This is a genomic window from Clostridium sp. AM58-1XD, from assembly GCF_003464085.1.
Classification (GTDB): domain Bacteria; phylum Bacillota; class Clostridia; order Lachnospirales; family Lachnospiraceae; genus Lachnoclostridium_A.
Map to the genome: position 1 here is coordinate 57672 of NZ_QSDR01000016.1, position 51055 is coordinate 108726.

47 protein-coding genes, 4 tRNA genes and 5 pseudogenes (1 of these 56 running past the window's edge) are annotated in these 51055 nt (G+C 45.2%); 12 read left to right on the top strand and 44 right to left on the bottom strand.

Annotated elements, in window-relative coordinates; genetic code table 11:
• From DXA13_RS11355 to DXA13_RS11365, 3 genes are all read left to right on the top strand, one after another.
• A protein-coding gene (locus DXA13_RS11355; RefSeq protein ID WP_118244507.1) for a YwaF family protein crosses the window boundary here: on the top strand, positions 1 to 30 show its end. 738 nt of this gene lie to the left of the window's left edge; the window shows 30 of its 768 coding nt (coding positions 739–768); its start codon lies beyond the left edge, outside the window; its stop codon occupies positions 28 to 30.
• A gap of 75 nt (positions 31 to 105) precedes the next feature.
• Positions 106 to 178: transfer RNA gene (locus DXA13_RS11360), tRNA-Val, on the top strand.
• Positions 179 to 239: 61 nt separating this feature from the next.
• Positions 240 to 995, top strand: a complete 756-nt coding sequence (locus DXA13_RS11365) for an AIM24 family protein (RefSeq protein ID WP_118244611.1) — start codon at positions 240 to 242, stop codon at positions 993 to 995.
• A 255-nt stretch (positions 996 to 1250) separates the two neighbouring features.
• On the opposite strand, the gene DXA13_RS11370 is transcribed toward DXA13_RS11365, so the two are convergent.
• The 5 genes from DXA13_RS11370 to DXA13_RS11390 all read right to left on the bottom strand — a co-directional run bounded on the left by DXA13_RS11370 (position 1251) and on the right by DXA13_RS11390 (position 7729).
• Positions 1251 to 2585: an Ig-like domain-containing protein gene (locus tag DXA13_RS11370; RefSeq protein WP_118244509.1), complete on the bottom strand. Its 1335-nt coding sequence runs from the start codon at positions 2583 to 2585 to the stop codon at positions 1251 to 1253.
• Entirely contained in the window at positions 2582 to 4708 is a 2127-nt protein-coding gene (locus tag DXA13_RS11375; protein WP_118244511.1) for a lectin like domain-containing protein, read from the bottom strand. Before DXA13_RS11375 ends, DXA13_RS11370 begins: the two co-directional genes overlap by 4 nt.
• 210 nt (positions 4709 to 4918) lie before the next feature.
• Positions 4919 to 4991, bottom strand: a tRNA-Thr gene (locus DXA13_RS11380).
• 187 nt (positions 4992 to 5178) lie between these two features.
• Positions 5179 to 6294, bottom strand: coding sequence for an aminopeptidase (locus DXA13_RS11385; protein WP_118244513.1), 1116 nt, complete (start codon positions 6292 to 6294; stop codon positions 5179 to 5181).
• A 19-nt stretch (positions 6295 to 6313) separates the two neighbouring features.
• Positions 6314 to 7729, bottom strand: a complete 1416-nt coding sequence (locus tag DXA13_RS11390; RefSeq protein WP_118244516.1) for a sodium:solute symporter family protein — start codon at positions 7727 to 7729, stop codon at positions 6314 to 6316.
• Positions 7730 to 7937: 208 nt separating this feature from the next.
• Between DXA13_RS11390 and DXA13_RS11395 the strand changes: the two are divergent.
• Positions 7938 to 9010, top strand: a pseudogene (locus DXA13_RS11395) (Xaa-Pro peptidase family protein).
• 52 nt (positions 9011 to 9062) lie between these two features.
• Positions 9063 to 9956 carry a DUF4397 domain-containing protein gene (locus DXA13_RS11400; RefSeq protein ID WP_181995634.1) on the top strand — a complete coding sequence of 298 codons (894 nt, stop codon included), beginning with the start codon at positions 9063 to 9065 and terminating at the stop codon, positions 9954 to 9956.
• A 40-nt stretch (positions 9957 to 9996) separates the two neighbouring features.
• On the opposite strand, the gene DXA13_RS11405 is transcribed toward DXA13_RS11400, so the two are convergent.
• From DXA13_RS11405 to DXA13_RS11470, 13 genes and pseudogenes are all read right to left on the bottom strand, one after another.
• On the bottom strand, positions 9997 to 10947 hold the full coding sequence (locus DXA13_RS11405; protein WP_118244522.1) for an L-lactate dehydrogenase: 951 nt from the start codon (positions 10945 to 10947) through the stop codon (positions 9997 to 9999).
• 384 nt (positions 10948 to 11331) lie between these two features.
• On the bottom strand, positions 11332 to 12402 hold the full coding sequence (locus tag DXA13_RS11415) for a PilT/PilU family type 4a pilus ATPase (protein ID WP_118244613.1): 1071 nt from the start codon (positions 12400 to 12402) through the stop codon (positions 11332 to 11334).
• Between the two features lie 20 nt (positions 12403 to 12422).
• On the bottom strand, positions 12423 to 12890 hold the full coding sequence (locus DXA13_RS11420; RefSeq protein WP_118244526.1) for a hypothetical protein: 468 nt from the start codon (positions 12888 to 12890) through the stop codon (positions 12423 to 12425).
• Positions 12887 to 13411, bottom strand: coding sequence for a hypothetical protein (locus tag DXA13_RS11425; RefSeq protein WP_118244528.1), 525 nt, complete (start codon positions 13409 to 13411; stop codon positions 12887 to 12889). The genes DXA13_RS11420 and DXA13_RS11425 overlap by 4 nt, the downstream gene beginning before the upstream one ends.
• Complete coding sequence (locus DXA13_RS11430) at positions 13408 to 13896, bottom strand: DUF4860 domain-containing protein (RefSeq protein ID WP_118244530.1); 489 nt, start codon at positions 13894 to 13896, stop codon at positions 13408 to 13410. The genes DXA13_RS11425 and DXA13_RS11430 overlap by 4 nt, the downstream gene beginning before the upstream one ends.
• Positions 13897 to 13898: 2 nt before the next feature.
• Entirely contained in the window at positions 13899 to 14240 is a 342-nt protein-coding gene (locus DXA13_RS11435; protein WP_118244532.1) for a hypothetical protein, read from the bottom strand.
• Between the two features lie 13 nt (positions 14241 to 14253).
• Positions 14254 to 15306 carry a type II secretion system F family protein gene (locus DXA13_RS11440; protein ID WP_118244534.1) on the bottom strand — a complete coding sequence of 351 codons (1053 nt, stop codon included), beginning with the start codon at positions 15304 to 15306 and terminating at the stop codon, positions 14254 to 14256.
• An 81-nt stretch (positions 15307 to 15387) separates the two neighbouring features.
• Positions 15388 to 16311, bottom strand: a complete 924-nt coding sequence (locus DXA13_RS11445; protein ID WP_243009086.1) for a transglutaminase-like domain-containing protein — start codon at positions 16309 to 16311, stop codon at positions 15388 to 15390.
• Between the two features lie 28 nt (positions 16312 to 16339).
• A pseudogene (rlmB, locus tag DXA13_RS11450) lies at positions 16340 to 17085 on the bottom strand (23S rRNA (guanosine(2251)-2'-O)-methyltransferase RlmB).
• Entirely contained in the window at positions 17082 to 17558 is a 477-nt protein-coding gene (locus DXA13_RS11455) for a ribonuclease III domain-containing protein (protein WP_118244536.1), read from the bottom strand. Before DXA13_RS11455 ends, rlmB begins: the two are co-directional and overlap by 4 nt.
• Positions 17543 to 18952, bottom strand: a complete 1410-nt coding sequence (gene cysS, locus DXA13_RS11460; protein WP_118244538.1) for a cysteine--tRNA ligase — start codon at positions 18950 to 18952, stop codon at positions 17543 to 17545. Before cysS ends, DXA13_RS11455 begins: the two co-directional genes overlap by 16 nt.
• Positions 18953 to 18996: 44 nt before the next feature.
• Positions 18997 to 19547, bottom strand: a pseudogene (gene ispF, locus DXA13_RS11465) (2-C-methyl-D-erythritol 2,4-cyclodiphosphate synthase).
• Between the two features lie 25 nt (positions 19548 to 19572).
• Positions 19573 to 20487, bottom strand: a complete 915-nt coding sequence (locus tag DXA13_RS11470; RefSeq protein WP_118244540.1) for a diacylglycerol kinase family protein — start codon at positions 20485 to 20487, stop codon at positions 19573 to 19575.
• A 167-nt stretch (positions 20488 to 20654) separates the two neighbouring features.
• Between DXA13_RS11470 and DXA13_RS11475 the strand changes: the two genes are divergently transcribed.
• Positions 20655 to 20727, top strand: a tRNA-Val gene (locus DXA13_RS11475).
• A 91-nt stretch (positions 20728 to 20818) separates the two neighbouring features.
• On the opposite strand, the gene DXA13_RS11480 is transcribed toward DXA13_RS11475, so the two are convergent.
• The 6 genes from DXA13_RS11480 to DXA13_RS11500 form a co-directional block, all read right to left on the bottom strand.
• Positions 20819 to 22693 (bottom strand): DUF6020 family protein, encoded by a 1875-nt coding sequence (locus DXA13_RS11480; RefSeq protein ID WP_118244542.1) that lies wholly within the window; start codon positions 22691 to 22693, stop codon positions 20819 to 20821.
• Entirely contained in the window at positions 22662 to 23603 is a 942-nt protein-coding gene (locus DXA13_RS11485) for a glycosyltransferase family 2 protein (RefSeq protein WP_118244544.1), read from the bottom strand. Before DXA13_RS11485 ends, DXA13_RS11480 begins: the two co-directional genes overlap by 32 nt.
• A 17-nt stretch (positions 23604 to 23620) precedes the next feature.
• Positions 23621 to 24352: a hypothetical protein gene (locus tag DXA13_RS11490; protein ID WP_118244548.1), complete on the bottom strand. Its 732-nt coding sequence runs from the start codon at positions 24350 to 24352 to the stop codon at positions 23621 to 23623.
• A 46-nt stretch (positions 24353 to 24398) separates the two neighbouring features.
• Positions 24399 to 24554, bottom strand: a complete 156-nt coding sequence (locus DXA13_RS11495; protein WP_278287045.1) for a L,D-transpeptidase — start codon at positions 24552 to 24554, stop codon at positions 24399 to 24401.
• A 71-nt stretch (positions 24555 to 24625) separates the two neighbouring features.
• Positions 24626 to 24802 (bottom strand): hypothetical protein, encoded by a 177-nt coding sequence (locus DXA13_RS21020; RefSeq protein WP_181995636.1) that lies wholly within the window; start codon positions 24800 to 24802, stop codon positions 24626 to 24628.
• Positions 24803 to 25003: 201 nt separating this feature from the next.
• Positions 25004 to 25876 (bottom strand): hypothetical protein, encoded by an 873-nt coding sequence (locus DXA13_RS11500; protein ID WP_118244553.1) that lies wholly within the window; start codon positions 25874 to 25876, stop codon positions 25004 to 25006.
• A gap of 457 nt (positions 25877 to 26333) precedes the next feature.
• Between DXA13_RS11500 and DXA13_RS11505 the strand changes: the two genes are divergently transcribed.
• Together DXA13_RS11505 and tnpA are read left to right on the top strand one after the other, a co-directional pair.
• Positions 26334 to 26407 (top strand) — tRNA-Met (locus tag DXA13_RS11505).
• Between the two features lie 169 nt (positions 26408 to 26576).
• Positions 26577 to 27049: pseudogene (tnpA, locus tag DXA13_RS11510) on the top strand (IS200/IS605 family transposase).
• A gap of 80 nt (positions 27050 to 27129) precedes the next feature.
• Here tnpA and DXA13_RS11515 read toward each other — a convergent pair.
• The 8 genes from DXA13_RS11515 to DXA13_RS11550 all read right to left on the bottom strand — a co-directional run bounded on the left by DXA13_RS11515 (position 27130) and on the right by DXA13_RS11550 (position 35635).
• Complete coding sequence (locus DXA13_RS11515; RefSeq protein ID WP_118244555.1) at positions 27130 to 28689, bottom strand: glycine-rich domain-containing protein; 1560 nt, start codon at positions 28687 to 28689, stop codon at positions 27130 to 27132.
• Positions 28690 to 28975: 286 nt separating this feature from the next.
• Positions 28976 to 29698 carry an RraA family protein gene (locus DXA13_RS11520; protein ID WP_118244557.1) on the bottom strand — a complete coding sequence of 241 codons (723 nt, stop codon included), beginning with the start codon at positions 29696 to 29698 and terminating at the stop codon, positions 28976 to 28978.
• Positions 29699 to 29745: 47 nt separating this feature from the next.
• The gene (locus DXA13_RS11525) at positions 29746 to 31236 is read right to left on the bottom strand and encodes a tripartite tricarboxylate transporter permease (protein WP_118244559.1); all 1491 of its coding nucleotides are present in this window, start codon (positions 31234 to 31236) and stop codon (positions 29746 to 29748) included.
• Positions 31237 to 31250: 14 nt separating this feature from the next.
• On the bottom strand, positions 31251 to 31742 hold the full coding sequence (locus DXA13_RS11530) for a tripartite tricarboxylate transporter TctB family protein (protein ID WP_118244561.1): 492 nt from the start codon (positions 31740 to 31742) through the stop codon (positions 31251 to 31253).
• Positions 31743 to 31759: 17 nt separating this feature from the next.
• The gene (locus tag DXA13_RS11535) at positions 31760 to 32812 is read right to left on the bottom strand and encodes a tripartite tricarboxylate transporter substrate binding protein (protein ID WP_118244563.1); all 1053 of its coding nucleotides are present in this window, start codon (positions 32810 to 32812) and stop codon (positions 31760 to 31762) included.
• 23 nt (positions 32813 to 32835) lie between these two features.
• The gene (locus tag DXA13_RS11540) at positions 32836 to 33777 is read right to left on the bottom strand and encodes a hypothetical protein (RefSeq protein WP_118244565.1); all 942 of its coding nucleotides are present in this window, start codon (positions 33775 to 33777) and stop codon (positions 32836 to 32838) included.
• A gap of 42 nt (positions 33778 to 33819) precedes the next feature.
• Positions 33820 to 34614, bottom strand: coding sequence for an IclR family transcriptional regulator (locus tag DXA13_RS11545; protein WP_118244567.1), 795 nt, complete (start codon positions 34612 to 34614; stop codon positions 33820 to 33822).
• Positions 34615 to 34912: 298 nt separating this feature from the next.
• On the bottom strand, positions 34913 to 35635 hold the full coding sequence (locus DXA13_RS11550) for a CAP domain-containing protein (RefSeq protein ID WP_118244569.1): 723 nt from the start codon (positions 35633 to 35635) through the stop codon (positions 34913 to 34915).
• A 207-nt stretch (positions 35636 to 35842) separates the two neighbouring features.
• Between DXA13_RS11550 and DXA13_RS11555 the strand changes: the two genes are divergently transcribed.
• Together DXA13_RS11555 and DXA13_RS11560 are read left to right on the top strand one after the other, a co-directional pair.
• Positions 35843 to 36751 carry a DUF4397 domain-containing protein gene (locus DXA13_RS11555; protein ID WP_118244571.1) on the top strand — a complete coding sequence of 303 codons (909 nt, stop codon included), beginning with the start codon at positions 35843 to 35845 and terminating at the stop codon, positions 36749 to 36751.
• Positions 36752 to 36934: 183 nt separating this feature from the next.
• Positions 36935 to 37591, top strand: a complete 657-nt coding sequence (locus tag DXA13_RS11560; protein WP_118244573.1) for a phosphatase PAP2 family protein — start codon at positions 36935 to 36937, stop codon at positions 37589 to 37591.
• Between the two features lie 74 nt (positions 37592 to 37665).
• Here DXA13_RS11560 and DXA13_RS11565 read toward each other — a convergent pair whose 3' ends face one another.
• The 3 genes from DXA13_RS11565 to DXA13_RS11580 all read right to left on the bottom strand — a co-directional run bounded on the left by DXA13_RS11565 (position 37666) and on the right by DXA13_RS11580 (position 39572).
• Positions 37666 to 38685: a glycosyltransferase family 2 protein gene (locus tag DXA13_RS11565; RefSeq protein WP_118244575.1), complete on the bottom strand. Its 1020-nt coding sequence runs from the start codon at positions 38683 to 38685 to the stop codon at positions 37666 to 37668.
• A gap of 83 nt (positions 38686 to 38768) precedes the next feature.
• On the bottom strand, positions 38769 to 39149 hold the full coding sequence (locus DXA13_RS21780; protein ID WP_243009087.1) for a hypothetical protein: 381 nt from the start codon (positions 39147 to 39149) through the stop codon (positions 38769 to 38771).
• Between the two features lie 105 nt (positions 39150 to 39254).
• Positions 39255 to 39572 carry a hypothetical protein gene (locus DXA13_RS11580; protein WP_118244581.1) on the bottom strand — a complete coding sequence of 106 codons (318 nt, stop codon included), beginning with the start codon at positions 39570 to 39572 and terminating at the stop codon, positions 39255 to 39257.
• Between the two features lie 193 nt (positions 39573 to 39765).
• Between DXA13_RS11580 and arcC the strand changes: the two are divergent.
• Positions 39766 to 40700, top strand: a pseudogene (arcC, locus tag DXA13_RS11585) (carbamate kinase).
• Between the two features lie 161 nt (positions 40701 to 40861).
• Here the strand turns inward: arcC and DXA13_RS11590 are convergent.
• The 6 genes from DXA13_RS11590 to DXA13_RS11615 all read right to left on the bottom strand — a co-directional run bounded on the left by DXA13_RS11590 (position 40862) and on the right by DXA13_RS11615 (position 46714).
• Complete coding sequence (locus DXA13_RS11590; RefSeq protein ID WP_181995637.1) at positions 40862 to 41593, bottom strand: RraA family protein; 732 nt, start codon at positions 41591 to 41593, stop codon at positions 40862 to 40864.
• Positions 41594 to 41620: 27 nt separating this feature from the next.
• Positions 41621 to 42631 (bottom strand): 3-dehydro-L-gulonate 2-dehydrogenase, encoded by a 1011-nt coding sequence (gene yiaK, locus DXA13_RS11595; protein ID WP_118244583.1) that lies wholly within the window; start codon positions 42629 to 42631, stop codon positions 41621 to 41623.
• Between the two features lie 26 nt (positions 42632 to 42657).
• Positions 42658 to 43464: an aldolase/citrate lyase family protein gene (locus tag DXA13_RS11600; protein WP_181995638.1), complete on the bottom strand. Its 807-nt coding sequence runs from the start codon at positions 43462 to 43464 to the stop codon at positions 42658 to 42660.
• Positions 43465 to 43477: 13 nt separating this feature from the next.
• Positions 43478 to 44986: a tripartite tricarboxylate transporter permease gene (locus tag DXA13_RS11605; RefSeq protein ID WP_118244585.1), complete on the bottom strand. Its 1509-nt coding sequence runs from the start codon at positions 44984 to 44986 to the stop codon at positions 43478 to 43480.
• Positions 44987 to 45006: 20 nt separating this feature from the next.
• Positions 45007 to 45504 (bottom strand): tripartite tricarboxylate transporter TctB family protein, encoded by a 498-nt coding sequence (locus DXA13_RS11610; RefSeq protein ID WP_181995639.1) that lies wholly within the window; start codon positions 45502 to 45504, stop codon positions 45007 to 45009.
• A 127-nt stretch (positions 45505 to 45631) separates the two neighbouring features.
• Positions 45632 to 46714, bottom strand: coding sequence for a tripartite tricarboxylate transporter substrate binding protein (locus tag DXA13_RS11615; RefSeq protein WP_118244589.1), 1083 nt, complete (start codon positions 46712 to 46714; stop codon positions 45632 to 45634).
• Positions 46715 to 46976: 262 nt separating this feature from the next.
• Between DXA13_RS11615 and DXA13_RS11620 the strand changes: the two genes are divergently transcribed.
• Complete coding sequence (locus tag DXA13_RS11620) at positions 46977 to 47873, top strand: LysR family transcriptional regulator (RefSeq protein WP_118244591.1); 897 nt, start codon at positions 46977 to 46979, stop codon at positions 47871 to 47873.
• A 110-nt stretch (positions 47874 to 47983) separates the two neighbouring features.
• On the opposite strand, the gene DXA13_RS11625 is transcribed toward DXA13_RS11620, so the two are convergent.
• Genes DXA13_RS11625 through DXA13_RS11635 form a run of 3 tightly spaced genes read right to left on the bottom strand, consistent with a single transcriptional unit; the run spans position 47984 to position 50499 of the window.
• On the bottom strand, positions 47984 to 48442 hold the full coding sequence (locus DXA13_RS11625; RefSeq protein WP_118244593.1) for a GNAT family N-acetyltransferase: 459 nt from the start codon (positions 48440 to 48442) through the stop codon (positions 47984 to 47986).
• A 55-nt stretch (positions 48443 to 48497) separates the two neighbouring features.
• On the bottom strand, positions 48498 to 49598 hold the full coding sequence (locus DXA13_RS11630; protein WP_118244595.1) for an iron-containing alcohol dehydrogenase family protein: 1101 nt from the start codon (positions 49596 to 49598) through the stop codon (positions 48498 to 48500).
• A 13-nt stretch (positions 49599 to 49611) separates the two neighbouring features.
• Entirely contained in the window at positions 49612 to 50499 is an 888-nt protein-coding gene (locus DXA13_RS11635; RefSeq protein WP_118244597.1) for a CorA family divalent cation transporter, read from the bottom strand.
• Positions 50500 to 51055 lie beyond the last annotated feature (556 nt).

A 51055-nucleotide genomic window follows, 5' to 3' on the forward strand; every position in this document is an offset into this window, starting at 1 on the left:
CTGATCCACGAGGCTGCAGGCGTCTCATAACCCTATCAGAAAATAATTAGAATGCTGCTATTTATTTGTTGTAAATATGCCGCTCATCATTTATAATAATCTTATGGAGACATAGCTCAGCTGGGAGAGCATCTGCTTGACGTGTAGAGGGTCGCAGGTTCGAGTCCTGTTGTCTCCATTTTTTTATACTATCCAGCCACTATGTATGGAAAAAAGTCAAAAGAAGAGAGGTAATGGGCATGATCAGCTACAAGAATTTGTATGACAACGGCAACATGAAATTAATTTCAGAACGGGGATGTGTGAAGGTCTTTGAACACCAGAGGGATTTAAGTGTTACTCCAGCTTCCGCTGTGACCGCTTACTATGCAGCTGAAATGAACGTTCGGAAACGTCAGGTTTTAATCGAATTGGACGGAAATGCTTTTACTGTTCAGGCAGGTGCTATGCAGTGGATGGCAGGTGCCGTAAAGATGACTTCAGGCATCAAGGGTGTAGGCGACTTTTTTGGAAAGGCCATCGCCTCTAAGGTTACAAAAGAATCGTCTGCAAAGCCGGAGTATACAGGAAACGGCCTTGTGATGCTGGAGCCTACATATAAGCATATTATTTTGGAAGATGTTTCAGAATGGGGAAGCATGGTTCTGGAAGATGGCCTGTTTCTGGCATGTGATTCCAAAATCAAGCAAAACGTTGTTGCCAGATCGTCCCTTTCCTCTGCAGTTGCCGGTAAAGAAGGTCTCTTTAATCTCTGTCTTACAGGCAGCGGCATCGCTGTTTTGGAAAGCCCGGTTCCGTACGACGAATTAATTGAATTTACTTTAAAAGATGACGAAGTAAAGATCGACGGAAATATGGCAATCGCATGGTCCAATACCCTGAAATTTACGGTGGAGCGCTCTTCCAAATCCCTGGTTGGCTCCGCTGTATCCGGTGAAGGACTTGTAAACGTATACCGCGGCTCCGGTAAGATCCTTATGGCTCCGACTGAATAAAAAGCTGCATTCCTCACGGGAAAATGATTCTGCAAAGAAGCACGTGAGAACCCATGAAAGTAAGAGTACTGCAAAAGCACAAAAGCAATGCCCCCAATACCGGATCCGGCACCAGGCAGCAGCCTTGGAACACAATCCGGCATTGAGAGCATATGTGATTTTGTCTTTGCAGTACTCTTATTTTTTACATAATCTTATTTTTACGTAATCTCATCTTTTAGTGAACAGCAGGCCCGGCACAGACAAGCAGCCGGATCATTGAATCCATGACCCGTCCTCCCCTGTCATATAGCCGTCCGGCGTCCGTTCCCCCGCATACATTTTTCCTTTCTCACCATCGGAAACGGTATGAAAATAATACCACTTTCCATCGATCTGCCTCCAGCCGGAAGCCATGGCGCCGCCTTCATCTAAGTAAAACCATTTCTGATAGGATGGATCATAGAGCCAGCCCGTTTCCATTTTTCCATATGTTCCTGTATCCTGGCTCAGATAATACCAGACTTCTCCCTGGTTAAACCAGCCGGATTCCACAAAGGTATCTTCTTTGAAATAATACCATACCCCGCCTATTTTCTCCCAGGAAGACCGGGCATATGTTCCGTCATTTTTCATAAAGCGCCATCCGCTGTCTCTCTGTTCCCAAGAACCGTGAACCGTGTCTTCTCTCATCATCTGGTTCGTAACTTTCCCGGACTCTCTGTCGTCATCTCCTGAGCCAGTTCTTCCTCTTACCGTTATCCGGCAGACCGCCTGTCCGTCTCCTGCTTTCGCCGTTACATCAGCCTTACCTGGTTTTAATGCGAGTACCCGACCGCTTTTATCAACTGAAACGATGTCCGGCCTGTCTGAAGAATACATGATGGTCAGTTCTTCCTCTGCCTCCACCGTCGCTTCCAGTCTCTGCATCTCTCCCACATTCATGGTCAGACTTTCCGGTCTGATCTGTACCTTTGCCGGGACAGACTCGGTAATTTCGATCCGGCAGGAAGCCTTCAGACCAACATCGGCCATGCTGACTGCCGTTACCGTCACTTCTCCGGGTGCTTTTGCCGCAAGTACAGTAAATTCTTCTCCGCTTTCAGAAAGCTTCCTTTCCTCCTCCACACTGCCGATATCTCCTGTAATCTCCCAATAAATCTGCGGGCTCCCCGGGTTAAAATAATCGCTGTCCGAATACAGTGCGGCAGAAAGATTTAGTGGTATCTTCTGTCCTTTTTTGAGTTTTAAGGAAATCGTCCCGCCAGTAATCACATCTTCCTGCGAAATGAGATTTACTCCCCTTGGATAATTAATCAGCTGATTGCCATACCGTAAATAACTGGCTTCCAGCGCGCCTGCCGCCGCAAATGCCCAACACAGATAACTATTTCCCTGATGCTTCGCCTTTGTGATCAGGTTGTAATCCCTGGAATTATATTTCTCGGGGAAGTTCAGGTTGAGGGAAGCCGTATCAATCTCATCGGCATTTTCAAAACTCACGATACCCTCGTCCTCAGTTCGTATTCTCAACATGTTCAAAGAAGCTTTCATCTCTGCTTCTTCTTTTTCGGCCAGCCTCGTTTCTTCCCTGTCATCCTCCAGAATCATTTCATCCGAACCAATCTTATCCCCCGCCTCAGAGGCAGTGCCTTTGCGATTGGACCATCGTCACTTTCATATTCTGCTTCTGAATCCGTACTCGTTTTCATTTTCTCCGGTTCCGGTCGCTGATGTTCCATTTTTATTCCGGTTTCCGACGGTGTAGCCTTTGTCTCATTAACTGCACTGCTGTTTCCGGTACCGGAAGCAGCCCCTGCTTCCGACGGTGTAGACGTATTAGCTTTTTCAACATACTCTGATTTTGTAGCTGTGTCCGGCTGCGCCTCCGGATGAGGTACGGTAGAAGTGTCATATCCTTCCGCCTTTTCTTTATTATCCAATATCGTAATCTCACTTTTTAGCGGAGAATATGTATAGGCATAAATGCAGGGGTATTCTCCCACAGCCGACGCATCCCATCCTTGCTCCTCTTCGTCCCAGCTGTCATAATAAAACGATTTTCCAGGAATTGCTTTCGTTCCATTAATCCACCCCTCCCGGTCGTGGCATGAATAAAAGATTAAATCTCTGCTATCATCGGAAGAGATGGCTACATGAACTTCAAAATCAGTGTCCGCCGGAATCATAATTCCGTCCTCCAGCCTCATCGTATAAAATCCCGGATATTTCAGATAACCTGACTTGATCTTCTGAACCGCCCCGTCTCCTATACGAACTCCAATCTCATAAGATACATCATTGTGCGGTTCAGCAAAGCCTACCGCCCTTAGGACTTCACCCGTTCCTTCGTTACGAAAAACCTGAACTCCTCTCAGAAAACCGCTGTTTTGATATGCTCCATTGTCAATTCCTCCTGCCGAATTGCTGTACAGATGGTTATAATTATCCCTGCTCTCGCTTGGTGCGAACGCTGACGGCACCTTATCCGCACCGCCAAAATCAGCCGATTCATAGGAAACGTAATAGTATTCCGGGTACATTTCAGCGTCGGCTCCCTCACCTTCAGCTCCATAGGAGTCACGGCAAATCCATGCGCCGTCGTGTTCCGGCATGGTTTCATCAATCAGACTGATGACCGGTTCATCCATTCCGGAATCGATATCCCAGTCCCGCTTTGTAACACGGAAGTTTTCCCTCTTTACCGTGTCGTCCCAGCCTACAATCAGCACTGCATGGCCGCCCATTTTATCATATTCCCAGTCCTCCGGCGCATAGAAGTATCTGTAATCCCATTGTGGATATCCATCGCCTGGATTCTTATCTCTATAATTATAGCTGGTGGTCATCCCTGTATCAATGGCGCCATATGTCATAATCGCATTCTTCCAGTGCTCCATATAGCTGCCTGTACTGTTATGGCTCGGCACCATAATTACATTCTGTTCATGAAATTCCGGCTCCGCCTTTTTGTAATGAATATATTCACTGGGCGTTTCCTTAAAATCACCTTTCTGATAATAAGGCATGACTGATTCATTCACTGGTCCCTGCCAGTGGGCAAGATAGTGAATGATATGAACGGGGGAACCACCTTTATTCTTCTCCTCTGCATTTTGGACATTGTAAAACCGGAACGGTGATTCCGGATCAAATATGGCCCCTGCAATATGCGCCTCTGAATAATCCGGCGCCTTTTTTCTGTCAGCCTGTCTGGATATCCTCAAGGTGTAAGAAGACGCTTCGATCCCTTCCTGAGGGACAATGCGCAGCGTGTAGGTTCCCGCTTCCAGGCCAGCCGGTTCCAGTAACTGGCTGTCTGGCCTTCTGGAGGCTCCAATTACACTGCCCTTTGAGATCAGTTCCAGACCGCAGGGATACTCCGACTGCAGCAGTACCGTTAAATCCGTCTCTTCCTCCAGGTGGAAGGAATAACTGTCCACATCATCCGGCGAAGAGATTGCGGCCTCAATCTGGCTTGGAAATGATAGGATAACTTCCCCATCGCCCTCCAGTTCTTCCCATCGATCCCTCGTATCAGACTTAACTTCTGGAATATCTCCGTCTATATCCCCTTCCATTTTTTCTGCAAAGCTGGGATAAGCATAAGCCGGAATCGGCTCAAATACCAAAATTCCGTTCAGACTCAGCATAACCGTTACGAGAATTCCCGCCGTATACGCTCTGCACTTTTTCCTGATCATTCCTGATCGGTCTCTCAATCTCTCTTTCATCTCTCCGACTCCCTGCTTCTATGAATCTGTATACATCCATATCTGTTTCAAAACACATTAAAATGACCTTATCACCAATTATATCACAGAAACGGATTCTAATGAAATAAAAAGCAGAAACTACGCAGGGGTAAGAACAAGGTTTTTCCTATGGAACAAAAAATCACGTAAACTCAATAGTTTACGTGATTTTTAATACTTATCTGTTAAAGCTGCTGACGGGAATCGGACCCGTGACCTCCGCACTACCAATGCGACGCTCTACCGACTGAGCCACAGCAGCTTGTTTGCTTGTGTTCCACAAACCTTGGATATATTATCATGAAAAGCTGTGTTTGTCAACTGGAAATACAATTTTCCACTGGTTTTTACAGAGGGGTCTACAACGAAAAGACGGGAACCGGCTTGACCTTACGGCCAAGCCGCAGATAACGTTCCACACCTATTCCCGTCACATTATTATTTTTAATTTACAGCAGATTTTCAGGGTTTAATGCCTGAAGGCTGTCCGGTACAAACCGTCCGTCTTTGCGGATCAGTACGCCGTCAAACCAGATTTCTCCGCCGCCCCACTCTGGTGTCTGAATGGAAATCAGATCCCAGTGTACGGATGAATGATTCCCATTCGTCGTATTATCATAGGAATTACCAGGTGTCAGATGGAAACTTCCCGCTATTTTCTCATCGAAGAGAATGTCCAGAATCGGTTCTTTAATGACCGGATTGACTCCGAGAGCGAACTCTCCTATGTAGCGGGCTCCTTCATCGATATCGAAAATCTGGTTCATCCTGTCCGTATGGTCAGAAACAGCATCTACAATCTTACCGTCCCTAAATGTCAATGTCACATCATGGAATGTCACCCCATCACAGATGGACGGCACATTATAATAAATCACTCCATTAACCGAATCCTTCACAGGAGCCGTATAGATTTCTCCGTCCGGAATATTGCGGTTTCCGCTCATGGGACTCGAACCGATTCCTTTTATGGAAAATGTGATATCTGTTTTCGGTCCTGTAATATGAACCATATCCGTCCGGTTCATCAGCTCGGCAAGAGGCTCCATCGCTTTTGCCATCTGATCATAGTCCAGAAGACATGCCGCAAAATAGAAATCTTCATATTCTTCCGTACTCATGCCGGCCAGCTGTGCCATAGCGTCATTTGGATAGCGCATAACAGACCACTTTGTGTGATTGCAGCGCTGGCTCAGATGAATCGGTCCCCAGTACTCTTTCCTGTAAATTCCCATCTTATCATCGGGAACCTTATTCCAAACACTGATATTTTCCGTCGCACGGATATCAATATAAGCATCCATGTCTTTCATTCTGGCAAGCTCGTAAGAGGCTACGTCTCTCATATGCTGTTCGCTTGCCCCCGCAATCATGGCCCCTTCCAGCACATAATCAAACTCGTGAAAAAACGGCTCGCCTCCGGCTTTATACGCTTCTTCAATCAAAGCTTTAGCCAATGGCCGTTCATGGCCGTGAAGTTCAATCAGAATTTTCTCGCCCTTCTGAAGGTATACGGCGTGCTGAATCAAAAACCTGGCAAACTTTCGGATTCTGGGATCTTCCATTTCTTTTCCTCCTTAATCCTTAGCTCTCCTGCTGGCCGTACAGATCTTCAATCGGCTTACTGCCTTTTGTAACAGCGCTCACGATAATGATAGCAAGAACTGATACCGGTACGGAAATAATGGCACTCTTGATTCCATATGGAGACTGAAGAACCACGTCCCATACAATCGTCGTAATTCCTCCGGCCAGGATACCGCAAATACCGCCTGCCGGCGTAACTTTTTTAGAGAACAGTGCACATAACAGTGCAGGTGTAATCGCTGCTCCATACATGCTGTAGGAGTACATCTGAACGGCCAGAACGCTCGGGAAAAGCATACAGAGTGCACAGCCGATCACGGATACCGCAACGACCATAGCCCGAAGGAAAACGAGCTTTTCTTTGTCTGTTGCATCCTTTTTGATATATTTTGCCCAGATATCATAGGTGATGTTCGTCGCGGACGACAGCAGATAGGAATCGGCCGTAGTAATAACGAATGCCACGCACGCTGCCATCAGAAGACCGCCGACTACAAATGGAAGATATCCGATTGCGATCTGGAAAATGATTGTATCCGCTGTTTTACCTTCCGGAATCTGCGGAATCAGGAAAATACCTGCTGTTACAACGAGAATTGTCAGCGTTACAACTGTCATCTCTCCGAAGAACATGCCGATGTTGGATTTCTTAGCCTCTTTACTGCTCTTTGCAGAGGAAAAACGCTGCATCATATTCTGATCGCCGAGAATCAGGAAAAATGACGGAATCATATATCCCAGAAGCTGAATCACGTTTAAGGTTGCCGTCGGGCTGCTCTTCGCTGCCGGAAGGCTGGCAAATGCATGGCTGATTCCGCCGATCTGGTTGTAAAGCAGAGGAACTGCGATCAGGAATCCGCCTACCATCAGCAGGGCGCTCATGGCATCCGTGTAAGCAACCGTCATCATTCCACCGCTGACGGTTAAAACGATAATACCTACCGCTGCAATTACGGTAGCAAGGCCCTGATCCATGCCTGTCGTTACATTGATAATCTGTCCGGCAGCTTTAAACTGTGTTGCCGCAATACCGATATACGCCAGAATAATGCAGACAGCCGATACAAAGCTTCCCACCTTGCCGTATCTGGCCTCAAAAATCTCCGGAATGGTATATTTCGCACACTGACGTACCTTTCCTGCTACGAAATACAGCGCGATGATTCCGAGAGGCGGTCCCATAAAATGTATGATTCCTACAAAGGGACCATATGTATAAATAACGTTAGGCGAACCGGTAACACCGCCTCCGCCGCACCAGGAAGCCAGCAGTGTTCCCACCAGTACAACAAGCGGAAGGCTGCGGCCTGCGACAACAAAGTCATCTGAATTCTTCACCTTGCGGTGTCCGATAAAGATACCGACAACGACCAGAATGACCAGATATGCCAGAATGACATACAAATAACTCATACCCAATTACCTCCTATTTTTTCTGACAATTTAGAAATACTATTACTTCATTATAGCAGAGCGTGAAAGTTGTGTCAATCAAAAGGCGGAATACTGCTTGTTTTTCCATAATTCCTGTATTATAGTTATGATAGTTCTAAAATCAGAAGGCGCACTGTCTTTTTTGTCCGCTGAATTTATTAAAAAAATGATACAGGAGGAATCGATCATGAACAAATCAAGGCTCGAACATGTGCTGAATCACATGAAACAGGAGGGAATTCCCAGATGATCATCAGTGATCCCAGCGCTATTTTCTATTTGACAGGGTACTACCATTTCCCATGGGAAAGGCTTTACGCACTCTATCTTTCCGAAACCGGCGGCCATAAATTTTTCCTCAATACGCTGTTTACCGTCCCTGACGATCTAGGAGTGGAAAAAGTCTGGTATGCTGACGGAGAAGATGGGGTGAAACTGATCGCAGATGCTGCCGACCATAACAAACCTCTCGGCATCGATAAAGATTTTCCCGCACGTTTCCTGCTTCCGCTGATGAACTATAACGCTGCCGCTTCTTATCACGTCGCTTCACAATGCGTGGACCGCGCCCGTGCATTAAAGGATGAAGAGGAACGTGAATGTATGAGAAAAGCTTCTCTTTTAAACGATGCATGCATGAAGCGCCTTCCTTCCATGATTAAAGAAGGCATGACGGAATTGGAGGCTGCTGATATCGTCATCTCTTTATACAAGGAACTGGGAGCCGACGGCACGAGCTTCACTCCTCTTATTGCATTCGGCGCCAATGCCGCCGTCGGCCATCACGATCCGGACAATACCCGGCTGAAAAGAGGGGACTGTATTCTGGTGGATATCGGATGTAAAAAAGACAATTTCTGCTCAGATATGACGCGTACCTTCTTCCTTGGAGAAGCCACGGAACATCAGCAAGAAATTTACAATCTCGTACTCAAAGCCAATTTGGCAGCGGAAGCTATGATTAAACCAGGCGTTCGTTTCTGTGACATCGATAAAACTGCCCGCGATATCATAACAGCCGGCGGATACGGACCGAATTTCACTCACCGCCTTGGCCATTCCATCGGCATGCAGGATCATGAATCCGGGGATGTTTCCAGTGCAAATACGGATTGTGTACAGGAGGGAATGTGTTTTTCCATTGAACCTGGCATCTACGTAGAAGGAGATACCGGAGTTAGAATTGAAGATCTGGTTATTGTAACAAAAGACGGCTGCGAGATCTTAAATCATGAGCCGAAGGATCTGATGATTCTGTAACACTTCTTTTTTTCAGACATAAAGTAAAGTAAAAAGTACCAGAGGTATGTTTATGGCTGAAAACAATTCTTCCGCCACCGCGGCAGGCTGCCTTTCCAATATGGAACTGCAGACTGCTTCAGACGGCGGTTACAGCTGTGGCTGCACTGCGGATTCCCGCTCTTTTAACAACGTTTCTTCGCAGTCACAGGAAAATATTCTTGCCCCGCTTCCAAAATCTCCCGAAGAAACAGGCGTCACCCTGTTAGACACAGCTGATACCCCATCCAACTGGACTTCTTATCCGGAGGATGCCTTTACTTATGGGGAGGTACGATTTCTAATTGCCGCCTCCACCCCATTTCCGCTGACAATTTCTATCGATAATACAGTGTATGCACAGAATGCCCGTTTTGGGACAATCGGAGATTACAACTTCGTTCCGGACGGGTTCCATAATGTAACAATTACGCGCGCTTCCGGTCCGCGGACCGTGCTCTTTGAGAAAATGTTCCCTTTCCGCGCCGGAGAAAAGAGTACAATGGTCGTTATGGATTCAGAGACCACCGGCCTGGGAATTTCCCAGCTGTCGGATACTCCCTGCAATAACCTTACAGGAAATTACGGCTGTTACCGCGTTGCCAACATGTCATTTGTAGGCTCGTTCTACGACATTCTGCTTCAGACAGGAGAAACCGTATTTCACGATGTTTCCTATAACACGGTGACCCCATATAAACAGGCGCAGGAAGGCAGCTGGAAGTTCCAGGTTGCCGGCCTTTCCTGCTCTGACACATATCGTGAAATACCGGTCATTTCATCTGGAATATACCGTTCTTCCTGCACCTGGTCCTCTCCGGTTCTTACTATTTCTGCTGATATTGCAGCCGGAAAAAGCTATACGACCTATCTGATCGGCAATAACTGGTCTGACTACAGCCTGCGCGCAATTACCGTAGAGGACTAGACTTCTCTATCCGGAACAGACCACATAGTTCATGACGTATTTACTCAAGAACACCTTCATAGTTTTGTCTCAGTATTTCACAGGATGACTGAAAACGCTCCATCTCTTCTTTTGAAAGGTTAAGCGTAAGGACCCTCTGAACGCCGTCCTGAGTTATGATGCACGGTACGCCGGCAAACACATCTCTCTGGCCGTATTCCCCCTTTAAATTGGCTGATACGGTCAGAACACTGTGTTCGTCTCCCAGCAAAGCCTTTGTAATCCTGGTCATTGCCATTCCGATTCCATAATAGGTCGCCTTCTTCGCTTCAACAATTCTGTATCCTGCGTCCCGCACTTCCGACGCAATCTCATCCAGCTTGTCGCTGCAGATCTCGCCGTCGCTCTCCTCACACAGATCCAGAATTGGCCTTGTGGCAAGCATCGCCTGACTCCATGGCACGAATTCACTGTCTCCATGTTCGCCCATAACGTATGCATGAACGTTTCTGGGATCCGCTTTCAGATAATCCCCCAGCAGATAACGAAGCCTTGCCGTATCAAGGGTAGTTCCCGTACCAATGACTCTTCTTGGATTAAATCCAGACAGATCGCAGGTAATCCGCGTCATGATATCAACCGGATTCGTTGCGACGAGAAAAATCCCGTTAAAGCCGGATTCTGTCACCGGTTCTATAATCGAGCGGAATACCTGTGCATTTCTCTTCAGCAGATCCAGCCTTGTCTCACCTGGTTTCTGAGCCACACCTGCGCTGATTGCTACGATATCGGCATCTCGGCAGTCCTTGTAATCGCCTGCATAGATATTCATATTGGCGCCTGAAAATGCCAAACCATGGCTTAAATCCATGGCTTCTCCTTCTGCTCTCGTACGATTGACGTCAATTAAAACGAGCTCATCGCACACATTCTGGTTCAGCATGGCATACGCATAGCTCATGCCTACCATACCTGTTCCCACCAGTGCAACTTTCTTTTTCCCTATTCTCATAATGAAAACCTCTTTTCTGTCAGATTAGCTGTTCCTATATCTATTATATTTTGTTTCTGATTTGCTTTAATTATACCATCCGGCTATATTATATGCAATATAATTGATAATAGTTATCATTATTTATTCTAAACAATCCACCTCTAATTATTACTGACCAGGTATCTTCAACAGACAGACCGGCCGCAGGCCGGACAGGATATTCTGTTTCCTTTGCAATATCGGTTTCCTCTCTGATTCCGCAGCGGCCTGGTTTCTTATGACTGAACCTCCATTCTGCAGAAAGGTTCAAAGCTGCCGCAAAAAAGATACCATCTCCGCCCTCAGTATTTATATTGGGTGGAAATGATATCCGGATAATCATATTGAAATTATATGGAGAAACTATCCCCTGTTCAGCTTTTTCTCCATCAATTCGCCGTTGGAACTATATGCCACAGCATTTTCCCTGCTGATAATCCCATTGCGGTACAGTGTAATCAGGCTGCTGTCCATAGAAAGCATTCCCTCTCCCTGGGAAGCTGCGATCACACCATCTATCTGATGAATTTTAGCCTCACGGATCATATTTCTGAGCGCATTATTTAAAAACATGATCTCAAAAGCCGGATAAAGACCGCCGGTTTCCGAAGGGATCAGTTGCTGAGACACGACCGCCTGGAGTACCATGGCAATCTGTGCCCTGATCTGCTGCTGCTGATTCGGCGGAAAGGCATCGATAATCCTGTCAATCGTATTGGCCGCCCCGACCGTATGCAGCGTCGAAATAACGAGATGGCCCGTCTCTGCCGCCGTCATGGCCGTGCGAATTGTTTCATAATCACGCATTTCTCCCAGCAGAATAACGTCAGGAGCCTGTCTGAGCGCCGCCCGAAGTCCTGACACATAACTCTCCGTATCCGTAACGATTTCTCTCTGTGTTACGACGCTGAGCTTATGGCGGTGAAGGTATTCGATGGGGTCCTCCAATGTTATAACATGGGCATTTCTTGTATTGTTGATCTCGTCAATAATGCACGCCAGAGTCGTACTTTTTCCGCTTCCGGCCGGCCCAGTCACCAGTACAAGCCCCTTGTTCATCTTAGCGATATCGATTACTGTTTTCGGGAGATGAAGCGCCTCAAAATCAGGCAGTTCAAATGTTACTACGCGGATTACAGCAGCCAGGGAACCTCTCTGCCTCAGCACGCTGGCGCGGAATCTGGAAACGCCCCGGATTGCAAACGAAAAATCGTCATCTCCCGTTTCCAGAACTTTCTTCAGATCCCTTCCTCCGGCAAGCTCGTAAATCTGCCGGATAATTTCATTCATCTCGTCAGGATAAATTTTTCTGTCGTCCTGGCATACTATTCTGCCGCCGATCTTATATGAAAACGGCATGCCTGGAATCAGAAAGATATCACCTGCTTCCCGTTCTACTGCCTTTGTCAGCAATTCCTGTGCCGTATATTCCATAACTCCTTCGTTCCTCCCTTTTACTGTCCGGTCCATACAGGTATGGACTGGTCAATTTCATAGTCTTCCTGATTATATACGTAAAATGACCGGACACTGCAGAAGGTTCCTCTCCTGCTGTCTTTTTCAAGGTCAAGCTCTACATGAAGCGCCTGCCCCCGTTCCATGGAGATGTCCGTACGGATGGTGCGCTCGTTTTCATTATAATAATCTCCCATTATTTGTTTCAGCTTTTCAGAAGAAACAGAAGGAAAATTATTCATGCCGGAATCAGCTGCGAGTTTCTTTAGCCTGCTGTCCGCCATCGCTATAAAACGCTCTCCTTCAGTATCTGCCCTGTAGTATTCCTGAACAGCTTCCGCGTTGCGCTCCGCCAGGACAAGGTCATTTCTTGCACTGCTCAGCGACAACAGTCCAAAGGTAACGAGACACAGGACGATAAAAATCAAAATAAGGGACGATATTCCTATATTCATCTTCGTTTTCATCGTCGTCCTCCCGCTTCTGAACCTATATAAGAAGAAACGGTCAGCTCATATAATACCTTCCTGTCTCTGCTTCGGATCATCTGAATCGTCGCCGTTTCCATGGTTCCATTTTCCTCATCTTCCCGACTGACAGTCACATCTCCGTAAAAATCCGCAGTCCTGCTTCTTTCTTCCGTCTGAAATGCCTGTTCTGATTCCCACAAACTGTTCCAGGCAAAATGATAAGAATCCCCGTTTCTGTCAGCTCCTTTTGCAGTCTCCGGATAATTCTTATAATTCTCCAGCTCATCGGCCTTGAATATTTCCGCTATGCTCTCCGCCCTGGTAACCGCCTGATTTGTATCGGCAGCCAGTCGGCTCATGTTATCTGCTTTCACGAATAACAGAATACAAACAGCTGCACAGAGACTGAAAAAGAAGACCACTACGATCATCTCCATCATAAAAACAGAAGTCCCAAGACCACTTTTTTTAATATGTTCTTTCTCTTTCTCATTTTTTCCCGGCTTTCGGCTGATCATTGCCTATCACCTCCGCTCCTGACAGACAGCATAATCCTGCTGCCGGCTTCTCCTTCTGTGGTGATCGTAACGAGGCTGCCGTCTTTTTCCACATCCAGGCCGCTGCATTCCGTAATAGGGAGACCGTCCGAGAGTCCCAGACCGCTGTCTTCAAAGGTAAACAGCTCCCTGATCCAGCCATCCTGACTGTATATCCACGTTATATATGTTTCATCTTCTGTTTCCTGCCGGATTTCCAGTACAGGCGTTCCGTCAACTTCAGTCACGTCAATCAATCCCATCCTGTCCCCCTGGCGCACCTTATTCGCTACATAATGGAGCGCCGTGCAGCCTGAAAAGTTCTCCTCTGTTCTCCTGTTGATATTTTCATAGACCTTTCCGCCGATTAAAACAGTAAACAACGCGCAAAGTACAAATACGAGGAAGAGAATCATGGTGAACAAAACATTGACCGCCTGACCCTTACGGGCACTGAATTTCTTCATTATCATCCTCCCTGTTCCTCGCCCTGAATCTCCACAACCGTAATATCCGGCATAACATTCGAGGCGAAGCCGCTGTAGAAAACACTGTATTTTTTCCTGTCAATCTGAATGTTGTAGTTTTCTTCCAGATACTCCACACTTGGAGGATATCTTCCCTCAATGGCATAGCACTGGACAGAGGCCCTTCCAATGCTGGACCGCAGCGTTTCTGCCCCATTTTCATTTGCTTTCCTTGCAAATGCGATGGTTCCTGCTCCAAACAGGAGAAGGACCAATACAAAAATGAGCGCCGACATCAAATATCCGCCTGCGGCTTTCCAGCCTTCTTTCCCATTTTTTATCATATGCTCCGTCCTTTCATCCGATTGCAGAGAGGATCCCCACCAGCGGAAGCATAACCGACAGCAAGATAAATCCAACAGCTACAGCCAGTACTGCAACAAGCGTCGGTTCAAAGCGGGCAAGGATTCCGTCTATGGCTTCGTCTGCCTGTTCTTTATAGCTGTCGGAAATTTCCTCCATAACCTGATCGAGATGGCCGCTTCTCTGCCCCACCTGAATCATCTGAATGTGAAAACCACTGAATAATTCCGTTTTTTTCATGGACTGGTAGCAGTCGCTTCCGTCCTCCATCATGTCGCGGCAGGCCATAATCCTGTCCCTGATTCTGTCGTTTTCCACCAGGTCGGAAGCCAGCTCAAGCCCTTTTTCCATATCCATCCCACAGCGTATGGAAAGGGACATCACAGAAGCCAGACGCCGCTTTGCCACAGCTGCAGCGATCCTGCTTCTGCCTTTCACCGCATATATGCATTTTTCTGCCAGAGATACCTTCATGCCCATTGAAGACATGATATACGCACCGGACGCAGCAATCACCAGTACGGCTCCAATAAAAAGAGCCGTTCCGCTGAAAATTCCTCCCAAGCGGATTGCCGACTGAGCTGCAGGGGACATTTGCGCACCAAGCTGACTATATACGTTTTCAAATATGGGCATAACCTTTACAAATAAAACGAACAGAACTGCAAACAGCATAAATATCATCACGATCGGATATGTCACTGCATTTTTAATGTTTCTTAGAAGCTGGTATTCCTTTTCATAGTAATCTGACAAGGATGACATCATCTCATCGAGAGTACCTGTTTCCTGCCCCAGTCTGGCCATACGGACCACATAGGATGGAAATGCCCCTGTCTCTTCCAGTACCTGAAAAAAGGGCAGCCCCAGCTCCGATCCTTCCGCCATCGACAGCAGCATTTTCTTTTCAGCCTCATCTTTTGCATCCTGAGACATAATGGAAAGTCCCTCATCAAGAGGGACCGCTGCATTAAGGAGCATGGAGATCTGAAGGCAGAAAGCTGCCAGTTCCTGATATGTATATTTTTTATTTTTAATCTCTGACATATTCTTCTCCACACAAGGCTGCCGGCAGATCGTTCATGCCTGGCAGCCTTTTCATCTAAATCCTTTTTAACTGTAATAATACTAATAGGAATATTTTGCCTTATAATTCGAACTGTTCCCGATGTAATCCATGATTTCCTGACTCTTCTTTCCAGAAGATGCAAAGGTTGGATCCATCAGTTTCCAGTCCTGTCCGTCAAAATAAATTACGTTGTCCACCCAGCCAATGTTGTCCAGGTATACGCTGACCCATGCATGATAGATACTTCCCGTATAGCCTACCACCAGCTTAGTGGGTATATTCTGGGATCTCAGCATAGACGTCATCACCGCCGCATAATCAAAACAAATGCCCTTCTTCTGTGCCAGCACCTGGTCTACATTCGGCAGATATCCCGACTGGACCGACGAAGCTTTCGCATTGTCGTATACGATGTTATCTGTCACGTAATCATAGACATTCTTTACAATTCCGATCTGGTCCTGGGCGGAAGTCGCCAGACTTTTGGCGACAGTCACTACCTGGCTGGAGTCCGAGAAATTGACGTACTGGTTCGGGTACAGAAACGGCTTGAACTGGCTGGACAGCGTTACGTTCAGATCATTGCTGGAAGCCTGCATATACTGATTGCCTGAAATATTTTCGAATACCTTTACCGTATATGTACCGTTTCCCTCTGTAAACGGAAACACTTCATACGCATCCCTGGCATTCAGATCATACGTATATGTCTCCCCGCCAGACTTGATCACCTGGACCTTTATCTTTCCGCCGCTTCCGTTATATTTTACCATTACATAACCTTCGCTTATATTTGAAGCATCGACGGTCACTTTTTTATTTTCATATTTGGTCGTTCCCGGCGCAGACGGTATCAGGCTGCTCATCCTGCCAGGCACGCCTCCTTTTACAGAGGCGGCTGCCTCAAATCCTCCATAAGCCAGTCCGGATGCCATGACGACTGAGCACAGACCTGCTGCCAGAAATTTCTTCCATCGATTCACGATAATCCCTCTTTTCTTACAACCTCGCTTATTTCATCTGAAGACGCTGTCTTACGATTTCATAAGCAAGAACACCGGCTGCAACCGACGCATTCAGGGAATCAATATCACCTTTCATCGGTATGGATGCGGCCATATCGCACTTTTCTTTCACAAGACGGCCCACCCCTTCGCCTTCATTTCCGATCACAAGGCCGATCGGTCCTGTCAGATTCTGGCGATACATGACTTCTCCGCCCATATCTGCACAGACGAACCACAATCCTTTTTTCTTCAGTTCATCGATTGCGGCCCCAAGGTTGGTTACCTTGCAACCGGAGTATAATTCAAAGCTCCTGCCGATGTTCTGGCTACGGTAGCCGTAAGCCCTGCCGCTCTGTTTTTTGGAATAATGACGCCGTGAGCTCCTGCCAGGTTTGCCGTACGTATAATCGCCCCCAAATTATGAGGGTCTTCAATCCCATCCAGCAGAAAGATAAACGGCGGTTCGCCCTTCTCCTCTGCCAGTTTCAGGATATCGTCCACCTCTGCATATTCGTATGCCGCAGCATAAGCGATTACCCCCTGATGATGTCCCGTCGAAGACATCTGATCCAGACGCTCTTTCGCTGTAAAACGTACAATGGAAGACTGTTTTTTCGCTTCTCGCAGAATCGTCTGGACAGGGCCGTCCTTACAGCCTTCCAGAACAAACAGCTTATCGATTGTCTTACCGGAACGGTAGGCCTCAAGTACGGCATTCCTTCCTTCTATCGTCAGTTCCTCATATCTCATGTCGTTTCTCCTGCCTCCGTCTTCTCTTTATCCTCTGTATCCCCAAGCTCTCCGATTTTGGAAAGACCGGAGGCGATAATTTCCACCATACGTTCCATACGCCCTTTCAGATAGAGCCATCCAATCAGCGCTTCAAAGCCCGTGGCCATACGGTAGTCTTTCATCGTCGCGTTCTTCGCCATAGTCCCCGACTTGGCGTTGCGGCCGCGCCTGTAAACAGCTTTCTCTTCTTCCGTCAGCTCATCCTCCAGTAGTTTGTAAAGATTTGCCTGCGTCTCTGCCTTCACAAGGCCTGCTGTCCTCTTGTGCATCTTATTAACCTGCATGCTTCCGTGATTCATGACCTTGGTACGGATGATGATCTCATATGCTGCATCCCCGATATAGGCAAGGGCCAGAGGGGAATAGGAATCCGCATCCACATCATGAAGCTTTAATGCCTCACTGCAGCGTGCGGTTAAGCTCTTTTCCATTTAACGCCCTCTCTCGTATCCTCCAGAACGATTCCCTTTTCCAGAAGCTTTCCGCGGATTTCGTCTGCAAGGGCAAAGTTCTTATCCTTCCTGGCCTGCTGTCTTGCGGCGATCATCTCTTCGATTTCGCTGTCCAGCATCTCTTCCTTTTTCTCCGCAATGATTCCCATTACATCACAAAGCTTCACAACAGTATCCTTCATAAGGGAAATATATGCCTTTGTACTGTTTTCATCACCTGTGGAATTAGCCAGTTTTACGATCTCAAATACAGCAGCTATCGCGTCCGCCGTATTGAAGTCATCATCCATGGCAGCCTCATATTTTTCAACGAGGGACTTTAATTCCTTTTCATTTTCCTGTTCTGCATCCGTCAGAGCTTCGCCTGCTGCGCTCTTTAAAAGGTCGTTCATCTTATCCACGCAGTTCAGAATGCGGACAAGGCCGTTCTTGGAGGCTTCCATAAGGTCTGCACTGAAGTTCAACGGACTTCTGTAGTGGGCGCTCAGCATGAAGAATCTGAGCACCTGAAGGTCATATTTCTCGCTGATCTCTCTGACCGTAAAGAAATTGCCGAGAGATTTGGACATCTTCCTATTATCAATGTTCAGAAATGCGTTATGCATCCAGTATCTTGCAAATTCCTTTCCGTTTGCCGCCTCACTCTGGGCGATCTCATTTTCATGGTGTGGAAAGACGAGGTCTTCGCCGCCTGCATGAATATCGATCTGGTCTCCCAGGTATTTCTTAGACATGACGGAACACTCAATGTGCCAGCCGGGACGGCCGTTGCACCACGGGGACTCCCAGAAAGGCTCTCCGTCTTTCTTCGGCTTCCAGAGTACAAAATCCGTAGGATCTTCCTTTCCATCTTCTCCTGTTACCTTAATTTCACGGAAACCTGACTGCAGATCATCCAAATTCTTATGGGACAATTTCCCATATTCTTTAAAAGATTTCGTGCGGAAATAGACGGTGCCGTCTTCTGCCGCATATGCATGCCCCTTTTCAATCAGCTCTCCGATCATGTCCAGCATGCCGCAGATTTCTTCTGTAGCCAGCGGATGCCTCGTTGCCGGCTTAACATTCATACCTTCCATGTCTTTCTTGCATTCGGCAATATAGCGTTTGGAAATGGTATCCGCATCGACGCCTTCTTCGATGGCTTTTTTAATAATCTTATCGTCTACGTCAGTAAAATTCGACACATAGTTTACTTCATAACCTTTATATTCAAAATAGCGGCGTACGGTGTCGAATACGATCATCGGCCTGGCATTGCCGATATGGATGAAATTATACACGGTTGGACCGCAGACATACATTTTCACCTTTCCCGGTTCAAGCGGGACGAACTCGTCTTTTCTCCTCGTCAGCGTATTATAAATTTTCATGACTTTTCTCCTCTTTTCTTATACTGCTTCCGGCCGAACTCCTATCAGCCTTCTCTTTTACAGCCTCCGCAGCCGGAACACTTACCAGTATCTGCCTGCATTCTATCATAATAGCAATAATCACCACTGTCGTCAACAGGGTAATTGCAGAAGACGAGATTCCCTCGCCGGAGCCTGTAAATCCCAGCCCCTCCTCTGTGGTGGCCTTGATGCTGATCTGAGATATGTCAATATGAAGCGCTTCTGATATATGCATTCTCATCTCATCCCTATATGGTGCAAGCTTTGGCCTCTGGGCGATAACCGTAGCATCGATATTCTCAATCACAAAGCCCTTTTTGTCCAGCAGCTCTCCTACATTTTTTAAAAGTTGTATGCTGGAGACTCCTTCATATACAGGGTCCGTATCCGGAAATAGTTTTCCGATATCCCCCAGAGCTGCCGCTCCGAGCAGAGCATCCATTATTGCATGAACCAGCACGTCTGCATCCGAATGGCCCAGAAGTCCCTTTTCATAAGGAATCTCCACGCCGCCAAGAATCAGCTTTCTGTCTTCAACCAGCCTGTGTACATCATATCCCTGTCCTATTCTCATCGTCATACTCCTGTAGTTTTCATTTTTAAACCATCATCCTCAGTTTTTTCTGAATACAGCGCATCTGAATGTCTGTCTGCATAAGGCAGCTTTCTCCGTCCGCATGCACTGCCATCGGTCTGTCCATATGAATACTCACTTCACGGCAGTCAAAGTTCCGCACGCCGCGGTATTTTCGCTGTTTCCTCGTCAATGCATTTACGAGAAAGCTTAAAAGCTTCCATTTTCCGGAATGATGGGCAACACAAATCGTCAGCTTTCCATCCATGCAATTCGCCTGAGGCGCAAAACGGAAACCGCCGCCCTCATACGGATGAATATGAGCTGATATAAAATAAATATGATTAAATTCCACCTTCTGTACCCCGTCCAGGAGGATATATCCCTTTACGGGCCTTGCCAAAAGGAACTGCTTCATTCCTGTCAGGATATAATTCAGCTTACCCAAATAAAGCCTTTTTACACCTTGGTGAAGAAGGCTGTGGCAAACCGACGCATCCAGTCCGATACCGGCGCTCACGGCAAATCTTCTGTGAAGAATCTCATCTTCGCCATAGGATATGACCCCGTAGTCCAGCATCTTATGATATTTCGGATATAAAATCTTTTTCAGGCACCGGCTGCTGCTGGACGGCATCTTCAAGCTTCTTGCAAGATCATTTCCCCTTCCAGAAGGAATATAGCCCATTGTAACCGTTCCGCAGAAACATATTCCATCCAAGACCTCATTGACCGTACCGTCCCCTCCAACGGCCACAATGATTCTGGGATCTTTACAGCCTTCTGTCAGCTTTCTGGCAATTTCTCTTGCCTCTCCCGGCTCTCTGACTAGAAACAATTCATACTCAACACAGGCGTTCCCTAATTGTCTTTCCACTTGTCTGCATATTTTATACCCTCGACCATTCCCCGAATGTGGATTCGCAATAAAATAATACATGGAAAACCTCCTGTCACTTACTACCCATAGTATACCATAAAACAGGTAAATGAAAAAGAAAATTTCTATAAAATATTGTCAAAAAAGTATTGACAATTTAGACAATACCATTTATACTAATTTACGCAGTTACAATTGCAAAAGCAAGGTAACAGGCACGTCATTATGGGATCTTAGCTCAGCTGGGAGAGCATCTGCCTTACAAGCAGAGGGTCATAGGTTCGAGCCCTATAGGTCCCATTTTTTATTTTGAAATACCAACAGGAATAATTAAATTTTTTAAGCCCCTTCTGTGAAGGGGCTTTTTTACTTTCTAGGAAAGACCTTGTTCTTAATTTCTTCCGCCGTCAGGTCTGTAAAATGTCAGTGCTGTCATTACCGGAACGCACAGGATCACGCCAAACATATAGCGGACGATAATACATGGACCAGGTATAAGAGAAATCATATACCCCCACAGCACTGCTGAAAGGATTAAGTATGGATACCGTCTCCATGCCGCCAAAACAACGGTGCAGATCAAAACCATCCACGAATAAAAAGACGTATAAAAAACGATCGATAACATGGGCAGCGACTCCTGGATATTGCTGTCTGTAAACCAGCTGTATCCTCTTCTTAAAGCAGGAAAAAAGCTATGAGTCTCCACCACATGTTCCTCGTCAAAAGGCGGGCTCATGACAAACTCCACATAACAGCTCGAATCGCCTCCCATATACCATATCCCCATCGTGTTATAAACAGGCGCCAAAATAAACTCTCCCGTATATCTGCCGCCTAATCTCAGCCATAGATTCAGAAAATCCCTTTTGTGATCTTTCAGATAATCCACGTGAAGTCCGGATTTTACAGGATCGGACACATAATATGTATATCCGTTCATGGCATCTGCGGATATGAATTTCTCCATTTCCTCCTTATCATCTGAACTCAGCGAATCATTCTGCAGGACATACGTTCTGGCCAGCTGCTGACAGGGGATGCTCATCATTTCCCCAATACTTCCCTTACTGGCGCGGAGCGCTTTCTCCATCACGAAGAAGCTGCCGAAAGTACCAATCATACAGGCAAGAAACAGTACGGCAAACTGCAGCAGAATTTTATCCTTCTGTCCGGAAAAAGCTTTCATCCCCCATGCTCCAAAGCAGCAGAAGCCTGTAACGCCAAGCCCGTAAACAGCATTATTCCGAAACAGCCCCATGAGGATGGAGGCTGCAAGAAAAAGGATTAGCCTCCTTCCCCTGTAAATAGATTTCATAGTAACCATGTCGCAGATACACACAAAAAATATCAGAAAAAGGCAGCCAAATACAACATCTTTCGTCGTGCTGAGCCCTGTTATGGGGATAAATGGAAAAAGGATGTAGAAAGCCATTGCTGCCGTTCTCATTTTTCGGGACAAACGGATTTTCAACATAAATCGAACCGCAAATGCAATACTTCCGGAAAGGACCGCCAGCTGAACAAGTGAATGAATCGCCAAACCTGCTTGATAGGTACCGAAAATATTTTTTCCCATTTCTAATATCCCGCCTGCAAACAATGTGTGAATAAGGGGATGGTGAGTATTAAACGCCTTGTTTACGAACATCCCCCACTGCCAGATCATATCGTAACAGTACAAGCCTGGAAAAAACGCAAGAAAACACGGAAGATAGCACAGGAATAAAGTCAGCCATGTCTTGTAAAAAACCCGCTTTAGAGATCTGCGCCGACGGGCCGTTTCCGGCGGATTTCCGCCTTCATTTATCAGCTTAAAAAAGAACGGCTGCATCATAGGGCTGAGTATGACCGAACTCCCAACAATCCAGAATATAACCGGAATACTCCATTCCACTCCATCTGCATTAGCAGAAAGGCGAAGTCCCGTTCCCAGAATCTCAGTAAATATTAGAAGGAAGGAAAGTAGAAACGCAAAAGAAGCCGTTCTCCTGTCCCTTCCCCACTCTTCTCCTGATTTTTTTACCATTACCGCCGACAGCAAAAACACTCCAAAGGATATGACGCCTTTATTAAAATAGATTCTGTCATATAACCCATAAATTTTAACCAGTCCGCTGACCGCTGCAACAGCTCCCATGGCAATTATCATACTGCCTATCACTTGGTATTTCTTATATGTAATCACCCGGTAATCCATAAAAATCCTCCATTTGTCAGTAATTCCAATTATTTTAATCCCCTGTCTTTCTTTTAAAGTCTTCATTTACCTCCAGTAAATGAAATTCAAATTCCTGACGGTTTTTCTGAATAAGGGTCTGTAAAATAAGTCCTGAAAACAGGGACAGCAGGGCTGCTATTACGCAGAATCCACAGACAATTAATGTGGGGAAATGAGGAACCAGACCGGTTTTAATATACTCAATAAAAATGGGGACAAAAAAACAGGCTGATAATAGAAACAGGATCAGAGCCGCCATACCGAAAAATCTCACAGGCTTGTAATTCCTGTATAAATTAAATATGGTTTTTAATACCCGCATTCCGTCCGAAATCGTATTTAATTTTGATTCACTCCCGGCCGGCCTGTCCCGGTATTCAATAACGATACTTTTTATGTACATATTTTTATCGACTGCATGGACCGACATTTCCGTCTCAATCTCAAAGCCTTTTGAAAGCACCGGAAACGACTTCACAAACTGATAACTGAAAGCCCTGTAGCCAGTCATGATATCACTGATACTGCTCCTGAACAAATGATTGATGCAGAAACGCACCATGGAATTTCCCATGTTATGAAACGGCCTTTTATTCTCCACAAAATAAGTGGACGACAGGCGGTCGCCTATCACCATATCCGCCTGCCCCGCTAAGATTTGATCCGCCATGCTTCTGCCCGCGTCCGCAGGATATGTATCGTCACCGTCAATCATAATATAACAGCGGGCATCGATTTCCCGGAACATCCTTCTGACGACATTCCCTTTTCCCTGCCGGCTCTCGTACCGTACGACCGCGCCGGCCTCTTTCGCCAATATGTCGGTCCCGTCTGTGGAATTGTTATCATATACGTAAATAACCGCTTCCGGAAGCTCCCGTTTCCAGTCATTTACTACTTTTCCTATTGTCTGGCTCTCGTTAAAACAGGGGATTAACACTGCAATTTCATCCATTTTGTATCTCCTGGTGTTCATTCACTCTCTGTCCATGCCCCGTCCGAACCAACGGTATAACCGTCCGGCGTTACCGTATCATGAAGCATATAACCGTCCGGTCCAAAATAATATTGTTTTCCATTAATCTCTCTCCACGTATTTACCGGATATGAGCCGTCTGTATCTCTATACCACCAGCCATTCTCATCCTGCATCCAATGATCTTCCGTAGAGTCTGAAGGGGCGGAACCATTCGCGTAAATTACATATTTTGACAGATATCCTAGTGATTCTTTCGTATATCCCGATGGCATTTTAAACAGATAAATATTCGCATCGATATCGTAATCATCATATTCTTCAATCACATACTGCAAATAATGATATCCCGTCGTATCTGCTAAACCTAAAACAATCGGATCTATTTCAGATGGAGAAATCTCCTTTAGTTCAACGGGCTTCCTTGTATATAAATGGTATATAAATTCTCCTATCACGCTCTCCATAGTCTTGCCGGGATCCACCGGTACGAGATCCGAAACATAAATGACATCCGCTCCCTCTACAATCCCCATATATCTTTTGTTCTGTTCATTCTCTATATAGACCTGTAATTCCTGTCCAAACAGCTTCATTCTGTTCGTGTCCTCGACTGCGAAAGCTGTTATGGAACCGGCTGCGGATAAACAGGCTGCCATTCCTATTATTGCCAGACTCTTTGCTGCTTTTCGTAAGGATACTGCTTTTTTTAATCCATCGTTCTTCATATCTTTTCCTCTCTTCAACCCTTTTCCTTGGTTTTTGTGGTGAGAATCACGGATTCCTCATATCCCGCTCCTGTATAATAACTGTTGTATCGACATTTACAAAGTTCCACATGTAATCGATGTCAGAATCCCGTATACCAATACATCCTCTGGTTTCATCCGTAATCCCTCTTTTTCCATGTATCATAATTTCACCGCCCAACGGAGTATACCAGTCTGGTTATCCTTCCTGTTCGATTGCATGAACAATTTTGCTATAGTGGCCGGCTGATATCAATCCTTGTGACAATCCTCGTTTTGCGTCCTCGATATTGGGATATGATAATCCCCTTCCATCTCCTTATCACCTGTTAATGCTCCTGCTATCCCCAGGCAATGATAAATCTTTTCTCCATTCAGCCAAGGCTCCATCTGATGGCTAAATTTATCAAATACAAGTGATCCGTTCACACTTTTTCCTGCCACTCATTTACTGAATATGATCCATCATCATTTAAATAGCGCCACCCTGTTTCATCTTGCGCCTATTCCCCCGCAAATGAAATCATTGGACTTGATAAACAAAATAGAAAGGTCAATATTGTGCTTTTTATCAAAGTCCTCATAGTATCCTCCGAATTATTGTCTTATAGTTACCGAAACGCCAATTGACTAATTCAACATATCTTCGGTAACTGCGCCTGTGGAGCTTGCTACAGTCACATAAACCATGCCATTTTCTACCTTCCATTTATATCTGTATATCCTGTTCGGACTATACATAACGGCGCACTTATTACAAATATCGTGTGCTAATTCCGCAGAAACTTCGTCGGAGTTCGATACTGTAAAAGTATGTTTTACTACGCCTGTAAGCTTAGGATCTGTTTTTTTAGCTTCTGCGCACACACTGCTATAGCTTGCTTTCCATTTATTTGCAAAATCCATTTTCCACGCTTCTAACGACTCATTCATTGCAATCTTATGATTCATTGCACGTATTTCTTTAATGATTGCTTCATAATTTTCTTCCGATATCATACCCAGCATTAATACTGCATCGTATCGAAGTTCAAATTCATCTGCATAAACTCCATCCATCCAGTTTTTCACAAGTACATCATAAATTTCTTTCCCAAATTCGCCATATCTGCCCATACCTGCCACCGGATCGCCTTGTGAGGTTCTTCCGTACCATGTGCCATCATCCTCCACGTCAAAAACTTCTACCTGTATCTTTGTTCCGTCTCCTGCGTCAATTTCCATAAATTTTCTTACAGAATCAATCACGACACCGTCCGTACCGACATAATAATTATCTGGTGTCCACGAACTACGGAGCATATAGCCATCAGCCCCAATGTAGTACCACAGCCCCTCTGAATCCTGATACCAGGAATTTGTTATGTAAGAACCATCGCTATTTTTCGCTTTCCATCCCTTAGAATCCTGTACCCATCCGTCCGCAAAGGAGGTAATTGAAGTTGAAACTGATAAGCATAATGCAAGTATTAATACGATTAATCTTTTAATTGACTTCCTCATACTATAATTCTCCTAATATTTTTCCTATTATTTAAGAGTAATAAAATCGACTGACTTCTTCCGCCTTTTTGCTGTTTTCGTGTTTAAAGTTGTAACGGATACATTTTCTTCATACCTTCTTTACCTCACTTTTATTTTTTATTCTGCTTGCAAAACTCTTCGGTCTTTCCCTGATTTACATAATGCAAATCATCTTTCACCTCATATCCTTACTATAAACTATTAGTTGTTTATTTTCAACTATAAGTTGTAATTCGATTTTAATTTGCCGCCTTTCATTTAAAATAAAGAGTAAAATACGATAACCTGCACGCTCTGCGCACAGGTCGCTATCAGTAATTAATTTGAATAAATATTTTCTTGAAAAAATTGTAAAATAAAGTGTTGACAATTAAAACAATTCGTATTATACTATCTAAGCAGTCGAGAGAAACAAGCACTGCAAACAACAGAATATGGCGGAATAGCTCAGTTGGCTAGAGCACACGGTTCATACCCGTGGTGTCGAGAGTTCAAATCTCCCTTCCGCTACTGAAAATCCCTCGTAAGTTTATGGCTTACGAGGGATTTTTTGGTGTCACAGTAAAAATAAACCATCTGCTCTGCAGGTGGAGAGAATATCTTCAGATAAAAGCAACTCCTGTGCTAAAATAGATGTAGGTCTGCAAACCACAAATAAAAAAGCACAGAAGGTCCAATAATGGACAATAATAGTTTAGCTCATACAAAATGGGATTGCAAGTATCATCTGGTTTTTGCACCAAAATATCGTAGGCAGGTAATATATAAAGATATCAAGGCCGATGTAGGCCAAATACTAGGGACCTTATGCCGAAAAAAAGGGATTGAGATAATCGAGGCGCAATGCATGCCAGATCATTTCCATATGCTGGTAAGCATTCCGCCCAATATTCAGTGTCAGAGATGGTGGGATATTTCAAAAGAAAAAGTTCACTCATGATATTCGAGAAGCATGCGAACCTAAAGTATAAGTACGGAAATCGTCATTTCTGGTGCCGTGGATATTACGTGGACACAGTAGGGAAGAATACGGCGGCCATAAAGGCATACATACAAAATCAGATAAAGGAGGACTTTGAATATGACCATATGACGTTAGTAGAGTACATTGACCCGTTTACGGGTGAGCCGGTGAAGAAAAACAAGAAGTAAGACTCTTAAGAGTCAGTAGGTAGTCAAAGCAAACCAGCAAGCCCCCCTTAGAGGCTAAGCGGGAGTAAGGAAGTGCTTTATCAATACCCCCAACGTACAATAACAATGCCAGAGCCACCAGATGCAGAGCCAGTTGTGCCAACACCCTTTCTGGTTCCTGCACCACCTCCACCGCCTCCGGTATTGGCGTCTCCAGGTGTTGGTTCTATATTATTAACTTTTTCCCCTCCATGTCCGCCACCACCAACACCGCCATTACCATACCAATACCCTTGGTTTCCGCTTTTATTGTACCATCCGCCGCCTCCACCGCCTCCAGAATACAAAGTTCCATTTGATTCTTCAAAGGCACGTGTCGTAATTCCCTGTCCATAATTTTTTATATTGTAAACATTTGCTTCATTCTCCATTGCATCTTGATCTAGAATATATCCATTACTACTGTAAGCGTTTTCACCATCACTACAGCCAATTGTATTTCCTTCTACACTGGCCCCTCCTGCTGATCCTCCAGAGCCAGGAGAACCAGCATCATAATACGCAGTACTCGAACTCTGTGCTGTAAAACCTCCACGTGAAAAACAGAGGGAACCTAACGAGGAAGATCCTCCTCTTGATACTTGATTCCATGTTTTTTTGCTATTATTCGTATTCGAATTGCCTCCAGCGGCTCCAGCGCCTATAGTAACAGCATATGTCTGCCCCGAAATAACAGACGCGTGTATTTTTGTCCTTGTATAACCAGCTCCGCCTCCGCAACCACCTTTATCATATGTCGTTGAGGCATTGTTCTGGCCACCGCCTCCTCCTCCTCCAACGCAAAATATGTCAATACATGTTGTGTTCGCCGGTACAGTAAACGTTCCGGAAGAAGTAAATATCTGCTGTCCTCTTGCTTTAGTTGATGCTGCAGCCTGTAAATATCCAGAATACATATTCCCTGCTGAACATGTGCAATACACCCATATTCGAAAATAATATGCAGTTCCGCTGCTCCCTTCCTGAGCGCCACCGATAATTACGCTGGAACTGCCTCCTAATGCCGCATTGTTTCCTGTTCCCTGATAGAAAAGCTGTCCGTCCGATATGTTGCCTGGATAACCGCCTAGTTTCCCTCTGATTATGACTCCGGAATATGGTCCATTTGACGGCCATTTCCATGTACATGTAAACTGGGTTGCTGAGTAAGCTGCAACACTAAAAGAAGCTGCTGGACTTACCGCCATATTTCCCGTCCGTTTGACCCCATCCTTCCAGTATGTTTTTCCATTATAGACATACTTATCCTCTGCTGTTGCACCGCCCGTCTGGCTCGCCAGACTGTTGGCAGTCACCTTCCCGGCTCCATTGTGATATCCTGTGGGAATCGTATAGCTTCCGCCACTGTTCAGTGCTGCCGTCTTTGCTCCCTGGTTTGCCATGGTTCCCGTTCTCTTCGTTTTTGCATTCACGTTATAATACGTCTTTCCCGCAAGTACAGTGGAATCCGCCGCGTCTCCGGTCAATTCCAGCGTACCGGCAGCTGGCTCATCACTTCCTCTTACTCCAGCGGTCTTTCCTTTCAATACGTCAGCTGCTGCCGCTGTCAATTCATCCGTATCCAGGCCGCTGCCGCCACCTGCATTTGTATATACCGGCATTCTTTAATCCTCCTTTGTATTTTTCACTGCGCTCGTTCCCCGTTATAAAAAAGCGAGAAACGTCTTGACCCGACGGTCAAGCTATGCAGCCAATAGTTCCGCGCTTTCCATGCACATCACTATCTTTTGTTATGATCATCATACACCAGTATTCGGGACAATTTGTCCCCATTTAAATATATTTGTAAACCTCCCATCAACGTAAAAAAAGCCTGGAATTCTCCAGACTTTTTCTTTTTATGTATACCTGCTGTTCTGTTGATTTACATCCAGTCCGCTATCCGCCCTATTGCTTTTCCGCCTGCTTTCTGGCCTCTGTCATATCATTTCTCCAGGAATCCAGTTCCTCTATCGTAGGCTTTCTGCCCTCTGCAATTGCCTTTCGGCACGGTTCCAGCATAGGCAGTTCTGCTGCCGCTGCCCTCCTGCATGCTTCTGCCAGCACAGGAGCGATCTCGTGAGGAATTTTTACTACGCCATGGATGTCCGCATGCAGTAGATCTCCTGGATATATATCAAGCCCAAGTATAGAAACGGGGCAGCCGCATTCCACCACATGCGTATATCCGTGAGCCACTTCAACAGATGTGGAGAAGAACTGAAATCCCAGTTCTCCGGCCTCTTTAATATCCCTGACGCCCCCGTCGGTCAGCGTTCCCACACAGCCGATGGATTTATGTACCGTCGCCTGGACTTCTCCCCAAAATGCCGCCGCAGGCTCTTTGTCAATGTCCTGAACCACGGCGATTGTAGGATCAGCCATTCCTCTTACATGCCCGTAATATTCCATCAGCTTCTGATGAGCATCCGGCCGTGGAAATCTGCCTCCGGCCTTTGCCGTTGCCGCATATCCCACCATCGGCTTTCCTGCAGGCGTCCGGAGGATCATGCCCGGCTTCATATAGCCCTCCACCCGGCTTCTGCAATGAAATGTTTCCAGCGCATTACATACAGTAGGTGTGTCGAACATCTCCAGTTCTTCAATCTGTTCCTTTGTCAGTTTTTTCATGGCACTTCTCCTTTTGTTCATCTCTATATTGCGCTCCGTCCCTGTATTTACGCCGTCTGCCTTTGTCTCACGGCCCGTATACAGGCTGCGATTACAATTATTGCCGTTGCTGCTAAGATTGTTCCTGATATGGGAGATGTTAAAAACGGGACAAAGTTTCCAAGGCTTCTCTGCATGCCCCGGCAGTAATTGAGCTCTATAATCGGTCCCAGTATCATTCCCAAAATCACTGTAGCCAAGGAAAATCCCAATTTTTCCAAGGCAAATCCCAGTAGCCCAAAACCAATCATACACCACACATCAAATATGCGGTTATTCACAGTATAAGCTCCTACTCCGCAGAGGGCTGCCACAACAGGAAGCAGAATATAACTTTTTATAGTCAGTATTCTGACGAATATACGTATTCCAAAATACTCCACAACCAACATGAAAAAATGAGCCAGAAGCGCTGCTGCGAATACACTGTATACAAGTCTTGCCTCTTTTTCAAAAAGCAGCGGTCCCGGCGTAATCCCATGAATCATAAATGCTGCCAGAAGGATAGCGGTTGTGTTATCTCCCGGTATTCCCAAGGTCATAAGTGGAATCATTGCACCTCCTACAGTTGCATTGTTGGAAGTCTCTGAAGCTACAATACCATCTATAATACCGGTTCCGAATTTTTCTGGGTAATGAGATTTCTTCTTTACTGCCGCATAAGCCGCCAGATTTGATACGCTTCCTCCAAGTCCAGGTAGTATCCCTATCCCCACACCGATTAGAGCTGACAAAATTGCATTTCCTGTCTGCTCTTTCATTTCTTTCAATGAAAATCCAAACCCTTTCATACGGAATTTCAACACTTTACCCTGATCGGTCCCTAATTCTCGGTTTCCTGCGTTCAGCAGCTGTGATACTGCATAAAATCCGATCATAACCGTCAAAATATTAAATCCTCCTCGCAGATCCTTTAGGCCAAAAGTATATCTAGGAAACGGGCTGATCGATCCGACTCCCACGAATGAGATAAAAAATCCAATAACAGCGCCAATAAGGCTTTTGAGCATGGAGCCGCTGCCCACAGCTGAAATAATCGTCAATGCAAAAATTCCTACTGCAAAATATTCATAATAGCTGAATTGCAGCGTCACTTTTGCCAGCAGCGGTGCCATAATCGACAGCAATACTATGCTGATAATGCCTCCGATAAAGGAGAATACAATTCCGATTCCCAAAGCTCTTCCTGCTTCCCCTTTTTCCGCCATCGGAGCTCCGTCGAATGTGGTAGCCATTGCGGCCGGTGTACCCGGAATTTTAAGCAGCACTGCCGATATCAGTCCGCCTGACATACTGCCTACATATAGAGAAATCATAAGCGCCAAAGAAGTTACGGAATTGAATCCGAACGACAGAGGAAGAAACAGCGCCAGAGTCATGGCTCCTGATATACCCGGAGTCGCTCCTCCGATTATTCCAAATACAGTTCCAACCAGCATCATTCCCAGCACATGAGGATTGAGAATATCAGCACATCCCCCGAGCAGCAAATCCCACATACCAATTCCCCCCTTTATTTCAGAATGCCGGCCGGCAGCTGAACGTGAAACACAAGTACAAATATTCCATAAACTGCGGCGGTAACAGCGATAGAGATCAAGACGAACACTGCCTTCTTTCTTTCCTGTTTCGGACATAATATCATGATCAATGAGAAGATAAATATAGGCGTAGAGATCAGATAACCTGCCTTCTTTAAAACTGCAGCATACATAAGAAATACTGCCAGAATTGATATCGTACGGACAGTAATTCCCATCTTTCTGCCGCCAGACGCTGCCTGTCCCTGGGCCTGTTCTTCTTTCCTGTTCTCCATCAATGATGTTCCTGAAAGCAGCGCTCCCAGCACACACAAAATTACAGCACACAGCCGCGGCACTGTTGACGCGCTGACACCTCCTGATGTATCTTTTATGTGAAAGGAGGAAAGATAGGCGATTCCTCCCATGATCATTACCGACAATCCAATGCACATATCTTTTTGTTTGTCCGTAAAAGTTTTCATCCCATTCCTCCGGTCTGTCAGTCCATCAATTCTGCCAGTTTCTTATATCCCGATTCCGCTTCCAGCAGATATGCCGTCGCATCCGCAGAATTCATGTAAAGAGGCGTCGTATAATTTGCTTCTGCTGCCTTTACATACTCCGGATTTTCCACGACTTTTTCCAAAGCTGCCGAAAATTTATCTACAACAGCCTGATCCGTCTCTTTTGGCATAGCAAAAAAGAAATATTTATCAATACCAATTCCCAGATCATAGCCTTGTTCCTTTAAAGTAGGTATCTCCGGAAGCAGCTCATTTCTTTCATCACTCATCAGGCATAATGGGATAAAATCTCCATTTTCCACATAATCCCGAATCAAGCCGTACTGATTTCCCATAATGTCAATTTTACCAGCCAGGAGCTGCACTATCTTCTCTCCGTTGCTTTCGATATCTGTCAGATTAAAATCTACACCGAGCGCTTTCTCCAGAATCAGAGCGTTCGCATAGGAAAAACCGCCCGGCTGCATCGCCGGCAGTTCAATTGTTCCAGGATTTTCCTTTGCTGCCTGTATGAGCTCATCAACCGTCTGATAAGGCGAATCCTTTCTCGTCGCGAATACCAGCGTTGAGTCAAATACGCCAATCCCTGCAATCTTGAAATCTGATACTCCAAGGTCTGATACTCCAAACGCCTTTGGAAGAAAGGCTTCCGGATTGAAAAATAATACTGTATATCCGTCGGGGTCCGCATCGTAAACCTGTGACGTACCAATCGTTCCGCTGGCACCCGCAACGTTCACGACAACCACAGGGACGCCCAGCTCTTTTTCCAGATGGCTGACAAACAGCCGTGCAGCCGTGTCCGTATCTCCGCCTGCCTTAGCAGGTACAATAATCTGAATCGCTTTCTGCGGATAATCCGTATCCACTGCAGATGCCTTTTCTCCATCCGCCCCCTTTTTGCCGCCGTTTTCTTCTGATTTCTGTACACTCTCTGCCACCGATTCCTGCTGACCGTTTCCACGGCAAGCCGTTAAACTGCCCATCCCCAGTACAAGTGTTAATAACAGTGCTGCTCTCAGCCTCATAACTTTAGTTTCTCCTCTCCAAATTAAAGTATCTCTGCAAACGGGTTACTCTGATAAAATGTTTTTATAACTTCCCTTATTTCGTCTTCTGTTAGCCTTATGTATGGAAAGCCGGCAATTACCTCATCGTAATTATCTTTATAAAAAACATCGAATCCGGGAGTTTCGGATATCCAGGCTCTCTGTGCCGGACGAATAGTCACTTCAGGATTAAACAGCCACGCAAAATCAAACATTTTTTCCGGATGCCCCAGCGTAAAGCAGATCTTACCCATATATCTGTAGGACCGGATAGGGTCATCCTCTGTCAGCTTTTTCTTCCTTATCAGACCTTCTATATCAAACACACACGGCACTGCTCGTTCTACTGTCCAGCCGATCTTACGCATAGCTTCGATCGCATATATCTCCAGAATCTTGGGATCAAAACTGATCTCAAAATTGGGATGGACATGTGTGACGCTGTCGTCTGCAACGTACTGAAGAGCCTTTTTCCAATGCCATGAGTTGAAATACGTACGAATCGCTTCTTCTTCCCGCGGCCCTACCACTTTAAACGGAATATCATTTGTAAACTGATTCATGCATTCCCTGTCCCAGGAAAGCACATTTTTACCATGTTCTGACTCGGGAGCGCTCTCCGGCATGGCTTCCAGAACAGCATCCTCATTGAACCGGAAAATCATTTCCCAGTGTGGGCAGCCCGTCGGATGGATTCCATGGATGCAGCCCAGCTGATTTCTGGGAGACTGTGCATGCATACTCCTGTCCAGCGGACGGTTTACCGCCTCAAAATAGGCCGGTATAATGCTGTACATGGAATCCGGATGGATTGAGGTATCCACATACAGATGAGCGTGGTATACCTCTTCGCCGTAATTTCTGATCAAATGATGCTCCATAAAATCGCACCACTGTCTTCCTCTAAAATAATCGCTGACCCCTTTTACAAGGTGTTCTCTCATTTTTCTTGTTCCTCCTGCTTCTGCAGGTACACAAATCATACATCAGCCAATCGGCGGCGCAGAATATCCGGCAGCATAAGAAATGCTGGTCGCTGTATTCGCAAGTTCTGGAATAAGGCTCTTTAGCCCATCCGGATCGACTACGCTGTCAAAACTACCGATCGATACGCTAGCCGCTATTTTCCCTGTATAATCGTAAATCGGAGCGGCAACCGCATTCACATGCCTGATGTGTTCTTCTCTGCACCATGCAATTTTAGTGTGTCGGATTTCCTGAATTTCCTTCATCAGCTCACCTTTATCCGTAATCGAACGTTCCGTGTAGGCAGCCATTCCATTTTTCTCTAGCAGCCGGTCGATTTCTTCATCCTCTAGGCCGGCTAAAAGTACTTTTCCTACCGCTGTCGCATGGGCTTTTAATCTCGTCCCCGGATCAAATTCAAAGTGCGCAATCCCGCTTCCATTAAAGCGGTGTATGGAAAATACTTCTCCTCCTTCGATTACAGCCATATTGATATTCAGTTCCGGATGGCTGCTGTGAAGCGCCTGTAAAATAGGAAGAGCAATCCTTCTGATCTGCATGGAGTTGATCACGTTGTTGCATAACGGAAGAATCTTCAATGAAATCCTGAATTTTTCGGTTTCCGGATTGTAATGCAGATAACCGCAGTTCTGTAAGGTAGTGAGCGTACGGAAAGCCATATTGGCACTGATCCCTAATTCTTTCTGAATCATTACAGAAGACAGTTCATTTCCTATTGTTAAAAAGCAATCTAAAATGTGACATGCATTTTCGACTGAACTTATGTTGTAAGATGGTGATTTTTCTTTATTCATCTTATTCTCCTTACTCTTTTTTACTAAAGTACCATATTATCAAAGTAAAATCAATATTTTCAGTCGTTTTCAATCCTTTGTTTTGTTACACCTTCTTAATTGCAATAATTTTAAACTATAGTTTTATTTTATTTGCTATATCTAAATAATATCATATTATAATTTTAATATCAACCACTGGCATTCCAAAAAAGCATCCTGTTTTTTGTCTATTTTTCACAAATATACGAGTCAAAAGGCAGCCCTCGACAGGACTGCCCTTCATTTTTTTCTTTAATTGTTATTTTCAATCATTCTATCAGTTAATAAACAGCTGTGTCCAGTAATCTACTCCGGCTGCACTTCTGTAATGACCTACACCAATCTGTGTAAAGCTGGCATTCAGAATATTCGCTCTATGACCTGAACTGTTCATCCAGCTATTCATTACGTCTTCCGGAGACTTCTGACCATATGCAATATTCTCTCCCGATCCTCTGTAATTGACACCCGCCTCTGTAAGGGCAGTCGAAAAGCTCTTTCCATCCGGCCTCGTATGGGAGAAGGAAGATGTAATTTCCATTGCTCTCGTCTGCGCCGCATTCACCACACTGTTATTGACGGTAAGAGGACTGAGTCCCGCTTTTGCTCTCTCCTGATTGACAAGATTCACTACCTGATCTGCAAAAGCATCCTGATTTGTATCCGTATTCGGCCTGTTTATATCTGTATTCGGCCTGTTCTGGTTTGAATCATTCGGCTTTTCCATATCCGGGAAAATCGGAGAGGTCACATTTCCTCCGCCAATCTGAATTCCCGGAATTCCCTGAAAATTCACATCGCAGTCGGAATTTATGTTTCCACTGATCTGCCCGATCATTCCGGATACATCTCCCATGCTGCCGCCTCCTATCACAACAACTTTTCCGTTTCCGCCCGGAAGATCATATGTATTGGTCGCTGCATATGCTGCTACCGGAGCAATGCCCGGAGCTGCCATCACTGCAACTGCTGTAACTGCATAAATTAATAATTTCCTCATGGTAATTTCCTCCTTATTGTTACATAATTATTACATTTCTGTTACAAATGTATATTAACATATATTTTTTGGAAAATAACTAGGGAAACATTGGTAATTGCATCATCGCCGGCTGACATTTTAAAGAAGAATACGCCTGCGTACAGGCACTTGGTCACCAATCTTGAATAAGATACAGTATATTAATCCTGAAACGAGGTTTTATATATGAATACTGTGTCCTATATAAACGACCAGAACACCCCGGTCATTCCACTTCCGAATCCGGGCGAGGGCGGTCCTGTCGATGACGGTTTTACTATGCCGGACGACAACTTCCCGGTCATTCCACTTCCAAATCCCGGAGAAGGCGGTCCTGTGGCAGATCCTTCTGACGGCTCGAACATTCCGGTAATACCGCTTCCAAATCCGGGCGAAGGCGGTCCTGTGGCAGACGGCAATACTTCCGGTTCCTGGAATCCTCCTGGAATTCTGGGTTCTATTATCACAGTTTTCCCAAGACCGATTATCCCCTGTTTCTTCTGCAATACTACCCAGTACGGGACGGTTCGTTTCCTAAATGCTGCGGCAGGCTACAATCCATTTTTAATTTATATTAATAATCAGCTTGTCGTTAATTCTCTCGACAACGCTGATATCAGTCAGTACGGCCGCGTATCTTCAGGATCACAGACTATTACGGTATCAGGCATGAACGGATACGTATACATTCAGAAACAGATCAACGTCAGAGCAGGAAGCGCAATGACCGTAGCTATTATCAATACACAAAGCGGGCTGGATTTGATGACAATTAACGATACACAGTGTCAGTCTGGCTTTGGAACAGGCTGCTTCCGGGTTGCCAATCTCTCCGTTACAAACCAGAATCTGAATGTCTCCCTGAATAATTTCTTCAGTTTCCGCAATGTCACCTATAAAGAGGTTACAGGGTTCTCTTACATTACAACCGGCAATTATACCGTCCGCGTTTATAATAATCCGTCACTTACCGGGAATGCTCTCGTTACTTCCAGCATGACCCTTCGCTCCAATACAGCATATACGCTTTATATCTTTAACTGGAACCAGTCCAGAGATGCCATTCGTACACTGATTGTAGAAGACAGAAACTAAAACAGTGCTTTTTAGGAATATCCAACCTTTCTGTGGGAATAATACTTGTAAAGTTAGTAAAAATGGGCATAGAATTTTTATATTTGCTATAGTATAATAAAAAAATCTTAACATTTTATTAACGGTATTGTACTCTTGTTTTCGGTGTGATATAATCCGTAAAACACAGAAAGGTGGGATTCCATGAAACAATTCCTCGCTAAATACAAGCACGCCTGGGTTCTGCTGTATGGCTTTATCTATCTTCCATGGTTCTCCTATCTGGAACGGACCGTGACGAAAAATTATCATATCATGCACGTATCCATGGATGATTATATCCCATTTAACGAGTATTTTATCATTCCGTACCTGATTTGGTTTTTTTATGTTTCCGGAGCGATTCTGTATTTCTTCTTTCAGGAAAAAGGCAGTTATTACAGGCTCTGTTTCTTTCTCTTTACGGGAATGACCATCAGCCTTATCATCTGTACCATATTTCCTAACGGAACAGACTTCCGCCCGATGATCGATCCTGACAAGAATGTATTTTCATGGATCGTTTCCGCACTTTATCGTACCGATACATGTACGAATGTATTTCCAAGTATTCATGTTTACAATTCCATCGGCGTTCATATCGCTGTCATGCACAGCGAACGTTTAAAAAACCACCACTGGCTGAGGATTGGTTCTTTCATAGCCATGACCTCTATCTGTCTTTCAACCGTATTCTTAAAGCAGCATTCTGTGATCGACGGTTTTGCCTCCATCGCAATGGCTTACTGCCTGTACGGTATGACTTATGGAAAGGCTTATGGATACAGCCGAAGGAAAGCTGCCGAAAAAGCTCTTGGATAATTTCCAGTTAACTGAACAGATAAAAAAGAGGCCGTTGCATTCTTGCAGCAGCCTCTTTTTATAATATGCCTTGTTTAATTAAAACCAAAAAATCTCTGCGTAATCTTATAACCAGCTATAGAGACCTTTCTTCCGCCTTTTCCCGGCAGATTCATGCCCTGTCCCAAAAAGCCCCATCTCAGGCGCAGATAAAGAGCAATATTCATCTGCTTCAGATACTGCCACAGCTCCTTTTTCTTTTCCAGGTTTTCCTCGGTTCCTGATTTAATCGCCAGGATCGAAGACACTGTCATCATAATCTCCAGATATTTGATCATATAGCTGCGCAGCTTCCTGCACGGAATTTTCATCACATCGTAATATCCCAACATGAGCTTTGTCACGCGAATCTGCTGGTCAATCCGTCCGATCATCACCTGTTCATTGACAGACTGGTCTTCTCTTCCAATAAAATAACGATAGAAATTCACATCCAGATAATACAGCGTCTTTACATGAGGGAGCGGCTGATATACGAAGATATTGTCCACATAAAAGGTATGTTTCGGCAGCTCCAGGCCGCATTCCTGCAGAAGTTCCGTGCGGTAAATCACAGAATGCATCAGAATATACTGACCCGTCATGAATATCTTCACCTGGTCCCACGTAATCAGCTCTTCTTTTGGAAGAGCTGTTCTGTAATTCATGACTTTCTTCCGTTTCATGCCCTCTTTTTCATATACAAAATTGCTGACAAGCATATCCAGCGTTTCCTGCCCATACACAAATCTGCGGAGGGTGGCCAGAATTTCTCTGTATGCGTCTTCATTTACCCAGTCGTCACTGTCCACAACCTTGAAATAAATCCCTGTCGCATTTCTGAGTCCAGTATTGACCGCTTCTCCATGACCTCCGTTTTCCTGGTGAATCGCTTTGCATATACTCGGATACTTCTTTGCATACTCGTCTGCAATTTCTCCTGTCCTGTCCTTCGCCGAACCGTCATCTACAATCAGAATCTCTACCTCGTCGCCTCCCGGCAGAAGGCTTTCGATGCAGTGGCGCATGTAATTCTCCGAGTTGTAGCATGGAATCGCAACAGATAATAATTTCATGATGGTTCCTCCTGTTTTTATTTTATATCTAAATCCGGATTTTTGCCTCCGGACTGCTGTTTTCTTCACATCCATAAATCGTTTTAAACGTTTTTACTCCACCTTTTATCCCGCAGAGTGCAGGCAACTGCGCCCGCCAGTACGCAGCCGGAACATAGGCACCACGCAGCCGCGATGTTCTCCTGCATGCCTGTAATCACCGCACTTCCCATTGCTGCGACAGAAACGCCGTTGGCTGTCATATGCATAAGAAGCGGCGCTTTCATAGTTCCGTATACTTCTCTGACCAGGCAGAGCAGAAGTCCCAGAAAGAAGCCGTACACCCCCTGGATGATAGTTCCGTGTATATCCCGAACATCAGGGATGAAAGCACGGCCGAAGCAGCGAATCCCATCTCTCTCCTCAAATGCCCAAACAGAACCGCCCGAAACGCCCATTCTTCTCCGGCAGGCGCGGCCAGACATACAGTAATCACCTGCAGAAGAAACGGCCCTGTAAATATGCGTTCCCCCGTCTCTCTGTATGAACCGGCCATCCCAGAAGAAAACGGCAGTATCGATATAAGGGTATTAAAAAAATGCAGGCTGAAACAGCCAGCACGCATACACAGCCGGCACTTCCACACGTAAAATGTCTCTCTTCTTTAAAGTCTTCCCTTTTTTTAAGTCTTTTTCATATAGGCAGAAAAAAACAACGGCAGCGCCTGCTCCTGCCAGAGCTGTAACGAGCAGTCCGCTGTTTAGCTCTGTCCATATCCTGATTCTGCTGCCGAAAAGCCCGCATTGGACTAATAGAAACCAGATCAGCCAGCCGGACACAAATGCGATGAGTTCATATAAAACAATAGGAATCATACACCAAACCACTGTTTTTTTCCAACGCTTCATATAGATCCTTTCCGTCAGGAATTCAAACGTACTTTACTAGCTAAATGCTCTGCAATCCCCTGCCAAGTGTTCTCAGTATACCATATTTATTCTTCTCTTTCCAAGTACTTCTTGCTTTTTTTCCAGGGTATCACTATAATTATTATAAATTACTTTTAATACGAACATTAACTTCAGAAGAGAGGTATTTCCTATGGCAAAGAAACGACTCGTAATGGCTCTCGGCATGATGCGCTTGGCACAAACCTGCCGGAGCAGAAGGCTTCAGTTGCAAAAACCGCAAAGCTTATTGCTGACTTCATTCAGGACAGCTGGCAGGTTGCCGTTGTACACAGCAACGCACCTCAGGTAGGCATGATTCACGCGGCTATGAATGAATTTGGAAGAAACCATGAAGGCTATACTCCTGCACCGATGTCTGTCTGTTCAGCCATGAGTCAGGGCTATATTGGATATGACCTTCAGAACGGAATCCGCACGGAGCTTATCAAACGAGGGATCTACAAACCGGTATCAACCATTCTTACTCAGGTCACCGTCGATCCATACGACGAATCTTCTTATATTCCGGTAAAGAAAATAGGACGTTTTATGACTGCTGAAGAGGCAAAAGAAGAAGAGGCAAAGGGTAACTATGTTACCGAGGTTCCCGGACAGGGGTTCTGCCGTATTGTCGCCGCTCCAAAGCCTGTAGCAATCGTTGAAATCGATGCAGTAAAAGCGCTTCTCGATGCGGACCAGATCGTAATCGCCTGCGGCGGAGGCGGAATTCCCGTTATGGAACAAGGATCTACGCTGAAAGGAGCCAGCGCCGTCATTGAAAAGGATCTGGCCAGCGGTCTGCTGGCACAGGAGGTCGATGCGGATGTGCTGATGATTCTTACTGACGTAGATGAAGTTGCCTTAAATTATGGAGGATCTGATGAGCGCCTTCTGACCGAAATAACTGTAAAGGAAGCTGAAAAATACCTGGAAGACGGCCAGTTCGGCACCGACACAATGGCGCCAAAAATTCTCGCTGCCATATCTTTTCTGGAATCAGGAAAAGGTCGTTCCGTTCTCATCACTTCACAGGCAAAAGCCAAAGAAGCCATGGCCGGAAAATGCGGCACACGAATTACAGAATAATCCCAGGGACTGATCAATCATGCTGTTCTAATTCAGACAAAAACAGGGGCTGTTGAAAGGCAGATCATTCATCTGCGTTTACAACAGCCCCTGTTTTTGTGATTTATTATGCTCTTTATTTTGTGCTTTATTTTTATCCTTTATTCCTGGACTTAAATGGATTATCTGTAAAGCCCCTTCATCGCTGCAGCCAGCTTTTCCGGATCTGTCATGGTCCTCATGGCCTTTTGCTTTTCTTCATCGAAATCTCTCATCTTCTTTGCCCGTTCCAATACTTCTTTCAGATATTTTCTCGGGAATTTCACGGCCCCATTCTCATCCATATGGATAATTTCCATCGGAGCCACGTCCATGCCGCAGATAGAAACGGGTACATTTACCGCCTGTATGGAAAGTGTTCCATGGCCTGCCACAGTACCCGGGAACAGGCACTGCACCTTCATCGGGCGCATTTCATCCGCGTCCCTCGCCGGCGCATCTCCAATAACTCCAACTACCCCCAGCTGTTTAAATGCAGTCATCATGTTTCCACCGATCAGAGCATTACGGTTTTTCATTTTCTCAGTAAAATTTTCTTTCAGGAGAAGGATCACCGGCCCTTCCGCCTCTTTGATTTCTACCAGAATATCCTTAAACTCCAGCTCGTTAAAAGCAGAATCGGGCATACCGTAAACAGCGGTAACTGCGTAGCCGCAGCGCGGCCCCAACTCCGGATACATACATCTCAGCCTGTTATCCGTATACCAATCGATTTCCTGGGGATTATAAAGTCCCAGGCAAAGTTCATTTGCCGGATACGTAGCTACTACATTCGTAATTGTAGGCGTATCGAATTGTTCCAGTTCCTTCATAACTGCTATTTCTTCTTCACGAGTCAGCTTGCTGATTCCCATATTGTCCACCCTTCCATTTACCTGTTATTACAGCGCTTTAATTTCATTCCAAATAACATCTTCTACGAAAATACCCTTTTCATCGTGTTCTTTACGGAAATTGACATAGTCATCTCCAGGAGCAAAAATTCCGGTAGAATTTTCTGACAGCTTTGCACTCTTTAAATGATGAACAGCCTTCTCAATTTCCCTGTCCATCCGATCTCCATCCACCGTCTTCTTGGGATCGATCAGAATCATCACCTGAGACGCGCCCCCACAGCTTCCCTTGCCTACATGATCGATGTCTGAAGCGCCGATACCGTCTGTCAGAAGGGTTGCCAGCAGGTCCAGCATAAAGGAAAAGCTGGAGCCTTTCCAGTAGCCGATCGGAATCATACGGCGTGTCTTTTCAATCGTACCCGGATCATCCGTAATCGTTCCGTTCTCATCAAAGCCCCCCGGAAACGGAAGTTTTTTTCCGGCCAGTCTGAGCATGGCCAGTTTACCATATGCATACTGGGAAATCGCCATGTCGAGCATCATCGGCGCTTTTCCCTCTCTGCCTGGAACAGCCATAACAAATGGGTTGTTGCCTAGGCGGCACTCCTTTGCCCCCCACGGCGGCATGACGGATTCCGTATTCGTCCACATGATCGCAATATAACCACGGTTTGCTGCGTACAATCCATAGCTTCCCCCACGCATCCAGTGAGTCGTATTCTTTAATCCGACCATTCCGATCCCGTACTGATCTGCCAGCTTCATTCCTTCCTCTACTCCGAACATCGCGTTCAGCACGCCCGGGCCCATATTGCCGTTATATATACGGATGGCGCCACAGTCCTTTTCCAGAACGGGTTCCGCATTGATGTCTACCCATCCTTTTTTAATGTAATCGACAAACCGTGCTACTCGGCCTGTGCCATGGGAATAAATTCCGTCATATGTGGATTCCGTATGTACTCTTGCACAGATTTCCGCCTTTTCTTCACTCATGCCGTATTTCATGAAAACGCGCTTAATCTCATCCTTTATCTCATCAAATGATAATCTCATAATTCTCTCCTTCTTGCCTGTTCCTCTTACTTCACCAGGCCATTCTGAGCCATCAGATCAATCAGTTCATCTCCTTCTTTTGTAAGGAAGTTCTGCAAAATCCTGAGCTCCAGCCCGAGACTGAAATCTCTGACTCCCAGGTCCAGATAATATCGTGCCTCTTCTGCACTGTTCAGCTCACATCTTGGACGAATTCCATGACGGATAGCCGTTTCGATCACCTTTTTCTCTGCCTCCTGTACCCGTTTTTTGTCATCCTTCATATTGAATCCGGAGCTCAGTGCGAAATCATTCGGTCCAAACTGGATCATGTCAATTCCCGGTATGGAGCAGAACTCTTCGATGCAGTCAACCGTTTCCTTCTTTTCTACCATAAATGCCTTTACGGTTGCTGCTGCCATATCCGCATATTCATCCTGGGATGAGACGCTCTGGTACCCGATCCATCTCCTTGCAGCATAGCCCATCTTTCCTCCGTAGGCCGGACATTTTGGAAGAATCATCTTAATTGTTTCTTCCACCTCTTCCGGTGCGGTGTGATCTGTAAAAAGAATGGACTGAAATCCGGAAGCAACGGCTTTCTGCGCTGCAAATCCTCTGTCCTGGTAGTCAACCTTCATCATACTGCCCATGTTATGGAGCTCTGCTGCCCGCACCATATTTTCCATGTCATACTGGTCATAAGGCGCGTACTCGGCAACAAATTCGATGTAATCATATCGTCCTACCGCTCCTACGGCCTCTGTTACGAGAGGCCACGTAGAATGGAGCCTTGTGCTCAATGTAGGTCTGCCGCTGTCCAAAAGCATGCGGAATTTATTTTCTTTTACCATGATGTCCTCCAAATTAAGCTGCTGCTTTTGCAGCCTTCAGCTTTTTAATTTCTCCGTATGCTGTATAAGCTACCGTAATAACCGTACAGATCAGGAATAAAGCAGCGATTGGTGACTGGACGATCGGAAGGAACCTGCCGTCTGTCTTCATCAGCGACCGCCTCAAATACAGCTCCAGCAGCGGAGCCAGAATAAATCCGACTACCAGCGGGGCCAGCGGATATTTATGCTTCTTCAGCACATACCCCAGAACACCAAATAATACCATGATCAGAATGTCAAGCGTATTATTGTTTGCGCAGTATGATCCTACGAAACAGCAAACAATTACAACCGGAAGAAGCAGGGTTGACGGCACCGACAGCATTTTGGTAAATATGGGCAGTCCAAAATATTCGATAACAAAGAACAGGATGTTCGCAACAATAAAGGCTGCCAGAATGGCATATACCAGCGCTCCGCTTGTCTTAAAGAGCAGCGGTCCCGGAGCGATATCATGCATTTGGAATCCGGCTAATATGATGGAAGTGGCATTATCACCTGGAATACCGAGTGTCAGAAGGATAATAACCGCTCCGCCGACCGTCGCATTATTGGCTGTTTCAGAAGCAACGACACCATCGATAATACCCGTTCCGAATTTTTCCGGATATTTGGAAGTCTTTTTTGCATAAGAGTAAGCCATCAGATTGCTGACATTTCCTCCGAGTCCTGGAAGAATACCGATAACAAGTCCAATGATTGCACACGGAATTGCCGTTTTCAGCTGATAGAGAAATTCTGATACGCTTAACCCAAAGCCTTTCGTCGCCTTCTGCGGAATCTCAGAAATGTCAAAGACCTTGGAACTGTCCGCCTTGCTTCTGGCTGTCATCATAATCTGGGATACGGCAAAGAGGCCGATCAGTACGGGTACAAGGCTGAAGCCGTTTGACAGCTTTGTTACGCCGAATGTATAACGGTAAACAGAACTCAAACCATCTGTTCCGACAAATGCCAGCGCGATACCAAGGCAACAGGAAATCAGTCCCTTCACCATACTTCCCTCTGACAGGGCGGAAACCGTCGTTAATGCGAATAAGATAATTGCAAAATAGTCATAAGAACTGAATTTTAATGCAACTCTTGCAATGTGAGGCCCTACAAAGGACAGGACCAGCGCGCCGAAAATACCACCGATAAACGAAAAGAGAATCGCAGTTCCCAAAGCTCTTTTTGCCTCGCCTTTTTTAGCCATTGGAAATCCGTCGAAGCACGTTGCGATCGAAGACGGCGTACCCGGTATTCCTAAAAGGATTGCTGAAATAAGTCCGCCGGAGCAGCCGCCGACATACACAGCCATCAGGAAAGAAAGGCCATTGATCGGCTCCATACCAAAGGTAAACGGGAGCATGATCGCAAGTGCGGTAAATGCGGACAGTCCTGGAAGCGCTCCGATAATTAATCCGCCGAAAACACCGACAAACATCAGAAGCAAGGTGGTTACATTCATAAGTGATTGAAATCCATGTATTAATTCCATATTAAATACCTCTCCTTCTGTTAGAATAACTTACCTGCCGGAAGTGCAATCGAGAATACCTTCCAGAAGATCGTGTTGATAAAAATAGGAACGAAAACTGCAACCAGAGCTAAAATAACGACTTTCTTTTTATTTTTAAAGTCATCCTTGGACATCAGAATTGCGCTCTGGCACAGCAGGTATATAATGGACGTAATTGTAAAACCGATCTGAAGGACCAGCACATAGTATGCGAACAGCGCTGCTACGGTCAGGACCAGAGACATGTTCAGTCTGTTCTTTCCTTCTTTATCGGAAGACTTTTCTTTTTCCACTTCACCCTTTTTTACAAATGATATGGCGCCGATTAATTGAACTACAGCCAGAAAGGCGATTAAAAAAGCGATCATTCTCGGAAAAAATCTGGAACCGAGAATGTCCGAGGTTGTAGGCGGAATCCAGTAAGAACCTACAAATAGAAATACTGCAAATGCGATAAAAGCAATCGCTGAACATATGTCATTGCGTTTTTCTTTCATAATTGATCTCCTTTTGATAAAAGGAAAGGAGACGGAACGTATTTTTACGTTTCCGCCCCCTCCTTTAACTTTTATGTTTTTGTCGTTACACGTGGCCGTGTTTTCGGGAAACCCGAACTCCGCTTCGCTACTGCTGCTCGAGGAATGCATCCTTGTATGGAAGCAGGGTTTCTTCATACATTTTGTTTGCGAACTCCTGAGCTTCTTCTCCCGGCATAAAATCTACTGTCAGATAATAGCCTTCCATTGCAGATACAAATTCTTCATCCTCAGAGGCCTTCTTAACCAGTTCTGTAAGCGCTGCTACTGTTTCGTCCGGAACTTCAGGACCTGTAGCTACCCAGAAGAACTTGCTGAAGTCAACGTCTTTTAAGCCATAATCAGAAGCCATCGGTACGTCTGCAAGAAGTTCGTTCTTTTCAGCGCCTAACAGACACATCGGGATGAATTCTCCTGTTGTAAAGTAATCGGTTGCAAGTGCATAAGAGATATTGATAACGTCTGTCTGCTCGCCTAAAAGTGCCGTCATCTTAGCTGCGTTGTTTCCAACGTCTACAAACTTCAGTCCAGCTTCCCATTCTTTGTTCATTGCGATACCACAGATCTGGTTGGAAGCGCCGATCTTTCCGCCGTATTCAATGGTATTCGGAGCTGCTTTTGAAGCCTTTAAAAGGTCTTCCAGTGTATTCCATCCGGAGTTTTTATTAACTGCAAGTACCGTCGTATTGTCGATAACCGGGATAGCGATTGTCTTAAAGCTGTCAATATTGATCTGGGAAGTTCCCTGCATATATGGAACAAAGAGATCGGTTCCGTTTACAATTAATGTATTGCCGTCCGGCTTTGCGTCCAGGCATTCCTGCATTCCCATAACGGTTGCACCGCCGTCTACGTTCTTAACCACGACGTTAACGCCTGCGTATTTCTGCATAGCCTGTGCAAGAAGACGTGTATTTCTGTCTGTATCTCCGCCGGCTTTTACAGGGCAGATAATTGTAATCGTATCTTTGAATTCGTAGCTGCCTTCTGCTGCTTCTCCTTCTTCTGCTTTCGTATCCTCTGTTTTTGCTTCTTCTGCTTTTGTATCCTCTGCTTTTGCTTCCGTCTTTGCCTCTGAACTTGCAGGTGCTGCCTCTTTTGAGCCGCATCCAGCCATCATGGATACTGCAAGCGCTGTTCCAAGAATAATGCTAAAAACTTTCCTTCTCATAATTTCCTCCATACTCTTTGAATTTTCACTTTACATATGCTATAATAGTGCATAATTGTAATCTGATTTGCGTGTTCGTTTATGGCATGTTTTCAATACCGTCTCACTTTTACACGATAGAGCCGTTCTGCAGAAGCTGTCTATTTTGTACATCAGCCATGTTCTATTTATACCACGAATTATAAATTTTTACCAATACATAAGATTGATACCCTCAATAGAATTTTTCGATTGGCACAAACATTGCTAAGGAGATGACATCTTGGATACAAAATACCTAACTTACATTATTACCATTGCAGAAGAAAAAAACATGACGAAAGCGGCGGAAAAGCTCTTTGTCTCTCAGTCCTCTCTAAGCTACTATCTCTCCAAACTGGAGCACGAAATAGGTACTCCTCTCTTTCTGCGGGTAAAGAACGAGTTTCTTCTCACTCCTGCCGGACAAATGTACATCGAGTCAGCGCGCGAGGTTGTTGCCATCAAAGAACGTCTCTATCAAAATATTTCAAATCTGGATAACCGGGCCCATATCATCATTTCCACCACTTCCGTCTGGGGAAACCGTATGCTGGCAGATATCATACCTCAGATTCAAGAGGTCTTTCCCGATGTCACTTTTGAATTATCACAGAAGGAAATTAGCATCCTGGCAAAAGAAATTTCTGATGGAGCCATTGATTTTGCATTATTGTCCGTAGCTTCTAAAAGCGAGCTGGACGATATGACAGAAGTCCTCAGGGAAGAAGAGCTTCTGTTTGCCGTACCTACCAATCATCCATATGTACGCTCCCATCCCGGAAATACCATATTCAGAAGGGAACTTGTCTCTAGTTTCCGCGGCGAAACTTTTTACCTGTCTAAAAAAGGCACTGCTAATCGCTACGTAGCCGACCGGCTCTTCATGGAATACACTAATTCCATAGTTTCACATATCTGTGAAATAACCGGCCTTCCTCTAACATGCGATATGGTTGCCCAGGGAACCGGCGTAGCTTTTATCCCAATTTCCGGCCGTTCACGGGAAAAGCAGATTCACTATTACTCCGTACAACCAAAACTCTATCGGTATAATATACTGGTACACCGGAAAAATCTTGTGCTGAACAAGCCGGAGCAGGCTTTTTGTGATCTTGTTAAAAATTACTTTAAAAAATAAAGCTTCTCCAGAATAGCCGGACGCAGAATCCTGGTTTTCGTACTTAAACGTAAAAAAAGGCCTGTACCGCGGCATCATATCTCCGCAGCACAGACCTGTTTCTGATTCCTCTATAAAATTAACTTCATGTAAATCACATCATCCATAGGATTATCATAATATGCAGCTGTCTCATCAAATCCATATTTCCTGTACAGCCGTACCGCACTTTCCAGCGGTTTAATCGTATCCAATACCATTTCCCTGAATCCATTCCGTTTTGCAATCTGAATTATCGCCTCGATCAGATTTTGACCAGCATTCATTTTTCTGAATTCTGGTTTTACATACAGCCGTTTCATCTCACATCGGCTGTCCGTATGCCTGTGAAAGGCGACGCAGCCGATGACCTGGCCCTCATCCGTTACTGCAGCCAGAATTTCTCCGTTTGGGCTCGTATATTTCCCTTTCAGATCGCACAGCTCTTCTGTCAAATTCTGAAAAGCCAGATCCCTGCCAAGTGATTCCGTATACTCTATAATCAGATCCTTAATCTCATCCAGATAAAAATTACCATCTACTATTTTCATATTTCACGATTCCTATGCCATTTTTCCCGACTCTAAGCTGATGATAAGCGCTCCCTTATCGGGCTTTGCGGTACATTTCCACAACATCTTCTCTCGTCACATCAAACGCTGAACTTTTGATATTTTTTGCCTTCATGGCAATATCCGCAAATTTCTGAATCTCCTCATCCGTCATAGCCGTCTTTTCCTGGAGCAGTTCGTCCATCATCCGTGACAGTTCTGCAGAGTCCTTCATTCCCATCGCCTCAAGAATCTGTGCAGCTGTTTCCGGTATCCTCTCTTCAGCAAATTTCAGGAAGCTGCCCAAAAGCAGACCATTTGCTCTTCCATGGTCATCTCCCTTGAAATATGTCAGTTCATATCCCAGAGAATGAACGGCTGTCGTACCTGTATGGGCAATTACCATGCCTCCGAGAGTAGAGCCGTACAGTAGTTTTTCTCTCACATCTAAAGAAATCTCATTTTCAGACAGAAGATCATCAAAGCAGCTGCATATGTACCGGATGCTCTCTTTTGCCAAAATGTTCGTAATACTGGTGGCCTTTTTTGAAATCATCCCTTCCATAGAATGGGATAAGGCATCCACCGCCGTATTAATGGTAGTTCTTCTTCCCATCTGTTCCATATATCTGGCATCCAAAAATGAAACCTTCGGGAAGATCAACGGTGAAGTTACGCTCGTCTTCGTCTGGAGCCTGTCGTTCATCAGCACAGCTGCCTTTGTAACTTCTGATCCTGTTCCGGCAGTAGTCGGAATCATAACCATCGGAGGAAGGCAGTCTTCATAATTTCCCGAGAATAGGTCTTCTTCTCTAATATCCTGGCTGTAAAGCAGCCCGATTACTTTAGCCGCATCCATCGGCGAACCGCCGCCGATCCCGATTACGAAATCAGCACCGCATGCTTTCATTTTTTCCGCACCCCTGTAGACAACCTCAACCGTGGGATTGCTCATAACTTCGTCAAACACTTCATAACTGATTCCGCACTCATCCAGCGCCGCTGTTACATCGTCCTGGGAGCCATTCTTCTTGGCAGAGGATTTTCCTGTCACAATAAATGCCTTTTTCCCCATAGATTTCCACACTTCCGGATGATTTCGCACACAGCCTTTTCCCTGTATCACTCTCGTCGGCATATAAAATTCAAAATTCATTTCTGGCAACCTCCTACAGCATCTTTTTCTTTTTAAATATAATGATTTCCAGTACGATAATACAAATACTGACCACCACGATAACCGTGTATCCATAGGGCCATTTTAGCTCCGGCATATTGGTAAAATTCATTCCGTACCATCCCACCAGAATGCTCAACGGCAGAAACAGCGTCGTGACGATCGTGAGCATGTTCATATTTTTATTCTGTTCCAGATCAATTTTGTTCTGGTACATTTCCCTCAGCTGGTTTAAATATTCCCGTAGAAAATCTACATGGTCGTGCAGACGTCCAGCGCGGGAGGCAAATGTTCCGAATACGTTCTGTTCCTCGGGCTGAAAAATACCGCCGGTATCGGCCTGAAGATTTTCTCCAACATCGATCAGCTGCTCATAATAGGAATGCAGCGTCATCAGTTCCTTCCGGTATTTTAAAATCTTCTCAAAGAACCGATCAGGCACACGGTTTGCTTTTAAAAGAGAATCCTCAATTCCCATGAGCCTCTCTTCCATCTTTTCCAGGGAAATGCCGTCGTAAGCAGTCAGCTCCATCAGCAGAACTGCCAGAAACGCGCCTACGGTCCTGTCTTTCCCTTCGTCAGCTTCTCTTCCCTTCATCTGGGTGAGTATTTCCGCCTCGCCGACGAACATGACCTTTTCTTTTGTCAGACAGCAGCCGAATTTCTGTTTTTTTCCTAAAATATCTCTTTTATCCGGAATCGAAAACGTGCCGATCATGCATTTGCCGAACGTCTCCATTTTACAGTAATGCACATGACCCATGGACTTTTTCAGAGCTTCGCCATGAGGATAAGAATCCGCTGCTTTTTCAAAATCCTTCAGGCTGATAAACTCTATTTTTCCATCTTTATCAAAAACATCTTCCGGTTTACTGCCCATTTCTCATTTTTCTCCTGCCTGGCATATTTCATCATAACTAAAATAACTCATATTATGATGCTGGGGGCAAAAGGTCTTTGCCTCTGGTATTATATTATCATATTATTTTCTCTATTACATCCTTAATCTCAGGTTATGATGAACTTGATTAAGGAAATCAACGATAAGGCAGACTACCGAACAGTCCATACGTCCGGAGAAATCTCCTTGATCTATAGGAATTTAATAAATTTTGCAGCAGCACATATTAGCGGATTCGTCCGTACAATAAGTAAAATTAACGTCAATATATGCTGTTTTCATTTCACGCTCCTCCCCCCTGTATCCTTTAAATCGAAATATTTACTACATAATAGTATAGATCAAAGAACAGACACATTCAAGCAGTTTCATGTCTCTGTCAAGAACTCCTAAAATGAAATTTTAAATTCCGCTCCCATATTCCCCAGTGGAATTTACTTTCGCACAGTTGATATTTACTCTTTCATATATTAGTGATACGGTTATGTCTCCTTCTGACAGCAGTAGAAGGACATTTTATGAGCAACTATATTCC

Excerpts from the sequence above, each read along its gene's own strand:
- DXA13_RS11480 (WP_118244542.1), bottom strand. The coding sequence starts at position 22,693 with ATGAAGACTTTAAAAGAAAGACAGGGGATTAAAATAATTGGAATTACT.
- DXA13_RS11540 (WP_118244565.1), bottom strand. The coding sequence starts at position 33,777 with ATGAGAGAACACCTTGTAAAAGGGGTCAGCGATTATTTTAGAGGAAGA.
- DXA13_RS11455 (WP_118244536.1), bottom strand. The coding sequence starts at position 17,558 with ATGGAAAAGAGCTTAACCGCACGCTGCAGTGAGGCATTAAAGCTTCAT.
- DXA13_RS11625 (WP_118244593.1), bottom strand. The coding sequence starts at position 48,442 with ATGAAAATAGTAGATGGTAATTTTTATCTGGATGAGATTAAGGATCTG.
- cysS (WP_118244538.1), bottom strand. The coding sequence starts at position 18,952 with ATGAAAATTTATAATACGCTGACGAGGAGAAAAGACGAGTTCGTCCCG.
- DXA13_RS11435 (WP_118244532.1), bottom strand. The coding sequence starts at position 14,240 with ATGATAAAAAATGGGAAAGAAGGCTGGAAAGCCGCAGGCGGATATTTG.
- DXA13_RS11430 (WP_118244530.1), bottom strand. The coding sequence starts at position 13,896 with ATGAAGAAATTCAGTGCCCGTAAGGGTCAGGCGGTCAATGTTTTGTTC.
- DXA13_RS11400 (WP_181995634.1), top strand. The coding sequence starts at position 9,063 with ATGGCTGAAAACAATTCTTCCGCCACCGCGGCAGGCTGCCTTTCCAAT.
- DXA13_RS11370 (WP_118244509.1), bottom strand. The coding sequence starts at position 2,585 with ATGATTCTGGAGGATGACAGGGAAGAAACGAGGCTGGCCGAAAAAGAA.
- DXA13_RS11535 (WP_118244563.1), bottom strand. The coding sequence starts at position 32,812 with ATGAGGCTGAGAGCAGCACTGTTATTAACACTTGTACTGGGGATGGGC.
- DXA13_RS11610 (WP_181995639.1), bottom strand. The coding sequence starts at position 45,504 with ATGAAAGAAAAACGCAATGACATATGTTCAGCGATTGCTTTTATCGCA.
- DXA13_RS21780 (WP_243009087.1), bottom strand. The coding sequence starts at position 39,149 with ATGTCTGGCCGCGCCTGCCGGAGAAGAATGGGCGTTTCGGGCGGTTCT.
- DXA13_RS11580 (WP_118244581.1), bottom strand. The coding sequence starts at position 39,572 with ATGAAGCGTTGGAAAAAAACAGTGGTTTGGTGTATGATTCCTATTGTT.
- DXA13_RS11515 (WP_118244555.1), bottom strand. The coding sequence starts at position 28,689 with ATGCCGGTATATACAAATGCAGGTGGCGGCAGCGGCCTGGATACGGAT.
- DXA13_RS11490 (WP_118244548.1), bottom strand. The coding sequence starts at position 24,352 with ATGAAGAACGATGGATTAAAAAAAGCAGTATCCTTACGAAAAGCAGCA.
- DXA13_RS11555 (WP_118244571.1), top strand. The coding sequence starts at position 35,843 with ATGAATACTGTGTCCTATATAAACGACCAGAACACCCCGGTCATTCCA.
- DXA13_RS11565 (WP_118244575.1), bottom strand. The coding sequence starts at position 38,685 with ATGAAATTATTATCTGTTGCGATTCCATGCTACAACTCGGAGAATTAC.
- DXA13_RS11420 (WP_118244526.1), bottom strand. The coding sequence starts at position 12,890 with ATGAAAACGAAGATGAATATAGGAATATCGTCCCTTATTTTGATTTTT.
- DXA13_RS11415 (WP_118244613.1), bottom strand. The coding sequence starts at position 12,402 with ATGGAATATACGGCACAGGAATTGCTGACAAAGGCAGTAGAACGGGAA.
- DXA13_RS11500 (WP_118244553.1), bottom strand. The coding sequence starts at position 25,876 with ATGAGGAAGTCAATTAAAAGATTAATCGTATTAATACTTGCATTATGC.
- DXA13_RS11635 (WP_118244597.1), bottom strand. The coding sequence starts at position 50,499 with ATGGGCAGTAAACCGGAAGATGTTTTTGATAAAGATGGAAAAATAGAG.
- DXA13_RS11365 (WP_118244611.1), top strand. The coding sequence starts at position 240 with ATGATCAGCTACAAGAATTTGTATGACAACGGCAACATGAAATTAATT.
- DXA13_RS11600 (WP_181995638.1), bottom strand. The coding sequence starts at position 43,464 with ATGGTAAAAGAAAATAAATTCCGCATGCTTTTGGACAGCGGCAGACCT.
- DXA13_RS11485 (WP_118244544.1), bottom strand. The coding sequence starts at position 23,603 with ATGGATGAAATTGCAGTGTTAATCCCCTGTTTTAACGAGAGCCAGACA.
- DXA13_RS11630 (WP_118244595.1), bottom strand. The coding sequence starts at position 49,598 with ATGAATTTTGAATTTTATATGCCGACGAGAGTGATACAGGGAAAAGGC.
- DXA13_RS11530 (WP_118244561.1), bottom strand. The coding sequence starts at position 31,742 with ATGAAAACTTTTACGGACAAACAAAAAGATATGTGCATTGGATTGTCG.
- DXA13_RS11405 (WP_118244522.1), bottom strand. The coding sequence starts at position 10,947 with ATGAGAATAGGGAAAAAGAAAGTTGCACTGGTGGGAACAGGTATGGTA.
- DXA13_RS11425 (WP_118244528.1), bottom strand. The coding sequence starts at position 13,411 with ATGATCAGCCGAAAGCCGGGAAAAAATGAGAAAGAGAAAGAACATATT.
- DXA13_RS11590 (WP_181995637.1), bottom strand. The coding sequence starts at position 41,593 with ATGGGAATCAGCAAGCTGACTCGTGAAGAAGAAATAGCAGTTATGAAG.
- DXA13_RS11550 (WP_118244569.1), bottom strand. The coding sequence starts at position 35,635 with ATGAGGAAATTATTAATTTATGCAGTTACAGCAGTTGCAGTGATGGCA.
- DXA13_RS11385 (WP_118244513.1), bottom strand. The coding sequence starts at position 6,294 with ATGGAAGATCCCAGAATCCGAAAGTTTGCCAGGTTTTTGATTCAGCAC.
- DXA13_RS11440 (WP_118244534.1), bottom strand. The coding sequence starts at position 15,306 with ATGTCAGAGATTAAAAATAAAAAATATACATATCAGGAACTGGCAGCT.
- DXA13_RS11375 (WP_118244511.1), bottom strand. The coding sequence starts at position 4,708 with ATGAAAGAGAGATTGAGAGACCGATCAGGAATGATCAGGAAAAAGTGC.
- DXA13_RS11560 (WP_118244573.1), top strand. The coding sequence starts at position 36,935 with ATGAAACAATTCCTCGCTAAATACAAGCACGCCTGGGTTCTGCTGTAT.
- yiaK (WP_118244583.1), bottom strand. The coding sequence starts at position 42,631 with ATGAGATTATCATTTGATGAGATAAAGGATGAGATTAAGCGCGTTTTC.
- DXA13_RS11390 (WP_118244516.1), bottom strand. The coding sequence starts at position 7,729 with ATGAGTTATTTGTATGTCATTCTGGCATATCTGGTCATTCTGGTCGTT.
- DXA13_RS11605 (WP_118244585.1), bottom strand. The coding sequence starts at position 44,986 with ATGGAATTAATACATGGATTTCAATCACTTATGAATGTAACCACCTTG.
- DXA13_RS11545 (WP_118244567.1), bottom strand. The coding sequence starts at position 34,614 with ATGAATAAAGAAAAATCACCATCTTACAACATAAGTTCAGTCGAAAAT.
- DXA13_RS11525 (WP_118244559.1), bottom strand. The coding sequence starts at position 31,236 with ATGTGGGATTTGCTGCTCGGGGGATGTGCTGATATTCTCAATCCTCAT.
- DXA13_RS11520 (WP_118244557.1), bottom strand. The coding sequence starts at position 29,698 with ATGAAAAAACTGACAAAGGAACAGATTGAAGAACTGGAGATGTTCGAC.
- DXA13_RS11470 (WP_118244540.1), bottom strand. The coding sequence starts at position 20,487 with ATGTATTATTTTATTGCGAATCCACATTCGGGGAATGGTCGAGGGTAT.
- DXA13_RS11615 (WP_118244589.1), bottom strand. The coding sequence starts at position 46,714 with ATGAGAAGGAAAGTTTTTAGCATTATTCTTGGAACAGCGCTTGCAGTA.